Source organism: Paractinoplanes toevensis, from assembly GCF_018332695.1.
In the GTDB taxonomy this organism is placed as follows: Bacteria; Actinomycetota; Actinomycetes; order Mycobacteriales; family Micromonosporaceae; genus Actinoplanes; species Actinoplanes toevensis.
Window position 1 is genome coordinate 1 of the sequence record NZ_BOQN01000033.1, and the last position, 55406, is coordinate 55406.

Sequence of the window (55406 nt, forward strand, 5' to 3'; positions counted from 1 at the left end):
AACCACTGGTTGAGCCCAAGGTCCGCGCGGCAACTCGACAAGGTCGAGTCGGGCCGAGTCGCCGGTGGGGCATATATGCGGCATGTCATGGTTCTCGGCGACGGTCCGGCTCACGATGTGGAAGCGATGTCCACGCAGCAGGACCGGCGCCGGGATGCGAGACTGTCGCCCAGTATCCGAGACCTTGGGCAACTATCCGGGAGGCCTCGCGTAGGCGCCACCGGGGGCCCGGTTGCGTTGCACGCGACGGCGGGCCGGCCCTGCGGACTGCGGATTCCACACGGGTCTTCCGGGTCGCCGGTTTCGTCGACCGGACACCCGGCATTCCGGCGAACGCGTCTATCCGTGCCAGACCGCGTCTACCTCTGGGGCGACTCGGCGGCCCTGGGCTATGGCCGCCTCGATGGCCGGCTCCCACCGGGCGGCGTCGAAGACGTTCGGGCCCAGGGCTTTCAGAGCCTCCTCGTCGGGGGCGATCAGGGCGACCTTCGAACGCTGCCGTAGGGCGTCGATCTCGGCGGTCGGGGCGCCGTGCATGCGGACCGGCGCGAGCGGCGCCAGGACCACGATCCGGGACGCCTCCGATGCCAGGTCGGCGTTGGTGCCGGAGCGGACGCCGCCGTCCATGTAGCGGCTGCCGTCGACCGTTACCGGCGGGAAGATGCACGGCACCGCGCAGCTGGCCGCGACCGCGCGGTCGAGTGGCACGCCGGACGCGCGGTCCCACACCACCGGGGTGCCGGTGGCGGCATCGACCGCGGTGATCAGCAGCGGCCGGGCCGGCCACTCGAACAGTGGCAGGCGCCGGGTCAGCAGCGCGACGTAGGCCGCCTCCGTCACCACGTCGGCGGCCAGGGCCAGTTCGCCCACCTCGGCCCGGATGCCGGCCGGATCCCGGCTCTCGTCGGTGAGCACCGCGTAGGCGCGGGAGCCACGCTGCCAGTCCGGCTCGATCGGCGGGTCCGACTCGCCCATCTGTGCCTCCATGCGCACGGCGTCGGCGAGGTCGATGTCGCCCGCGACGACGGCGCCGGCGATCGAGCCGGCCGAGGTGCCGACCACCAGGCCGGCCGTGGTCAGGTCGACGCCCGCGTCGCGCAGGCCGGTCAGCAGTCCGAGATGCCAGGCGATGCCGGTGATGCCACCGGCGCCCAGAACCAGAGCGGTGTCCATGGATCAATGGGTAGCACGTCCGGCCCAAATGGGCGCAGCCGGGTCATTCGGACTGCAGGGCGCGCCACCAGGTGGGGTTCGCGCGGTACCAGGCGATCGTGGTGGCCAGGCCGGAGCTGAACTCGATGCGGGGGCGCCAGCCGAGCTCGCGGCGGATCTTGTCGTCGTCGAGGGCCCGGCGGTGGTCGCCGGTCTTGTGGCCGGGGGTCGCGGTTACGTGGTCCCAGGTCAGGTCGAGCTCGGCCAGGATCAGGCCGGTCAGGTCGCGTTCGGTCAGCTCCACCGTGCCGGCCACGTGGTAGATCTCGCCGGGGCGGCCCTCCAGCAGGGCCAGGGCGATGCCGTGGCAGTGGTCGTCGACGTGCAGCCAGTCGCGCACCCGGCCGCCGTCGCCGCTCAGCGGGGCCGCCCGCCCGTCCAGCAGGGCCGTCACGAGCCTCGGGATGGTCCGGCCGGGGTGTTGGTAGGGGCCGTAGTTGTCGCTGCCGCGGGTCACCACGACGGGCAGGCCGTGGGTGCAGTGGTAGGCGAGGGCCATCAGGTCGGCGCCGGCCCGGGCGGCGGCCGCGGGAGTGGTGGGGGTGAGCGGGGAGCGTTCGGTCCAGGCGCCGCTGTCGATCGAGCCGTAGACGTCACCGGTGGAGACGTGCACGAAACGGGCGATGTCCAGCCGGTGGGCGGCTTCGAGAAGCACCTCGATGCCGGTCACACCGGCGGCGGCGAAGTGCACCACGGCGTCGTGCCCGCGCAGGGCGGCGCCGACCACGGGAGCGTCGGACGCGTCGGCCGGGACGAAATCGAGCCGCTTGCTCTCGGCGACGGGGCCCAGGTTGGCGAAGTTCCCCGCGTACGCCATCTTGTCCAGGACCGTGACCGAGGCACCCTCCAGGCCCGGCAGACGGTCCGCGAGGACCGCCCGCACGAAGTGCGAGCCGATGAAGCCGGCGCCGCCGGTGACCAAGAGGTTCATCGCACCGGCGAGTTTAGCCGGGCCGGCCTGGCCGGCACCCGATCCGGTGAGCTGGCGCGGACGCGCAGTGCCGGGGAATGCGCGGCTGGTGACTGCCAATGGGTGCCGGATGAGGCTAGTGTTTCGTCATGGAACGGCGAATTTTCGGCCTCGAGACCGAGTACGGAGTCACGTGTACTTATCGGGGGCAGCGGCGGCTGTCACCGGACGAGGTGGCTCGCTACCTGTTCCGCCGAGTGGTGTCCTGGGGGCGCAGCAGCAACGTCTTCCTTCGCAACGGTGCCCGTCTCTACCTCGATGTCGGCTCGCACCCTGAGTACGCAACGCCCGAGTGTGACTCGGTCACCGATCTGGTGGCGCACGACCGGGCCGGCGAGCGGATCCTGGAGGGTCTGCTGGTCGATGCCGAGAAGCGGCTGCACGACGAGGGGATCGCGGGCGAGATCTACTTGTTCAAGAACAACACCGACTCGGCCGGTAACTCGTACGGCTGCCACGAGAACTACCTCGTCAGTCGGCACGGAGAGTTCGGGCGGCTCGCCGACGTGCTCATCCCGTTCCTGGTCACCCGGCAGTTGATCTGCGGTGCCGGCAAGGTTCTGCAGACGCCGCGGGGTGCCGTGTTCTGCCTGTCCCAGCGGGCCGAGCACATCTGGGAGGGCGTCTCCAGCGCCACCACCCGGTCCCGGCCGATCATCAACACCCGCGACGAGCCGCATGCCGACGCCGAGCGTTACCGGCGGCTGCACGTGATCGTCGGCGACTCCAACATGAACGAGGTCACCACCCTGCTCAAGGTGGGCTCGGCCGACATCGTCCTGCGGATGATCGAGGCGGGCGTGGTCATGCGCGACCTGTCGCTGGAAAACCCGATCCGGGCGATCCGTGAGGTCAGCCACGACGTCACCGGCCGTCGCAAGATCCGCCTGGCCAACAACAAAGAGGTCAGCGCGCTGGAGATCCAGCAGGAATACCTGGCGAAGGCGACCGAGTTCGTCGAGCGGCGCGGCGGCGACCAGACCGCCAAGCGGGTCGTCGAGCTGTGGGGCCGGGTGCTCAACGCGGTCGAGAGCGGCAACCTCGACACGGTCTCCCGCGAGATCGACTGGGTGTCGAAGTACAAGCTGATCGAGAAATACCAGGCGAAGCACGAGATCCCGATGTCGCACCCGCGCATCGCGCAGCTCGACCTGGCCTACCACGACGTGCGCCGCGGCCGCGGGCTGTACGCCCTGATGGAGAAGCGCAAGCAGGTCGACCGGATCGCCAACGACCTGGAGATCTTCGAGGCCAAGGAGACGCCGCCGCAGACCACCCGGGCCCGGCTGCGCGGCGAGTTCATCAAGCACGCGCAGGAGAAGCGCCGCGACTTCACCGTCGACTGGGTGCACCTGAAGCTGAACGACCAGGCGCAGCGCACGGTGCTGTGCAAGGACCCGTTCCGCGCCTACGACGAGCGGGTCGAGCGGCTGATCGCCAGCATGTGACCGCGGTTTAGGCTGGTCGGGTCATGACTGAGCCCGACCAGCCCGAACGCACCGCGGAAGACGTCGCGTGGGGCCGCCTGCAGCGGCGCCGCGACCGCATCCGGGCCGAGGTCCGCCGCAACCGCGCCGGCGGCCACCGCATCCCGACCTGGGTCCTGGCCGCCGTGCTGGGTGTCTTCCTGCTCGGCTGGCTGGCGTTGATCTTGAAAAGCTGAGCGGCAACCGAACCGCAACCGGTGAACACCGGGGTTCGCTACCGGGTGCCGGTGTCATTGACCGGATGAGCGGGCGAGGCTGGAAGATATACGCGGCGATCGCCGTCGCGGTCATCGCCGGGTACCAGCTCATCCCGGCCGACGGCTGGTGGGAGAGCGGCTGGCAGACGGCCGTCGGCTGTCTCGGCGTGGCCGGCATCCTGATCGGCGCGCACCGCCTGCCACGCCGCGACCGGCTGCCCTGGTGGTGTTTCGCGTTCGGGATCGGCGCCAACGTCACCGGCATCCCGGTCTCGATCTACTGCTCCGAGGTAGCCGGCTGGGACAGCATGCCCAGCCTCTCGGATCCGTTGTTCCTGCTGCTCTACCCGGCCTGCGGGGTCGGGTTGGCGTTGCTGATCCGGCGCCGGGAGCCGCGCGGCAACTGGACGGCGCTGGTCGACGTCCTGACCATCACGACCGGGGTGGGTCTGCTCGCCTGGGTCTACGTGATCGAACCGGTCACGGCGGGCCAGGACATCGACATGCTGGGGCGGGGCGTGCAGGCCGCGTACCCGATCGGTGATCTGCTGCTGCTCGCTCTGATGACCCGGTTGCTGCGCGGCGGCGGCAGCCGCGGCGCGCCGTTCTGGTGGATCACCGCCTCGCTCGGCGCGTTCCTGCTCGGCGACATCGCCTGGGTGGTGATCGGCGACCTGGGCACGGTCGGCGCCGAGCTGGAGGCCACCCAATGGGTGCACCGCTCGATCGACATGGTGTTCCTCGCCGCGTTCGTGCTGTTCGGCATCGGTGCGCTGCATGCGAAGGCCAAGGACGTGGGGGCCGCGAACGCGTTGCAGCCGGCCCGGCTCGGCCGGATCCAGCTGGCGTTGCTCACCGCCGCGTCGCTGGTCGCGCCCGGGTTGCTGGCGCTGCAGCTGCATCAGGGCCACGGCCGCGTCGCCAACGGCACGGCCATCACGATCTGTTGCACCACGCTGTTCCTGCTCGTGGTGATCCGGATGGCGCAGCTGGTGCGGGAGATCGAACAGCAGGCCGCACGGGTGGCCGAGATGGCCCGCCAGGACGAGCTGACCGGTCTGCCCAACCGTCGGGCCTGGAACGACGAGCTGCCCAGGGCCCTCGATGCCGCCCGTCGCGACGGCCGGGCGATCAGCGTCGCGGTGCTCGACCTCGACCTGTTCAAGCAGTACAACGACGCGCACGGCCACCCGGCCGGGGACCGCCTGCTCAAGGAGTCGTCGGCGGCCTGGTACGGCGCGCTTCGCCGGGTCGACCTGCTGGCCCGTTACGGCGGCGAGGAGTTCGTGGCGCTGCTGCCCGGTGCGGACGCCGAGGAGGCGAGTGCGGTGCTGGAACGGGCTCTGCGGGCCACCCCGGGCGGCCAGACGTTCTCGGCCGGGATCGCGGTCTGGGATCACACCGAGACGAGCGACCAACTTGTCCAGCGGGCCGACGAGGCGCTCTACGCGGCGAAGGCGGCCGGCCGCAACCGGATCATGGCGTCAGCAGCGACGCCGCATGCCGTCCCGCCGCTGCCGCGGTGAGGAAGTAGGCGCGGTCCTGGTCCAGGCCGCGGCCCATGGTGGACAGGCCGACCGGCGATTTTCGCAGGGCTTCGTCGAGGCCGTCGGCCGGGACGCGGACCAGGCGGTGCCGCTCGGCGAGCGGCGCGAGCGCCGCATCGACCACCGCGGCCAGGGCGGGGTCCAGGCCGTCCGGCACCGGCAGGTCGGCGGGGAGCAGGGCCACTTTTCCGTACGCGGTGAGCGAGTGATGCGATACGCCCCGGTGCCGGGGCCGGCCGTCGCCGTCGGAGACGCGCAGCGAGCCGACCGGACGCCCGCCCAGGGTGCCGATCGCGTTGATCGCCTCGCCCAGCGCCACCCCGGAGAAGCCCCAGGTGGTGCCGGTGCCGAGGTTGCCGGGGCCCTGCGCCACCACGGTGATGTCGGCGCCCAGCACGTGCCGGCAGGCGAGCAACCCGGTGTGCACGGTGCTCGCCTCGAGGTCACCGCCGAACGCCTGGCCGGTGGTGACCGTGCCGGCCAGGTGGTCACGCAGCCCGTCCAGGGTGCGGGAGAACCACGCCGGTAGCGCTCCGCCGTCGGTCATGACGTACGCGACCCTGGCTGTCGAATTGTCGGCCCGGATGCCGGCCAGGATGGCCGGCAGGGCCGAATGCAGGTCCGCGGTGACCACCGGCATGCCGTCGAGGGACTCGGCGGCGGCCATCACCGCGCGATGCGGGGAGGCCTCCTCGTCGACGCCGAGCAGGATCGGCTGCAGGGGCGTGTACCGGGCTTTCACCAGGTGACCGGCGTCGCGGGTGGCGCCGTCGTCGACCGGGTCGGGCGGCAGCCGGTCGGGCAGCGCCACCACCAGGGCGTACCCGCCGGTGCCCAGGCCCATCACCAGCGCGCCCACATTGAGCAGCACCCGGTCGCCGGGCTCGGGCTCGCCGACCAGCTCGGGATAGGCGAGCGCGCGCAGTTCCTGATCGCCGACCGTCACCGCAAGCTCGACCGCGCCCCGCCACCGTCGCCGAATTGCCCGAACTGTCCCGGACCGCCATCGCACCATGACCGGCGAGGCTACTCGACGCCGCCGTTGAGATGGTTGCTGCCGGCCTTCCCGCGCGTCGGATCCAGGAAGACGTACCGGATGCCGGGGTAGCGGGTGCGCAACCGGCGTTCGGCCTCGTCGGACGCCTCCTCGATCTCCCCGCCGCTCACGTCGTCGTCGAAGTCGACCTTGGCGGCGACCAGGATGTCGCCCGGCCCGAGCTGCATGGTCAGCAGCGTCGGGACCGCCACCACGATCGGGATGCTGTTCAGGTCCTCCTGGATCAGCTGGTGCATCCGGCGCGGCACCGAGCGGCCGACCAGCAGCGACGCGTTGCTGTGCGCGAGGATCGCGGCGACCAGGAACAGCAGGACGCCGATCGCGATCGAGCTGATGCCGTCCCACACCTCGTCGCCGGTCATCTGGGTGAGCCCGAGGCCGAGCCCAGCCAGGATCAGGCCGATCAGGGCGGCCGAGTCCTCGAAGTAGACGGCCTTCACCGTGGTGTCCGGGGTCAGCCGCAGGAACCGCGACCGGGTCACGCCCCAGCGCCGCGACTCCCCGGCGACCTGGCGCTGGGCGCGCAGGAACGAGGTGCCCTCGGCCACGAAGGAGATCGCCAGCACCAGGTACGACCAGAGGAACTCGCCGCTCTTCTCGTCGGCCACGATACTGGTGATGCCGTGGTAGATCGAGAATCCGGCGCCGCCGACGAAGGTGAACAGGGCGGCGATGAACGCCCAGACGAAACTCTCCTTGCCGTACCCGAACGGGTGTTCCTCGTCGGCCGGTTGGCGGCCGCGCACCAGCGCGACGTAGAGGAAGACCTCGGTGATCGTGTCGGCCAGCGAGTGGACCGCCTCGGACAGCATCGCGGCCGAGCCGGAGAACAGGCCCGCCACCAGCTTCGCGATGGCGATCGCGAGGTTGGCCGCGCCGGCCAGGATGACCGTGCCGATGCTCTCGCTGCCCTCGGTGTCTGCTTCGCCGGCGGCCAGTGGTTCGGCCGCGGCCAGGCCGACCGGTGCCTCTTCTTCAGATGTCACGACACCATCCTTCTCCAGGCTGGTCACGAATAACCGTCGGGGCGTGCAGGCTGCTAGCGTTGCGTCTCGTGTCGCGCACCCGCACCGAGCGCCTGGTCAATCTGGTGATCTGCCTGCTGTCCACCCGGAGGTTCCTGACCGCCGCGCAGATCGCCGCGACCGTGCCCGGTTACGAGCACGACCCCGAGGACCCCCGCGACCACGAAGCCTTCCAGCGCAAGTTCGAGCGGGACAAGGCCGAGCTGCGCGAGCTCGGCGTGCCCCTCGAGACCGGTACGGCGAGCGTCTTCGACCAGGAGCCCGGCTACCGCATCGCGCACCGTGAGTACGCATTGCCGGACATCATCCTCGAGCCCGACGAGGCCGCCGCGGTGGGCATCGCGGCCCGCCTCTGGCAGCACGCCGGCCTCGCCGCCGCCGCGTCGTCCGGGCTGGCCAAGCTGCGGGCGGCCGGGGTCGAGGTCGACCCGCAGGCCACCCTCGGCGTCGAGCCGGTGGTCACCGTCGACCCGGCGTTCGGGCCGCTGACCAACGCGGCGCGGGACCGGCGGGCGGTCACGTTCAGCTACCGGGTGCCGGAGGTCGACGACGCGGCCACCCGCCGTCTCGAACCGTGGGGCGTGGTCTGCTGGCGCGGCCGGTGGTATGTGGTGGGTCACGACCGCGACCGCGACGCCACCCGGTGCTTCCGGCTCTCCCGCATCGTCGGCAACGTGCGCCCGGTAGGCCGGCCCGGCGCGTTCACCCCGCCGGCCCAGGTCGACCTGATCAGTCACGTCTCCGGCTGGGACGGCCGCACCCCGTGGACCGGCCAGGCCTCGGTGGTGGCCAAGCCCGGCAAGGCCGCCGGCCTGCGCCGATGGGCGGTCGAGACGCTGCCGGGTCCGGAGGGCGACAAGCTGACCCTTCCGTACGCGGACGCGGAACGGCTCGCCGCCACCATCGCCGGCTACGGGCCGGACGTCCGGGTCGAGGGACCGCCGGAGGTGCGCGAGGCCGTGATCCAGCTGCTCAAGGAGGTCATGACGAGGCACGACGGCGTGGTTGCGGCATGACCGGGCCGAAACCCTCCGTCGATCGCCTCGGGCGCCTGCTCAACCTCGTCCCCTATCTCCTCGCTCGGCCGGGGATCTTGGTCTCGGAAGCCGCCGCCGACCAGGGGGTCAGCGAGAAGCAGCTGCGCGAGGACCTCGAGCTGCTGTGGGTCTGCGGCCTGCCCGGGTACGGCCCGGGGGACCTCATCGACATGGCGCTGGACGGGGACCGGGTCACGATCAGCCACGACGCCGGCATCGACCGGCCGCTCAAGCTCACCCAGGACGAGGCGCTCGCCCTGGTGGTGGCGCTGCGGATGCTCGCCGAGACACCCGGCACCGGCACCCGCGACGTCATCGAGCGGGCCCTCGCGAAGATCGAGAACGCGGCCGGTGACCTGGCCGACGCGCCGGTCGCCGTCAAGCTGCCGGCCAACGCCGAGAAACTCGACCGGGTCCGCGCGGCGGTCGAGGGCGGGCACGCACTGCAGATGACCTACTACACCGCTGCCCGGGACGAGACCACGTCGCGCGTGGTCGATCCGATGCGGGTGGTCATGGTGGACGGGCGCGCGTACATGGAGGCCTGGTGCCGCCGCGCCGAGGCCGTCCGGATGTTCCGGGTCGACCGGATCGACGCGTTCACCGAGCTGGACGAGCCGTCCGCGCCGCCGCCCGCGGCCGTGCCCCAGGACGTCACCGACGGCGTCTTCCGGCCCACCGCCGACCTGCCGCTGGTCACCCTGCGGATCGGCCGGCACAGCCGGTGGATCACCGAGTACTACCCGGTCGAGGACATCCGCCGGGAGGGCACCGGCGAGGAGTGGGTGGTGACCATGCGGGTCACCGACCTGGGCTGGGCCCAGCGGCTGCTGCTCGGCCTGGGCCCGGACGTGATCGTGGTCGGCCCGCCGGAACTTCTCGACCGGATCCGGGCGCAGGCCGCGGCCGCGCTCGACCAGTACAGCAGCCCCGCCGGGTAGGGTGGCCGGGTGCTGCTCTGGGTGTGGATCGCCGTAGTCGTCGTCGCGCTGATCATTCTGATCGCCGCGGCCGTGCCGTTGCTGGGCCGTCTCGGTGCGCTGCGCCGGGCCGCCGGGAAACTGCAGGCCCGGCAGACCCAGGCACTCACCCTGCAACAGAAGGTCGAGGCCCTGCAGGAACGGGTCGAGGCCGTCTCCGCCCAGGTGAGCCGCCAGTAACCTTTACAGATCTTGTGAAGGGCCGGTAGCGTGCGGCGTTCCTTCCCCGTTGTCCAAGACTTCGCGGCCAGGAGCAAAACCCACGGGGTCCGGTGGGCTACTTCACCAGAAACGACACGTACGATGGACCCCGCACAACTGATCCGACCGACTGGAGTTATCCCATGGGCGCTTTGAAGCCATGGCACATTCTCATCTTCGTGGTGGTCCTGGTGCTGCTGTTCGGTGCGAAGCGGCTCCCCGATGCTGCCCGCTCGCTGGGCCGGTCGCTGCGGATCATCAAGGCGGAGACCAAGGGCCTGATCGACGACGACAACAACGTCGCCGAGAAGGCCGAGCCGCAGTACTCACGTCAGCCGATCCAGGGTGAGGTGCCGCAGCCCAACGGCTACCAGCAGGCCCCGCCGCCGCCCGGCCAGCCGCAGTACCAGCAGCAGCCGCCGGCTCAGCCCTACGTCGACCCGGTGCAGCGCACCAACGACCGCTGATCCGAGATCATGGCGCTGACCCTTCGCCGTCCGGGGAAACCTAGCAAGTTCGAGCAGGCCGCCGACGGCTCGATGACGCTGATCGACCACATCCGGGAGCTGCGCAACCGGCTCTTCATCGCGTCGCTCGGTCTGGTTGTCGGCCTGATCGTCGGCTTCATCGTGTCGAACTGGGTCTTCGGCCTGCTCAAGGAGCCATACTGCGATCTGCCGTCCTCATGGGCGGTGCGGGCCGACGGCACGCAGTACTGCGACTTCGTGGTCCTCGGCGTCGGCGACGGCCTGATGCTCCGGCTCAAGATCGCGCTATGGGTCGGCATCATCGTCGGTGCCCCGGTCTGGCTCTACCAGCTCTGGGCGTTCATCGCCCCCGGTCTGCACCGGCACGAGCGCAAATGGGCCTACATCTTCGTCGCCATCGCGGCGCCGCTGTTCTCGGTCGGCGCGGTCCTGGCCTACCTGGTGGTCGGCCACAGCCTCGCCTTCATCATGGAGGCCGGCGTCCTCGGCGAGTCGACGAAACTCGAGGTGTCGAGCTATATCGGCTTCGTCACCAGCATGCTGCTGCTGTTCGGCGCGGCGTTCGAGTTCCCGCTGATCCTGCTGATGCTGAACTTCACCGGAGTGGTCTCGGCCCGCCGGCTGCTCAGCTGGTGGCGGATCGTGATCTTCCTGTCGTTCGCGTTTGCCGCCATCGCCACGCCCGACCCCGGCCCGTTCGGCATGACGCTGCTCGCCGCCTGCATGTCCCTGCTCTACTTCATCGCGGTCGGCGTCGCGTTCCTTTACGACAAGCGCAAGGGCCGCGGCAAGGAGATCTACGCCGATCTCGACGACGACACGATCTCGCCGCTCGACGAGGACGACCGGGTGCCGGTCGGCGCGTCCGATCCGATCGAGGCGCCCAGCCCGATCGAGTCGCCCACGCCGGTCAGCAAGCCCCTGCCGATCGAGGGCCGCTTCGACGACATGACGTAGTAACGTCACCCGCCATGACGAGCGGTGACATCGCGGTGCTGGCCAACCCCCGTGCGGGGCGCGGCCGGCACCGCGGTCTGCTTCCGGGGGTGGTGCAGCGTCTGGAGGCGACCGGCCGTCCGGTGCGGCTGCTCGACGCGCACACATCGGAGGAGGCCGAGAAGGCCTGCCACCGGGCCGTCGCCGACGGGGCGGTCGCTCTCGTCGCCGTGGGTGGTGACGGCACCGTGCACCAGGCTTTGCAGGCCGCCGCCACGCGGGAGGTGGGCTTCGGGGTCGTGCCGGCCGGGACGGGCAACGATTTCGCGGCTGGGACCGGCGTACCCTCCGATCCTCTGCGGGCCGCGTCGGCCATTGCCGACGCCCTTCGGGCCGGCCGGAGCCGGGCCATTGATCTTGCGCGGACCAGCGGGACCGACCGGGAAGAGCGGTGGTTCGGGGCCGTGCTGGCGGCCGGCTTCGACGCGATCGTCAACGAGCGGGCCAACCGGATGCGGTGGCCGCGCGGACCGCGGCGGTACGACCTGGCGATCGTCCTGGAGATGGTGCGGGTGCGGCCGCGGGTCTACGCGTTGGAGATCGACGGCGCCGACCACGGCTTCGAGGGCACGCTGGTCGCCGTCGGCATCTGCCCGAGTTACGGCGGTGGACTGCGGATCCTGCCGGACGCCGATCCGGCCGACGGGCTGCTCGACGTGGTGATCGCGGCGCCGCTGAGCCGGGTCGCGATGACCCGCCTCAAGCCCCGCCTGCGCCGCGGCACCCACGTGACCGATCCGCGGGTCCGCACGTTCCGGGCGCGGCAGGTGCGGCTGCACGCCGACGGCATCGTCGCCTACGCGGACGGGGAGCGGATCGGGCCGTTGCCGCTGGAGATCACCTGCGTTCCCGGGGCCCTGCGGCTGCTGGTCTGACGGGTTCTGACCGTTTCGCCGGGTGCGGTCGGGTTGCGCGGGCGGCCTGGCGGTCAGTTCTCTCCGGGGCGGCCGAACGTGTTGGCATGTCGCTGAACTCGCTCCGCTCGCTGACCAACGCCGCCTCGCTCGCCACCACGGCGTTTGACACCGCGCGGAGCACGCTGAAGTCGATGGCCGACGCGGCGGCCGCGACGGCTCCCTCGGCATCCCCGGGCGGGGAGCCCGGCGGCAAGGCTGCCACCACCGCACCGGCCCCCGCTTCCGCCGCTGAGCCGGCCAAGGCCGAGGCCGCCGCCCCCGCGAAGCCGAAGGGCGTCCGTAAGGGCGTCGCCCTGGACGCTTACGCCTGAGGCCGGAGTGCGGCGATGCCGGCCAGGATGAGATCGACGCCGGCCAGGAACTGTTCCCGGTCGTCGTGCTCACGCAGCTGACCGGCGATGTCGTGCAGGAACGGATAGTCGCCCGGGTCGAGGCCCTCCCACATCGTCGACTCGCCGGCCAGCAGTGCGGTTCGGCTGGCGTCCGGCTGGGCCCGCCGGAGCTCGGCCGCGTTCGCCGCGTTCGCCGCGTTCTGGCTGGCGGCGCCGACGATGAACAGCATCAGTGCGGTCGCCGACGTGAACTGGGCGGGACCGGGCACGCCGAGCGCCTGCACCCGCTGCCCGAGGCGCTCGAAGATCCGCAGCGCCTCCGACTTCCACGGCCCCTGGGCGAGTTGCCCGGCGAGCCAGGGGTGCTCGTCGATCGCGTCGAACAGGCCGAGCGCCAGCGCGCGGACCTCGGCCTCGGGCGTGGCCTCCGCAACGGTCGTCGCGCCGGCCAGGACGGCGTCAGTCGCGGCGCCCAGCAGCTCGCTCTTGTTCGCCACGTGCCAGTAGATCGCGCCGGCGCCGGTCCTCAGCTCTGCACTGAGGGCCCGGAAGGTCAGCCCGTCCGCACCGGCGGCGTCGAGCAGCTCGACCGCCGTGGCGACGATGCGCTCCCGGGACAGGGCGTCCGTACGCCGGTCGGTGTGCCGTGCCTTACTCGCCATGCACCCATCTTGACATGTCTGGAACGGCGTTCCAAACTGGGTTCTGGAACGACGTTCCAGCGTCGTCGGGAGGGGGATCGTGATGAGTGCCAACGTCCTTGAGGTGCGCGAGCCGGTGCGCGCCAACTCGCTGCGGGCCGTGTGGCCCGCGATCCTGGGGCTGTCGGTCGTCTTCTTGGTGGAGATGCTCGACAACTCCGTGCTCAACGTCGCGCTGCCGACGATCGCGCGGGACCTGAACGCCTCGGCGTCCGACCTGCAGTGGATCACCACCGGTTATTCGCTGCTGTTCGGCGGCCTGATGATCGCGTTCGGCGCGATCGCCGACCGGGTCGGCACCAAACGGATGATGCTGATCGGGCTGAGCCTGTTCGCGGTCGCCAACCTGCTCGTGCTGTTCGTGCGGACGCCGGGCGAGCTGATCGCGCTGCGGGCCGCGATCGGGGTCACCGCCGCGATGACCGCGCCCGGCACCATGGCGCTGTGCTTCCGCCTGTTCGACCAGGAGAATCTCCTGATGCGGGCGACCGGCTTCATCTCCACGGTCGGCCTGATCGGGATGGCGGCCGGCCCGACCCTGGGCGGTCTGGTCCTCGAGATCGCGCCCTGGCGGGCGCTGCTGGTGGCCAACGTGCCGATCGCCGTGCTCGCGGTCATCTGCATCCGCCGCGGCATCCCGGCCGACGACCCGTCGAACCGCAATGCCACGCCGCTCGATCTGCTCGGCGCCATGCTCGGCACGGCCACGATCATCCTGGCGCTCTGGACCGCCACCCTGGTCGTCGAGGACGGCTGGGGCTCGGCCGCGCCGTGGGCGGCCGGTGTGGGGGCCGTGCTCAGTGCCGTCGGCTTCGTCGTCCGGGAACGCCGCACCGCCCACCCGGTCATCGACTTCGCCCTGATCAGGCGGCCCAACGTCTCGGCCGGCCTCGCCTACCAGGCCGCGCTCGGCCTCGGGATGGCCGCCCTCGCCTACGGCGTCACGCTTCAGCTCCAGCTCGTCTGGGGCTGGTCACCGGCCCAGGCCGCGCTCGGCAGCCTTCCGCAGATCATCACCATGATCGCTATCGGCCCGTTCGTGGAGAAGTTCGTCGGGAAGCTCGGCACCCACCGGGCCGGCCCGATCGGCGCCGCCGCGGTCATCGCCGGCCTGCTGATCTACGCGCTGCTCGGCCGGTACCAGTACACCTGGATCGCGATCGCGCTGGTGCTCGCCTCGGCCGGCATGCGGGTGATCATGATTCTCGCGACCGTCACCGTCATGCGCGGCCTCCCGGAGGACCTCACCTCCACCGGCGCCGCCCTCAACGACACCGGCACCGAGGTGGCCAGCAGCATCGGCCTGGCGGTCACCGGCACCATCGTCGCCGCCGCGCTGACCGGGCCGCTCACCGACATCGGCCGCAGCGCGGCCGGGGCACACGCCTTCGAGAACGCCATCACCACGGCGACCCTCGCGCTCACCGCCGTCTGCGCCGCCCTCGTCGTCTGGGCCGCCCGCCGCGCATCCCGCGGCGCCGGCCCGGCCTGATCCGCTGGGGCCGGCGGGGCGCGGTTGGGGTCAGGCCTGGCAGCCGGCCAGGGCCAGGGTGGCGGACAGGCCGTTGGGGCGGCCCGGCTCGGCGGCCGGGAGCACCAGGGCGGCGCAACCCGCGTCGACCGCGCCGGCGTCGGCCGGGGTGTCGCCCACCATCAGGGTGCGCTCCGGGTCGACGCCGAGCATGCCGCAGGCGCGCAGGAAGATCGCCGGGTCGGGTTTGAGCCGGCCCACCTCGTAGCTCAGGGTGTACGCGTCGACGAGCGGTTCCATGCCCCAGGCCGCGAAGTGCGGGCGGATGTCGAAGCCGACGTTGCTGACCACCGCCACCTTGATGCCGGCGTCGTGCAGGATGCGCAGCGTGTTCGCGGTGTCGGCGTAGGGGAGCCAGCCCTCGGCGGCCAGCAGCCGGTCGTACAGGGCGTCGGGGAGGCCGGCCACATCCGTCGTCACGGTCGCGGCCAGACCCGTGTAGGCGGCGCGGTGGCTGTGGGCGTACAGATCGCGGTCGGCCCAATGCTCGGCCAGATGGGGTGGGACGCGGTGCGGAACCGGCCCGCCGGGCCGCCCCGCCATGACCAGGCGGTCGGCCAGGACCGTCGCCTTTCCCCGGTCGAGATCGTGGCCGCAGGCCGCCGCGGCCTGCTGCACCCAGCGAACCGAATCCTCCACCTGGGCGAGGGTGCCGTGGAAGTCGAACAAAACGGCGTCGACCTGTCGGGGCGATTCCACGGCTTCCGGCACGGGTGCACCATACCGAGCCCGCCGGTGCTGCGAGTTGTCACACCCAGGAAGTAGCGTTGTGGTCATGACGAGTCCCGCCGAAAGGTTTGCGGAGTCCAAGCGGCGGGCGGCCCGGCAGGCCGAGTTTCCCCAGCTGCAGGACTTCATGCTCGATGTGGGCTTCGACCTCGACGATTTCCAGCGCTCGGCCTGCGAGGCGCTGGAGCGCGGCAGCGGCGTGCTGGTGTGCGCGCCGACCGGCGCCGGCAAGACCGTGGTGGGTGAGTTCGCGGTGCACCTGGCGCTGCGGGCGGGGGAGCGCAAGTGCTTCTACACCACGCCGATCAAGGCGCTGTCCAACCAGAAATATCATGATCTGGTCGACCGCTACGGCGCCGACAAGGTCGGCCTGCTCACCGGCGACAACGCGATCAACGGCGACGCCCCCGTGGTGGTGATGACCACCGAGGTGCTGCGCAACATGCTCTACGCCGGCTCGGCCTCGCTCAACGGGCTGGCCTATGTGGTGATGGACGAGGTCCACTACCTGGCCGACCGGTTCCGCGGCGCGGTCTGGGAAGAAGTGATCATCCACCTCCCGGCCTCGGTCAACCTGGTCTCGCTGTCCGCGACGGTCAGCAACTACGAGGAGTTCGCCGACTGGCTGGTCACCGTGCGCGGCGAGACCGAGGTCGTGGTCAGCGAGCACCGGCCGGTCCCGCTGTGGCAGCACATGCTGGTCGGGCGCCGCATGTTCGACCTGTTCCACGACGCCGACGCGGCCCGCAAGCACGACGTGCACCCCGAGCTGCTGCGCTACTCCCGCGAGATGGAGCGCCGGCTCGAGATGACCGACCGGTCCTACGGTCCGGGAAACCGGGGCGGCCGGTCGCGCCGCTGGCAGCCGCCGCCGCGGCCCGAGGTGGTCGACCGGCTCGAGCGGGCCGGGCTGCTGCCGGCCATCCTGTTCATCTTCAGCCGGGCCGGTTGCGACGCGGCCGTGCAGCAGTGCCTGGCCGCCGGCCTGCGGCTCACCGACCCCGACGAGCGGGCCGAGATCCGGCGCATCGCCGACGCCAAGGTCGCCTCGATCCCGCGCGAAGACCTGTCGGTGCTGGGCTACTGGGAGTGGCTCGACGGCCTCGAGCGCGGCGTCGCCGCCCACCACGCCGGCATGCTGCCCGCCTTCAAGGAGGCGGTCGAGGAGTGCTTCGTCAACGGCCTGGTCAAGGCGGTCTTCGCCACCGAGACGCTGGCGCTCGGCATCAACATGCCGGCCCGCTGCGTGGTCCTCGAGCGCCTGGTGAAATACAACGGCGAGGCGCACGTCGACCTGACCCCGGGGGAGTACACCCAGCTGACCGGCCGGGCCGGCCGCCGCGGCATCGACGTCGAGGGCCACGCCGTCGTGCTGTGGAGCCCCGAGGTCGACCCGCGGCACGTGGCCGGGCTCGCCTCCACCCGCACCTATCCGCTGCGCTCGTCGTTCCGCCCGTCCTACAACATGGCGGTCAACCTGGTCGGCACGGTCGGCGCCGACAAGGCCCGTGATCTGCTCGAGTCGTCGTTCGCCCAGTTCCAGGCCGACCGCTCGGTGGTCGGGCTGGCCCGGCAGGTCCAGCGCAACGTCGAAACCATGGAGACGTACGGGTCGGACGCCGCCTGCCACCACGGCGACTTCGACGAATACTTCGGTCTGCGCATCGCGATCGCCGATCGGGAGCGGGCCCTCGCCCGCCAGGGCGCCAACCAGCGCCGGGCCGAGGCGGTGTCCTCGCTCGAGCGGCTCAAGGTCGGCGACGTGATCCGGGTGCCGCAGGGGCGGCGGGCCGGGCTCGCCGTCGTGCTCGAGCCGCCGACCGGCGGGTTCGGCGAACCGCGGCCGCTCGTGCTCACTCAGGACCGATGGGCCGGCCGGATCAGCCCCGCCGACTTCCCCGGCTCGGTCGAGGTGCTGGAGCGCATCCGCGTACCCAAGCATTTCAACCACCGCTCGCCCGCCGCCCGCCGCGACCTCGCCGCCCGGGTCTCCGCCACCGGCCTGGACCGGCACGGCGGCGGCCGCCGCGGCCGGCGCGGAAACGCCGGCAACCCCGGCGAGGACGCCGAGATCGCCCTGCTCAAGGTCAAGATGCGGCAGCATCCGTGCCACGCCTGCCCCGAGCGGGAGGAACACGCCCGCTGGGCCGAGCGGCGGCACCGCCTCCAGCGCGACACCGACGCGCTGCGCGACAAGGTGGCCGGGCGCACCGGTTCGCTGGCCCGCACGTTCGACCAGGTGTGCACGGTGCTGACCGACCGGGGCTACCTGACCGCCGACGGCGAGGTGACCGACGCGGGCCGCATGCTCGGGCGCATCTGGTCCGAGGCCGACCTGCTGGTCGCCGAGTGCCTGCGGCAGGGGGTGTGGGACGGTCTCGCGCCCGAGGAGCTGGCCGCGGCGGTGTCCATGGTGCTCTACGAGTCGCGGCGCGAGGGCGACGACCGCGCCTCGGTGCCCAAGGGCCCGATCACCGCGGCCGTCGACACCTGCACCAAGCTGTGGGGCGAGATCGCCGCCGACGAGGCCGCGCACGGGCTGACCCTGACCCGCGAGCCCGACCCCGGCTTCGTCTGGCCGATGTACCGGTGGGCCCGCGGCGAGCCGCTCGCCGCGGTGCTGGCCAGCGGCCACAACTACGACGCCGACATGCCGGCCGGCGACTTCGTGCGCTGGGCGCGGCAGGTGCTCGACCTGCTCGGCCAGATCAAGGAGGCCCCGGCGTCGACGACCGAGGTCCGCGACGCCGCCCGCAAGGCGATCAAGTTGGTCAACCGGGGGGTGCTGGCCTACCAGGTCGAGCTCTAGAGTGGCTGTCCATGGTGGACGCGAAGATCGACACGTCGCAGGCGCATCCCGCGCGGCGGTACAACTACTGGCTGGGCGGTTCGCACCACTTCGAGGCGGACCGCGCCTCCGGCGACGCGATCGAGGCCGCGATGCCGACGATCCGGCTGATGGCCGTCGAGAACCGCCGGTTCGTCGGCCGGGCCGCGCGGTTCGTCGCGGCGCAGGGCGTGCGGCAGTTCCTCGACATCGGCACCGGCCTGCCGGCGCCCGGCGGCATCGACGCACCCGGCGCCCGCATCCTGCACGTGGACAACGATCCGCTGGTGACCTCGCAGGCGGCGTCGCTGCCCGGCCCCTACATCGAGGCCGACGTGCGGTCGCCGCGGGAGATTCTCGAGCATCCGTCGTTCGCCTTTCTCGACCCGGGGCAGCCGGTCGGGCTGATGCTGGGGGCGGTGCTGCACTTCGTGCGCGACGACGAGGACCCGGCCGGGATCGTGCGGACCTTGCTGGCCGCGCTGGCGCCCGGCAGCTACGTCGTCGCCAGCCACGCCACCTGGGAGTACGTTCCGGCGGCGGTAATCGGGAAGCTCCAGGCGTCGAACGCCGACGGTCGTTTCGTGCCGCGCCCGGGTGCGGCGTTCTGGGCGTGGTTCGCCGGCCTGGAGATGGTTCCGCCCGGCCTGGTGTCGGTGGCGCACTGGCACGCCGGCGAGGAGTCGCAGCCGCGCCCGTCGGCGGAGGACGTGGGGTGCAACGGGCTGGTCGCACGGCTGCCGTGATCTTCCGAGCTTCGCCGGGCATACTCGTTACCCGTTGGTAAGCGTGGCGGAGGGAACATCATGCGGGTCTATGCGCGGCCGCAGTTCTGGTGGCGTGCGGTCATCGTGGCCTGCGGGGTGTCCGGGTTGCTCATGGGCGAGCAGCGGGTCATCTACTACACCTGCCAGAGCAACCTCATCACGCTCGGATTCTTCGCGGGCACGCTGTACTGGATGATCAAGCGGCAGACGGTTGATCCGCCCGCGCCTCGGCTGCGGGGTGCGGTCACGCTGTGGATTCTGATCACCTGCCTGATCTCGCATTTCATGCTCAACCACGGGGCCAACCCGCTGCCGGGGCTGGCCGCCGCTGATCCCGCGGTCGCGACCACCAACCGGTCGATGTTCCTGGTCCACTACGTGGTGCCGGTGATGGTGCTGATCGACTGGGTGGCGTTCGGGCCGCACCGGATGGTGCGCTGGCGGGACATTCCGCTGTGGATCCTCTACCCGCTCGGGTACGGGCTGGCGGTGGAGTTCCGCGCGGTCCTCGTGCCGACGGCGCCGATTCGCTACCCCTACTTCTTCCTGGACCCGAGCACGCGCGGCTACGACTGGGTCAGCGGGCAGTTCGTCGAGTTGGCGGTGATCTTCGCGGTGCTGGGGGCGGCGGTGGTCGGCCTCGATCGGCTGGCGTCGCTCGGCGCCCGGCGTCCTGCGATGCCGGCTCCGCGCCAGGCGGCGGCACCGGGGCGAGCCGGTGGGCCGGAGCAGACCGGTGACTTGGAGCAGGCTGGCGGCTCGGCCTCGGTGGCGGAGCCGGTCGAGGCGCATGAAGCCCACTGACCGGTGGCGGCAGCTGCTCGACGAGCGACTACGCGAAGCCGTCGCCGTGCTCGGGCAGACGCCCGGCGTCCACGGGCTCATCGTGGCCGGCAGTATCGGGCGCGGCGAACCCTGGCCCATGTCCGATATCGACGTGCTGCCGATCTACGACGACTCCACCGATCCGGAGGAGTCGGCGACCCGGCTCGACCGGCGTCGCGCCGAACTCGTCGACTGGTGGACCGGATCCGGTCGCGCCCAGGCCCTCGACGTCGGTTGGCTGGCCTTCACCACCACCGAGGTCCGCGAGACGGTCGCCGCCGGACCGGAACATGCGGTCGCCCAGATTGCCCAACCGCGCTGGTTCCACGGGATCGACAAGGCCTACGGCGGGCACGCCGCCGACCCCGGGGACGAACTCGGCACGGCGTTCGCCGACTGGATCCGCACCGTCCGGTTCCATCCCGCGGTCGTCGCCGCCCGCATCGACCTCTGGTATCAGCAGGCCACCGACGCTCTGGCCGAGGCGACCCGAATCCGCACCGCGGACCCGGCCGGCGCCACCCAGCTGCTGCGGGTCTCGGCCCGCGCGCTGCGCCTGGTCCTCATCGAACGGTGGGGTGAACGGCTCGGTTCCCTGGGCCGGGAATGGACCCGTTTCGAGCGCATGGCCGAACGGCACGGCCAGATGGCTCTCGCCGCCCGGATCGCCGTCCTGGCCTCGGCCGGCCCGGACAGCTCGGAGCAACGCGCCGAACTCGCTCCGGCCTGGCTGCGGGAACGTATCGATCTGTGCTACGCCGCCCGCATCGCGGTCGGTGAGGACGTCAGCCAGGCCGAGAACGCCCGCGACCAGATCGCCGCCTTCACCGACCTCGCCTCCCGGCGGCCCCAGTTCCGTGGACCGTGGATCGCTTCACCCGACCCGGCCCTCGACGCCCACCTGGCCGAGCTCCGCGAACTGATCACCCAGCACCGCTGACCCGCACCGGAAAACGGGTGGCGTGGCGCCGGTGGGCGTCAATAGCGTGCTGCTGGAACAAGTTGTCCAGGTGGGGACGTGCCGTTGTACACCCTGTGAGACCTCCCGAGCGCTGATCTGTCGCGCGACGCCGATGGGCGTCGTGCACCTTCTTGCTGCGGATTTCTCACTGGAAACGGTGTCCCTCTGTGCTCGAAAACTGGATGGTTGTGCCTGTTCGCCTGCCCCTTGTCCGCCGTCGTTGTCACACGTGTGCGGCGGTGCGGTTCCGGGCGAGCGGGAAATTTCGCGTCAACGCCAATCACAAACTTCTCGATGTCTGGCTGCTCGTGCTCTGTGCCGGGTGCGGGGAGACGGCGAAGCTCACGATTCTGGAGCGGACCACGGTTCGGTCCATCCGGCCGGGGCTGCTGGACCGGTTGCACGACAACGATCTCGGGCTGGTGTTCGAGCTGCTCCAGGATCCGGTGGTGCAGCGGCGTAACCGGATCGCCCTCGACTGGGCGGGTGCCTGGCGTCTCGACACCGGCAGATCGGACCACCTCGATCGCGACGTGAACGAGGTGATGGAGGTGGCGGTGCGCTTCGCGGCCCGGATCCCGGTTCGGCCGGTTCGGCTGATCGCCGATGGGTGCGGCCTTTCCCGGGCCGAGGTGGACGGTCTGATCGCGGAAGGGAAGGTGGTTTCGGCGATCCGGCTGGGCGGCACTCGCTCCGGCGATTTCACCTTCACGCTCAAGCGGTGAACCCGTGCCGCCGCCGGGCAATGCCTGGCCGGCGGCGGCGCGGCGCGAGGTGGTCAGGCGGTTACGCGGCCGAAGCGGACCTCGCGCCAGGACCAGATCTTCGCGAGACGGACCCGGTCGCCGGGTTTCGGCGCGTGCCAGACCTGGCCGCCACCGGCGTAGACGCCCACGTGGTAGGAGTGCTGGCCGTGCACCCAGAAGACCAGGTCGCCGGGGCGGGCCGCGGTCCGGCTCACCGGGTGGGCGGCGTGGAACTGGGCGTTCGCGGTGCGCGGCAGGGCGATGTGCACGCTGCGGAAGACGTAGGTGGTCAGGCCGGAGCAGTCGAACACGTCGGGCCCCTGAGCTCCGCGGCGGTAGGGCTTGCCACGCTGGGCTTCAGCGGCTGCCATCAGCCGCGCGGCGGCCGAGGCAGGGGCGGCGGCGAAGGCAGGGGCGGCGGCGAAGGCAGGGGCGGCGGCGAAGGCAGGGGCGGCCGGACCGGCGACCAGGACGGCCGCGACGGACAGGACGACGGAAAACACCCAAACGGGCAGGGCAAAGCGGGACACGAGGTTCCTTGGCCCTTCAATCGCCTGCGAGGTCAGCCACCGCCGGCGGCTTGGTTCCCCCGCTTCCGCCCACTGAAGTTTCCGGTCGGAGACAGGTCATCGACCGCGCCCGGTGGGCGGGACTCGGCGTCCAGGTGCGGTGTGGCGGCCGCCCGGTGCCGGGTGGCTGCGCCGGACACGATCGACCGCGGGCCGGGGACCCGGCACGGAAACCGGGGCTTGTTACCGAAGCGCTACCCGTGAATCGGGGCATCCCGGCCGGTCAGGGGCAGACCGGACCCGCCCCAGGCCCTCGCTATGATCTCCGCCGCGATCGCCACGGCGGTCTCCTCGGGGGTTCGCGCACCCAGGTCCAGTCCGATCGGGGCGGACAATCTCGCCAATTGGGTCGCGGACACCCCGGCCTCGCGCAGGCGGCGCAAACGATCCTCGTGGGTGCGACGGCTGCCCATCACGCCGATGTAGCGCGCGGGAGTGCGCAACGCGACCTCCAGGAGCGGCACGTCGAACTTCGGGTCGTGGGTGAGTATGCAGAGGACGGTGCGTTCGTCCACCGGGGTCGACTCCAGATATTGGTGCGGCCACTGGACTATCAGGTCGTCGGCGGTCGGGAAACGCTTGCGGGTGGCGAATACCGGACGGGCGTCGCAGACCGTCACGTGGTAGCCCAGGAAACCTCCGATCTTTGCCACCGCACCGGCGAAGTCGATCGCCCCGAACACGATCATGCGAGGTGGCGTGAGGTAGGTCTGCACGAAGACCTCGACGTCCTCCTGGCGCTGTTCGCCGTGGTCGCCCAGGTGCACGATGCCGGTGGTGCCGGCGGCCAGCATCCCGGCCGCCTGCTGTTCGGCGGCGTGGTCGAGGCCTGGATCGCCGAGCGTGCCGGACGTGCGGCCGGGCCAGATCACCAGCTGGTTGTCGGCCATCGACGCGGTCGCCACCGGGTGGCCGTCGGTGATCGCGGTCAGCACCTCGGCCAGGTCCACGAGGGCCACGTCCGGCTGGATCAGCAACTCGATCGTGCCGCCGCAGGTGAGACCGACCTCGAAGGCGTCGCCGTCGCTCACGCCGTACGTCTGCTGCTGGGCCTTTCCGGTCTTGATGACCTCCTCGGCGGCGGCGTAGACGGCGCCCTCGACGCAGCCGCCGGAGACGCTGCCCAGCACCTCGCCGTGTTCGTTGACGGCCATCGCCGCGCCCGGTTGCCGCGGTGCCGAACGCCAGGTGCGCACGACGGTGGCCACCGCGAACCGCACGCCGTCCGCCTGCCAGGCGGCCAGTCCGTCCACGATGTCCCGCATGATCGGTACCTTCCGCGATCATGCGGGACCTCGTCAACGGCTGGTTAAGGGATCTCTTAGGTCGCTGTTGACTTTGGTCCACTTGGCGGCGAGTGTGCTCTTGATCACGGGAGGTGCAGCTATGCAGGTGCCGGCTCCGTTCGAGTACGAACGCGCCACCAGCGTGGACCAAGCCATCGGACTTCTGGAACGTCTGGGCAGCTCAGCGCGGCTCGTGGCGGGTGGGCACAGCCTCCTGCCGATGATGAAGCTGCGGCTGGCCAACTTCGAATATCTGATCGACATCAATCCCCTCCATGCGGAGCTGGGATACGTCAAGATCCAGACCGATGAGGTACGGATCGGAGCACTCACCCGGCACCGCGAGTTGCTCGAGTCGGACGAACTGGCGGCCGCGTTCCCGATCTTCCGGGACGCCGAGCGGGTGATCGCCGACCCGGTGGTGCGCAATCGCGGCACCCTCGGCGGGTCGCTCTGTCAGGCCGACCCGTCCGAGGATCTCTCCGCGGTGTGCACGACCCTCGACGCGCGCTGCGTGATCCGCGGGTCGGCCGGCGAGCGCGTCGTCTCGATGGAGGAGTTCCACGTCGGCCCGTACGAGACCGCCGTCGGTGACGACGAGATCCTGGTCGAGGTCCGGTTCCCGCGGCGCGGCGGCCACGGCAGCGCCTACGAGAAGGTCGAGCGCCGGGCGGGGGACTGGGCCGTGGTGAGCGCCGGGGCAGCAGTGTGGATCACCGAGGGCAGGATCGTCGACGCGCGGGTCGGACTGGCGGCGGTGGGTCCGAATACCACGGGAATCCCTGAAATCTCGGACACCCTGCGCGGCAACGCGCCGAGCGAAGCTCTCTACGAACAGGCCGGTGCGATCGCCGCGCGCAGCTGCGATCCCAGCACCGACCAGCGGGGGAGCGCCGACTACAAGCGGCACCTCGCCGACGAACTGACCCGGAGGACCCTGCGCAAGGCCGTCGAGCGGGCGAGGAGCTGAACCCATGCAGGTCACGATGACCGTCAACGACGTCGAGGTCACCCGGGAGATCGAGGGGCGGCTGCTGCTCGTGCACTTCCTGCGGGACGTGCTGAGCCTGACCGGCACCCACTGGGGCTGCGACACCAGCAACTGCGGCACGTGTGTGGTGTGGCTGGACGGCGAGCCCGTCAAGTCCTGCACGGTGCTGGCCGCGATGGCCGGGGGCCACGAGGTCCGTACCGTCGAAGGCCTGGCCAAGGGCGGTGAGCTCGACCCGATCCAGGAGGGTTTCATGCAGTGCCACGGTTTGCAGTGCGGTTTCTGCACGCCGGGCATGCTGATGACCTGCCGCGCCCTGCTCGACAAGAATCCGGATCCCACCGACGGCGAGATCCGCGAAGCCATTTCCGGGCAGATCTGCCGCTGCACGGGCTACGCGACAATTGTCCGAAGTGTGCGGTGGGCGGCCGTCCATGAAGCGGCGGTGACCCAGTGACCACGGTGCAGGAACCGAAGTTCACGAACTTCGACGACAACGACCAGAAGCCCGTCGGTTTCGGTCGGATGCTGCGCAAGGAGGACCCGCGTTTCCTCCGGGGCCGCGGGCGCTATACGGACGACGTACAGCTGCCGGGGATGTTGCATCTGGCGATTTTGCGGGCGCCCTTCGCGCATGCCCGCATCGTCAGTGTCGACACCAGTGCGGCCGAGGCGTCACCGGGCGTGAAACTGGTGGTGACCGGCGCGATGCTCGCCGAAAAAGGGCTGGCCTGGATGCCGACGCTCTCCAACGACGTGCAGGCCGTCCTCGCCACCGACAAGGTCCGCTTCCAGGGCCAGGAGGTCGCCTTCGTGGTGGCCGACGATCGTTATGCGGCCCGTGACGCTCTCGAGCTGATCGACGTGGAATATGACGTCCTCGAGCCGGTGGTCGACGCTCGGCGAGCGCTGGAAGCCGGCGCGCCGCTGATCCGGGACGATCTGACCGACAAGGCGGACAACCACGTCTTCGACTGGGAGACCGGCGACGAGGCGGCCACCGAGGCGGTGTTCGCCAACGCCGATGTGGTCGTCGTCGAGGACATCGTCTACCCGCGCGTGCACCCCGCACCCATGGAGACCTGCGGCGCGGTCGCCGACTTCGACTCGATCGACGGCAAACTGCGGCTCTGGTCCACCACCCAGGCACCGCACGCGCACCGCACCCTCTACGCGATCGTGGCCGGCATCCCGGAGCACAAGATCCAGGTGATCGCGCCGGACATCGGCGGCGGCTTCGGCAACAAGGTCCCGATCTACCCCGGTTACGTGTGCGCGATCGTCGGCTCGATCCTCACCGGCAAGCCGGTGAAGTGGATGGAGGACCGGTCGGAAAACCTGATCAGCACCGGCTTCGCCCGCGACTACATCATGCGCGGGGAGATCGCGGCGACCCGCGACGGCAAGATCCTGGCCATCCGTACGAACGTGCTCGCCGACCATGGAGCCTTCAACGGCACGGCCGCCCCGGTGAAATACCCGGCCGGCTTCTTCGGCGTGTTCACCGGCAGTTACGACATCGAGGCCGCGTACTGCAAGATGACCGCCGTCTACACCAACAAGGCGCCCGGCGGGGTCGCGTACGCCTGCTCGTTCCGGATCACCGAGGCCGTCTACCTGGTCGAGCGGATCGTCGACTGTCTCGCCCATGAGCTCGACATGGACCCGGCCGAACTACGACTGAAGAACTTCATCCAACCCGAGCAGTTCCCGTACGAGACCAAGACCGGCTGGGTCTACGACTCCGGCGACTACGAGCCCACCATGCGGCTCGCCATGGACATGGCCGGGTACGCCGATCTGCGCCGGGAGCAGGCGGAGAAGCGGGCCCGCGGCGAACTGATGGGCATCGGCATCGCGTTCTTCACCGAGGCCGTCGGGGCCGGGCCGCGCAAGGACATGGACATCCTCGGCCTCGGCATGGCCGACGGCTGCGAACTGCGGATCCACCCGACCGGCAAGGCCGTGGTGCGACTGTCGGTGCAGACCCAGGGCCAGGGGCACGAGACCACGTTCGCGCAGATCATCGCCGAGGAGATCGGCATCCCGCCGGCCGACATCGAGGTGGTGCACGGCGACACCGACCAGACGCCGTTCGGGCTCGGCACCTACGGCAGCCGGTCCACCCCGGTCTCCGGCGCCGCGGCCGCCCTGGTCGCCCGCAAGGTGCGCGACAAGGCGCAGCTGATCGCGTCGGCCATGCTCGAGGTCTCGGTCGCCGACCTGGACTGGGCCAAGGGCAGCTTCGTCGTCAAGGGTGACCCCGGCAAATCGGTCACCATTCAGGACATCGCCATGCGCGCGCACGGCGCCGGGGACCTGCCCGACGGCGTCGAAGGTGGCCTGGAAGCCCAGATCTGCTACAACCCGTCCAACCTGACCTACCCGCACGGCGCGTACATCTGCGTCGTCGACATCGACCCGGGAACCGCGCAGGTCAAGGTGCGCCGCTTCATCGCCGTCGACGACTGCGGCGCCCGGATCAACCCGATGATCATCGAGGGGCAGGTCCACGGCGGCCTCACCGACGGCGTCGGGATGGCGCTGATGGAGATGATCGCCTTCGACGAGGACGGCAACTGCCTCGGGGCGTCCCTGATGGACTACCTGATCCCGACCGCCCTCGAGGTCCCCGACTGGGAAACCGGCTTCACCGTCACCCCGTCACCGCACCACCCGATCGGCGCCAAGGGCGTGGGGGAGTCGGCCACCGTCGGCTCGCCGCCGGCGATCGTCAACGCGGTCGTCGACGCGCTGAAACCCTTCGGGGTGCGGCACGCCGACATGCCCCTGACCCCGTCGCGCGTCTGGGACGCGATGCGCGGCCAGGCGACCCCGCCGATCTGATGGCCACCGTCATCGCGTCGCGCGTGCACGAACTGACCGCCCAGCGGCGGCCGTTCGTGCACGCCACGGTGGTGCGCGCCCAGCAGCCGACGTCCGCGGTGCCCGGCGACGACGCGGTCATCCTGGACGACGGGTCCATCGAGGGCTTCGTCGGCGGGGTGTGCGCGGAGACATCGGTGCGGGCGGCGGCCCTCGACACGCTGCGCGACGGGAAGACGCTGCTGCTGCGGGTGCTGCCCGACGGCGCGGCGTCCTTCCCCGAGGCGCCGGGTGCGCTGGTCGTGGTCAACCCGTGCCTGTCCGGCGGGGCGATCGAGATCTTCCTGCGCCCGGTGCTGCCACGCCCCCTGCTCGGCGTGTCCGGCGCGGCCACGCCGATCGGCGCCGCGGTGGCGTCGCTGGCTTCCTTCCTAAATTTCGAAATCACCGACCCCATGACGTACGCCGGTGCCGGCGCGGTCGTGGTAGCGGGCCTCGGCCGCGACGACGAGCAGGCCATCCGCGCCGCTCTGGACGCCGGTGTCCCCCTGATCGCCCTGGTGGCGAGCCACACCCGAAGCGCCGCGGTGCTGGATTCCCTGGGCCTGACCGACGAGGAGCGGGCCCGGGTGCGCCCGCACGCCGGCCTGGACATCGGAGCCCGCACCCACCAGGAGATAGCCCTCTCCGTCCTGGCCGAGATAGTCAAAGAAATCCGCACCGCCCACGCAGCAGCGGAAGCATCGCCGCCGCCCGCGTCCGCGCCGGCTTCCGTGTCCGCGCCGGCTTCTGTGTCCGCGCCCGGTTCCGCGCCCGCCTCCGGTTCCGCGCCCGCCTCCGTCCTGGGTAGTCATGGCGGCCTTCTCGACATTTCGGATATTTCGGAAATGTCGCAGCGGGCGAGGAGAGCGACGGCAGGGGCGACCGCGAGTGCGGGCCTGACTGCCGGCGGGGGATCAGCTGCGGATGAGCCACTTGCGGGTGGGTCGGCTGCGGGTGGGTCGGTGGGGGGTGCGGCTCGGACTGTGGTTGATCCGGTTTGTGGGATGCGGGTTGTCGTCGGGGATGACGTGCCGCATGCCGTTGTCGATGGGGTGGAGCACTGGTTCTGCTGTGTGCGGTGCCGGGACACCTTTGTGGCGGGGCGATGAGCGTTACCGGGCTGGTGCTGGCGGCCGGTGGGTCGCTCCGCCTCGGGGAAGCCAAACAGCTGCTGCCCTACCGCGGGCGGACGTTGCTTGACGCGACGCTCGCCATGGCTCGGCGCTGCGGGTTCGATCAGTTGCTGGTGACGCTGGGCGGGGCGGCGGAACGGGTGCGGGCCGCCGTGGATCTGGACGGCTTCGAGGTCGTCGACAACCCGGAGTTCTCGTCGGGGTGCGGGTCGTCGATCCGTACCGCCGTACCGTTGGTGTCGTCGGAAGCGCTTGTTCTGCTGCTGGGTGACCAACCGGGGGTTTCGCCGGACGATGTCCGGCGGGTCGCGGCGGCGCCCACGCCGCTCGCGGTCTGTTCCTATGCCGACGGGCCGGGGCATCCGTTCCTGTTCCGGCGGGCCGTCTTTCCCGAGCTGGCGGAGCTGCACGGGGACAAAGCGGTCTGGAAGCTGCTGCACTCGGGGCGCTACCCGGTCACCCCGGTCGACTGTGCCGGGCGCGTTCCGGTCGATGTGGACACCCGGGACGACTATCGGCGGCTGCTCGCGGAGGAGTCCGCGTGAACGATCCGCAAGAGGTTGCCCGGCGGCTTGATGCGGCCGACTACCTCGTCGACGACGGGCTGGCCATGGCCGTCTTCCTCGCGCTGCGGCTCGGTAAGCCGCTGCTGCTCGAAGGGGAACCCGGGGTCGGGAAGACCGCGGCCGCCAAGGCACTCGCCCAGGCGCTGGGGACGACGCTGATCCGGCTGCAGTGCTACGAGGGGCTGACCGCGGGGGAGGCGCTCTACGAGTGGAACTATCAGCGGCAGCTTCTCGCCATCCGGCTCGCCGAGGCACGGCACGAGCGGCTCGGCGACGATGATCTCTTCACCGCCGAGTTCCTGCAGGAAAGGGCCATTCTCAAAGCCGTACGGTACGACGGGCCCACGCCGCCGGTGCTGCTCATCGACGAGATCGATCGGGCCGACGACGAGTTCGAGGCGCTGCTCTTCGAGTTCCTCGGGGAGGCGTCGGTGACCGTGCCGGAGTTGGGGACCTTCACCGCCGTACGGCCGCCGGTGGTGGTCCTGACCTCCAATCGCAGCCGTGACCTGCACGATGCGCTGCGCCGCCGATGCCTTTACCACTGGATCGAGTTCCCGGCGGCGGGGCGGGCGGCCGAGATCGTCCGCCGGGCCGTGCCCGGGGCGAGTGCGCCGCTGATCGCGAGCGCCACCGAGTTCATCGGCCGGGTGCGCGCGCTCGACCTCGACAAGGCGCCCGGCCTCGCCGAAACCATCGACTGGGTGTCCGCGCTGGCCGCGCTCGGCGCCACCGAACTGGCCCCGGCCGAGGCCCTGCACACCCTCGGCACCATCGCGAAAACCCCCGACGACCGCCTCGTCGTCGCCGGCGCCGTCCACCAGGAGATCGCATGAAGATCACGAACGAGTTCACCGTGCACACCCCGATCGACCGCGCCTGGCAGGTGCTGACCGACCTCTCCGGCATCGCGCCCTGCATGCCCGGGGCGCAGCTGACCGGCGTCGACGGCGACGTCTACCAGGGCAAGGTGAAGATCAAGGTCGGCCCGGTGATCTCCGAGTTCGCCGGGACGGCCCGCTTCACCGAGAAGGACGATGCCGCCTATCGCGCGGTCATCGACGCGAAGGGCCGCGACGCCCGCTCCGCGGGAAATGCGTCGGCGCTGGTCACCGCGGTCCTGGTCCCGGCCGGCGAGAGTACGACGGTGAGCGTCGACACCGACCTGAAGATCAGCGGGAAGCTGGCCCAGTTCGGCAGCGGCATGATCAAGGAAGTCTCGGGAAAGCTGCTCGCCCAGTTCGTCGCCAACCTCGAAGCGAAGCTCGCCGCGGACGCCGAGCCGGCCGCCGCATCCGAGCCGGCCACCGACGCCGCGCCGGCCACGGCTTCGTCGGACGCCGCGCCGGCCACCGCTTCGTCGGCCGCCGTGGCCGCGGCCCCAGATACCGCAATCCCGTCGGCGTCGGTTTCCCCCGTGCCGACGCCGGCCCCGCCGGTGTCCTCGACGCCGGTGATACCCGCGGCGGATGCGCCGGCTTCGGCGCCCGCCGCGGGTTCGGTTCCCACCCCGAGGGCCCCGATCGACGCCGACGCGGGCCGGCCGGCCGCTTCGGCCACCGCCGCCGCGGGTGCGGTTCCCACTCCGGGCGCCGCGATCGACGCCGATCCCGCGCCCGAGCCGGTGGCCGCCATCGCGGACCCGGCGGCGTCGCCCGCCGCCGCTTTCCTCGCCGACGCCGACGCACACCGCGCGGCCGCGACGACCCCGCTCCGGCCCGCCGCGTCGGGGCCCGCCGCGTCGGTGACCGCCGTGTCCGAAGAGGCGGAGCCGCTGGATCTGCTCAGCCTGGCCGGCGGGTCGATCTACAAGCGAGTGGTTCCGCTGGTGGCGGGCGTGGTGGTGGCCGGCGCGGTGATCGCCTGGCTCGTTGCCCGCCGCTGAGTCGGGACCGGTGCTGCTGCGTGGCATCGACCGGGCCGCGTTCGCCGTGTCGTTCGCGAACCGGCTGCGCGGCGCGGGGGTGCTCGCGGGGCTGACGGAGATCGACGACCTGGTCCGGGCGCTGGGCGTCCATCCGCCGGATTCTCGCCGGGCGCTCTACTGGACGGCCCGGATCGCGCTCGTCCGGCGGGAGTCCGACCTGGTGGCGTTCGATCGGGTCTTCGAGGACGTGTTCACCGACGCGGCGCCGCTGCCGCTGAACCGGTCCGCCGCGGGGCCGGCCGGGCACCGCGACGACGTCCACGTGCCGGTTCCGGCGGGTGGCGATGGGGTGGCCGGCGGCGGGTTGCCGTGGGCGACGCGGCCGCCGGTGGTGGCCGAGGCGGAAACCGGCGACGAGTCCGGCCTGTTTCTGCCGCAGTTGCGGCCGAGCGCGATCGAGGCGCTCGCCGACCGGCCGTTCGAGGAGCTCGATCCGGCCGAGACCGCGGCGCTCGGCGAGGTGCTGCGCCGGGAGTTGACCCGCTGGCCCACGCGGCGGACCCGGCGGCACGCGCCGGACTCCACCGGCCGCCGGATCGCCCTGCGTGCGACGATCTCCCGCGCTCGCCGCACCGCGTGGGAGCCGGTGACGATCGTCCGGGAACGGCCGCGGCGCCGCCCGCGCCGGGTGGTGATGCTGTGCGACGTGAGCGAGTCGATGCGCGCCCAGGCGACCGCCTACCTGCACCTCATGCGGGCCTTTGCCACGGTGACGCCGGCCGAGGTCTTCGCGTTCGCCACCGGGCTGACCCGGCTGACACCCGCGCTGTCCCGCAGGTCCGCCGAGGACGCGATCGCCCAGGCGACGGCGGCGGTGACCGACCGTTTCGGCGGCACCCGGATCGCCACCAACGTGACCGCGCTGCTGCGGTCGCACCACGGCAACGCCGTCCGGGGCGCCCTCGTGGTGATCGCGTCGGACGGCTGGGACAGCGATCCGGCGGCGGAGCTGGCCGCGGCGATGGCCCGGTTGTCCCGCCGGGCGCATGCCGTCCTGTGGCTGAACCCGCGGGCCGGTACGCCCGGCTTCACCCCGGCGGTCGCGGCGATGGCGGCGGCCCTGCCCTACTGCACCGGCCTGTTGCCGGCCGCCACTTTCCACGACCTGTTCGCGGCCGCCCGGGCCATGTCGTTCAGCTCCACAGGGTCACGTGGACCGATGGGCGGAAGTGGCTCACGTTGACGCCGGAGCCGCGCATCATCGCCTGGATCGCGCGGGGGGAGGCGGCGAAGCGGGCCAGCTCGGCGGCCGCCGACGGGGTGCCGCGGTCGGCCAGGGTCAGTGAGTGCCAGACCGCTTCCAGCGTGGCGTACGGGCCGGCCAGCTGCACCAACTGGCCGGTGCGGACGTCGGGTGCCACCGTGAAGGACAGGGCCGGGGCCACGCCCTTGCCGCGTTTCACCTCCTCCAGGGCGGCCGCGTGGCTCTGGAAGATCTGCTGGTTGCCCTCGGCGACGGCCAGGCGGCGCAGCAGCGCGGGGATGGCGCCCATGTCGACCGCCGCGGACGGGCCCAGCAGCCAGGTCTGGTCGCGCAGCTGGGCGGCCGACGCGCGGACGCCGGCCAGCGGGTGGTTGGCGCCGGCCACCACGACCACCCGATAGTTCATCACCGGGCGGCACACCAGCCCGGTCTCGGCGGCCGGGCGGGGACCGATCGCGATGTCCACCGACCGGGTCAGCAGCTGGGCCTCGAACGACGCGGGGTGGTGCACGCTCAACTCGACGTCGAGGTCGTCGGCGCGGCCGGCGAACAGCTCGATCAGACCGGGGGCGGCGTGCTCGGCGAACAGACTGGAGGCCGCGACGCGCAGCAGGCGACGGCCGGTGCCGGCGGTGCTCACCTCGCGAACCGTGATGTCCTGCAGGCCGAGCATCTCGGCGGACCGGCTGGCCAGGCGCAGGCCGCCGGGGGTGAAGGCCAGGCCGGCGGCGGTGCGGGTGAAGAGCTGGTCGCCGAGCTCCTTGCGGAGTTGTCCGATGTGCAGGGAGATGGCGGATTCGCTGACCGACAGCTCGGCGGCGGCCTGTTTCACCGAGCCGCGGCGCACCACGGCCGAGTAGGCGCGGAGCTGCGTGGGGGTCATAGCCCGAGCCTGCCATGTCGAGCCACGTCGAGCCCCCTATGCAGAGATGTGAAGGAGCTTAGGGTTTCCGGCCGACCGCCGCCAGGATGCCGATCAGGCGGGGGTCGGGCCGGTCGGCTCCCTCGCGGGGGCGCCACTCGGTGGCCAGGGCGACGCCGGGGTCGACCATCTCCAGGCCGTCGAAGAGGGCACCGAACTCGGCGTGGTCGCGGGGCCAGACGTCGCTGCGGCCGGCCGCCAGCATCTCGCGGTAGCGGGCCTGCTCGGCGGGGGTCATGAAGTCGGTGGTGAAGTGGGTGGCGGCCAGGTAGCTGCCGGCCGGCAGGGCGTCCAGCAGCTCGCGGACCAGTGGCTGCGCGGCGCCCGTGCCGGGGATGAAGTGCAGGATCGCGACCAGCATGAGGGCGACCGGCTCGTCGAGCGCGAGGGTGGCCTTCAGGTCGGGGTCGCTGAGGATCGCGGACGGGTCGCGCAGGTCGGCTTCCAGGTAGGTGGTGCGGCCGGCCGGGGTGCTCTTCAGCAGGGCTTGCGCGTGGGTCATCACCATCGGGTCGTTGTCGACGTAGACCACCCGGCAGTCGGGGGCGACGCGCTGGGCCACCTCGTGGGTGTTGTCGGCGGTGGGCAGGCCGGTGCCGATGTCGAGGAACTGCCGGATGCCGGCGTCGGCCGCCAGGTAGTGGACCATGCGACCGAGGACGTCACGGTTGGCGCGCACACCCGTACGCATGCCGGGGAATTTCTTTTCGATCTCGTCGCCGGAGGCGCGATCGGCGGCGAAGTGATCTTTCCCGCCCAGCCAGTAGTTGTAGCGGCGGGCCGGGTGCGGCACCGAGCTGTCGATGGCCGGCCGTGATCCATCCCCGTGGGTCGAAGCCATGCCGACACCCTAATGGAAACGCTCCCGGCCCGGTACACAGTGGACCGGGTCGGGAGCGGACAGTAATCGATCAGCTGACGGAGACGGGGGCCCACCGCAGCGGGGTGCCGCTGGTGACGACCTTTCTCGCCGATCAGGTACTCGGCGTTGTTCGAGTCGATCTCCATGTCCCACGTGAAGCGGGAGTTCGATGAGCGCGTCACCATCCTGTGTCCGGGTCATCGCCGTCACCGGCGGAGCCCGTACCTCGCTACCGGTCTACGACGCTGTCACGAAGACCTGGTCGAACCAGTCGACGAACTACGCGCCGCTGTTCGGCAAGTCCGGTTTCGACAACGTCTACAACAACTACACCGGGCGGATGATCGTCACCGACAACAAGCTGTTCGTCGGCACGATGGGGCCTTGGGCTGGGAACTCATTCGCTCGACGAAATCCTGCAAATAGGATTACCTATCCCGAACGTGGCATGTGGAGGATGGCAGGATGCGACGGCTGGCCGTGTTCCTCCCGATTCTTCTTCTCCTGCTGACGGCCTGCTCGGGTCCGGACAAACCGAAGCCGAACCCCACCGGGGTTTCCGAGCACACCATCCGGGTGGGTGCGCTCGACCGCACGTACCGCGTCTTCCGGCCGGCGATCCCGGCCGGAAAGGCGGCGGCCCTGGTGGTGGTCCTGCACGGGGCGGCCGGCACCGGCCGGCAGGCCGAGCAGTCGTACGACTGGGACGACGAGGCGACCAGCGACGGTTTCGTGGCCGCATTCCCGGACGGGATCAAGCGCACCTGGAACGCCTCCCCGGACTGCTGCGGGGTGGCCGCCCGCGACCAGGTCGACGACGTCGCCTTCATCAAGGCGATGGTGGCCGAGATCGGCACGCGGGTGCCGATCGATCCGGCCCGGGTCTTCGCCACCGGCATCTCCAACGGCGCCCTGCTCACCTACCGGCTGGCCTGCGAGACCACCCTGTTCGCGGCGATCGCCGCAGTGGCCGGCACGATGATCAACCCCTGCCCCGATCCGCGCCCGCTCTCGGTTCTGGCCATTCACGGCAAAGAGGACCGGACCATTCCGTACGCCGGTGGGCCGGGCCGGCGCAACAACACCGGCAGCCGCCTCCCGGTGAAGATCGACGGCCCCGGAGTCGAGGCGCTTAACGCCACCTGGCGCACGGTCGACGGGTGTCCCGCACCGACCGTGACGGCCTCGGAGATGGTGACCACCACGCTGGCCCGCTGCCCCGGCGGCCGGACGGTCGAGCTGATCGCCGTGACCGGAGCGGGCCACCAGTGGCCGGGTTCGCGCAACGCCGGCCCGATCGCCTCCCGCCTGATCCGGCTGGATCCGCCGTCGATGGTCCTGGACGCCACCGACACCATCTGGCAGTTCTTCACCAGAGCTTGACGCAACCAAGTGGTTGCCATAGATTGAGTAGCAACCAATCGGTTGCTACTAAGGAGATGTCATGGGCTTTCCCGACCGCATCGAGCGCACCCTCGAACTGGCCCACTCGCCCGAGCGGGTGTGGCAGGCGCTGACCACCGCCGACGGCCTCGGCACCTGGTTCGGCAACAGTGCCGAGGTCGACCTGCGGGTCGGCGGCCAGGCCGTGCTGACCTGGACCAGCGGCGACAAGGCCACGCTGACCATCGAGCGCCTCGAACAGCCGCGGGTGTTCGGCTACACCTGGTCGCTCTACGGCCTGCCGGCCGACGACCCCCGCCGGACATACGTGGAGTTCACGCTCGCCCCCTCCGGCGGCGGCACTACGCTGACCATGGTGGAGAGCGGATTCGCACAGCTGCCCGACGACCTGCACAAGACGGCGTTCGGCGGCAACACCACCGGCTGGACCAACGAGCTGGGCGAGCTGGTCGCCTACCTCGATGGCAAATCCTGACCCGGAAGCGGTGGCGCAGGAGGTCTTCGCCGCCCTGGCCGACCCGAGCCGCCGCGCCATCCTGGCGTCGCTGGCCTCGGGCGGCCCGGCCACCGCGACCGACCTCGCCGCCCGTCTGCCGATCACCCGGCAGGCCATCGCCAAGCACCTCGGGCTGCTGTCCGAGGCCGGCCTGGTGATGGCCGAGCCGGGGGAGCGGCGCCGGGTCCGCTACCGGGTGGACACCGCCTCGATGAAGGTGGCCCAGCAGTTCCTGTCCGCCCTGGCCCGCGACTGGGACGGCCCGCTCGCCGCCCTGCGGGAGCATTTGGGCTGACCTCTAATCTGTGGTGATGCCGACCGGCATCTTCATCAGCTACCGGCGCGCGGACACCCCGGCCGACGCGCGGCTCCTGCACCTGCGGCTCGGCCAGCGGTTTCCCGATGCCAAGGTCTTCATGGACGTCGCCTCGATCGAGCCGGGCGCCGACTTCGTCGGCGAGATCGACACGGCGCTGGACAACTGCTCGGTGCTGGTCGCGCTGATCGGCCGGCAGTGGGCGACGCTGCTGTCCGCCGCCGACGGCGGCCACGACTACGTCCGGCACGAGATCCGTGGGGCCATGCGGCGCGGCGTGCGGGTGCTCCCCGTACTGGTGGACGGCGCCGCCCCGCCCGGCGGACTGCCGGCCGACCTGCGCGACTTCGCCCGGCTCAACGCCGTGGAGTTGCGGCACACCCGCTACTACCCCGACATGGACGCGCTGTTCGCGGCGATCCAGCGGGCGCGAACGCCGGCAGCCAGCAGCGGGACGCGGGTTCCCTATCCCGGCGCGGCGATGGGGGAGGCCGAGCGATTGCGGCGCCTGCTGGCCGAGGCGGGCGCCCTCCTCCGAGGCCCCGGACGGGACATCCCCACCGGGACCGTGGGCCGCGTGGCCGGCGCGACGCGGCCGGTGGATCCGGCCGCCGCCGAGGCCTTGTGGTCCAAGGCCGAGGAGGAGGTGTCCAACGGCGTCGGGACCGGTGGAAATGTTGCGGTGGTGGTCCGTTCGCTGGCCGCCTGGGATCCGGGGCGGGCCGAGCGCGTCGCCCGGACGGCGCCGGACGCGCAGGACCGCGATCAGGCGCTGGTGCACGTCGCGCGCGCACTGGCCGCTACCGAGCCGCACGCGGCCGAGCGGGTTGCCGACGCCATCCGGTCGGAGCCGCACCGGACCCACGCCCTGATCGCCGTCGTCGCCGTCGTCGCGCCCACCGATCCGGACCTGGCCGAGGCCGTGGCCCACTGGATCCGTGGGGACGTGGCGAGGTCGGGAGCGCTGGCCGTCATCGCCCGCTCATCCCCGGACGACCGGCTCTTCCACGAGGCGCGGCGGCTGTACCGAGCTGATGATCCGGACAGCGACGCGGCGCGGACGGAGATCGAACAGGCCGACGCGGTGCGGATCGCCCGCAGCGAGCCGGATTTGAACTGGCACTTTTCCGACCCAGACGGGTTTCGGTTCCCGCCGGCCGAGGAGTCGTCCTTCCGGCGGGTGGCCATCGACCGGCGCGCGGTGCTCGATCCCGTGGCGGTCGTAGCGGCGGTGTCGGCAGCCGATCCGGGGGAGGGCATGCGCCTGGCTCGCTCCATGGCGGCCGGGCCGCAGCGGGACGCGGCCACGGCCACTGTCGTCCGGCGGCTGGCCACGACCGATCCCCGGCAGGCGGCCCTGAGCCTCGGTGGGAAGTCGCGGGACGGGTTTACGGCCGAGACCGTCGCCGCGGTTGCCGAGGGCCTCGCGCCGACAGATCGTCCCGGCGCCCTCCGGCTCTTCGCGGAGGCCGAACGTCTGGCGTGGTCGGCCGGTGTGGAATCGAAGCCGGTCGCTCTTGCCGTCCTGGCGAGGGCACTGCATGCCACCGACGCGGGGCGAGCGGCCCGCATCGCCGCCGATGCCGAACAGTGCCTCGTGGCGATGAACCGGAAGCGTCGTTCCTGGCTCCTCGCGGTCTTGGCCGAGTTGGATCCCGCCTATCCGAATCGGCCGGACGAGCTCTGGCTCGAGCCCTGGAAGTAGCCCTCCCGCTTGCGGTCCTCCATGGCCGCCGCGGAGACCCGATCGTCGCCGGGAACAATTGCCGCGAAGTGATGACCGTTTCGGTATGCGGGATCGCTGATCAACCACAGGCCATTCATAGACTTCAATGTTTGTCTCTCCTGCGTCCCCCAGAAGCGGCCCCCGGGTCGCTCGGCTGCACCACGTAGGAGCAGGAGGAAGTCTCATGCCACAGACACCGGAGCAGGACAACGAGGCGTACGTGCGGGAGGTCCACGACAAGGGCCTGGCGTTCGACCTCGGCACCATGTCCCGGCGGCGGATGCTCGCCGTACTCGGCGGTGCCGGCGCCCTCGCGGTGGCCGGCGGATCGCTGATCGGCGCGGGCGGGCAGGCCGCGGCGGCCGCGGCGGCCTGTCTCGAAGAGGTCGAGTCGGAGACGGCCGGGCCGTTCCCGGCCGACGGCTCCAACGGCCCGGACGTGCGGGTGCTCAGCGGCATCGTGCGCAGCGACATCCGACCCTCGTTCGGCACCTCCACCACCGTCGCGACCGGCGTCCTGCTGCAGTTCTCGCTCACCGTCAACAACCTGGCCTGCGCGCCGCTGTCCGGCGTCGCGGTCTACGCGTGGCACTGCGACAAGCTCGGCCGTTACTCGCTCTACTCGTCCGGCGTGACCAATCAGAACTACCTGCGCGGTATCCAGGTGAGCGACGCCACCGGCAAGGTCACCTTCACCACGATCTACCCGGCCGCCTACACCGGCCGGTGGCCGCACATCCACTTCGAGGTCTATTCGTCGCTGGCCGACGCGACCAGCGGGGCGGGGCCGATCCGCAAGACCTCGCAGATCGCCCTCCCGGAGGCCCCGTCCAAGGCGGTGTACGCCAGCAGTTACGGCTACACCGGCAGCACCGCCAACATGCGCCGGACCAGCCTTTCCAGCGACATGGTGTTCGGCGACGACCTGGCCGCCCGGGAGATGGCCACCGTCACCGGCAGCGTCTCGGCCGGTTACGTGGCGAACCTGACCATCACGGTGGACCCGAGCAACACCGAAACGGGCGGCGGGGGTCCGCGCCTCTCCGCCTGACCGGGTCGGTCCCGTCCGGGCCTACTTTCCTCCCAGGGAATGGCCCTCCAGGCCCGGGCGGGACTCCGTCGCCTCGATCGTCGCGAACATCTCGTCGAGCTGCTTGAGCGGGTCGGACACCTTTCCGCGCAGGTACTCGTCGTGCCAGATGCGGAACGCCGTCACGGCGTACGCGACAAGCAGGCGTTGCCGCCAGCCGGGCTCGCCGCTCTCGCCGCGCCGGGCCGCCAGCATCGCGATGATCTCCTGTTCCCGCTCGGGTGGCACGCCCTGATGGGACTCGCGCAGGTGCACCGAGTTCTGGATGACGGTGCGCAGGGCGCCGAGCCAGTCCCGGTGCTCGACGACGAAGACGCCGAGCTTGTGCATGGCGCTGCGCAGCACCGCCTGGTCGGGCATGCCGGCCGGTGCGCCGGCGATGTGCTCGGCCATCAGGCTCGTCATGTACCGCACCGGCTCGCCGACCACGTCGTCCTTGCTGGCGAAGTAGCGGTGGAAGGTGCGCGGTGCGATCTCGGCGGCCGCGCAGATGTCGGCGACCGTGACGTTGTCGTAGCCGCGCTCGATGAACAGCCGCCACGCCGTCTCGGCCGTGAGCACGCGGTTCCGCTCGCGCTTCAGGTCCCTCAGCCCGGTGATCTGATCGCTCCCTTCCGGTTCCGCCATCGTAGGCGCGCAGCCTCGTGTGACCCCGCTCTCACGACTTGGTGGCAGTGAGTGCCTCATGGCAGATTCTGCCACGAAGGCATCGCTGTGAGGGAGCTCGTCATGTCGCAAGCCGTAGAGCTGGAAGTGCCGCCAACCGCGCCCGGCAAAACCTGGACCGGGCGCCAGGTCGTGATCCTGCTGGTCATCGGCGTCGGCGCGCTGATGGTGTCGCTGACCCAGTCGCTGCTGGTCCCGGTGATGAGCGAGCTCGCCGTCGACCTGAACACCGGCAGCGACGGCATCGCCTGGCTGCTCACCTCCACGCTGCTGGTCGGCGCGGTCGCGGTGCCCGCGTTCGGCCGGCTCGGCGACCTCTACGGCACCCGCCGGATGGTCCTCGTCGCGCTCAGCGCCCTCGTCGCCGGCTCACTGATCTGCGCGCTCTCCGACACCCTGGCCTGGATGATCGTCGGCCGCGCGGTGGTCGGCCTCTCGGTGGCCGTCGTGCCGCTGAGCATCAGCCTCATCGGCGTCACCCTGCCGAAGGAACACGCCGGCTCCGGCATCGCCGTGATCAGCGCCATGCTCGGCGTCGGCGGGGCCCTCGGCCTGCCGCTGGCCGGCGTCATCGCCGAGTACGCCGACTACCACGTCCTGTTCTGGATCTGCGTGGCCGGCGGCATCCTGGCCATCCCCGGCATCGTGCTGCTCGTGCCCGAACCGGTCCGCTCCGCGAAGGGCCGGATGGACCTGGCCGGCACCGCCCTGCTCGGCGGCGGCATCCTGGCGCTGCTGCTGCCGCTGGCCCAGGGCGACTCGTGGGGCTGGGGGAGCGGCCGGACCATCGGCCTGTTCGTGGCCGCGGCCGTCCTGCTGGTCGCGTTCGTCCTGTTCGAGCTGCGGATCAAATCCCCGCTGGTGGACGTGCGCACCACCGCCCGGCCCGCGCTGCTGCTGACCAACGTGGCGTCGCTGTTCGTCGGCTTCGCGCTGTTCGCCACCCTGATCGGCACCGCGACCTACGTGCAGGCGCCGGCCGCGACCGGCTACGGCTTCGGCAAGTCGATCCTGGTCGGCGGCCTGTGCATGCTGCCCGGCGGCATCATCATGCTGCTGCTGTCGCCGGTCTCGGCCAAGCTCAAGCCGCGGATCGCGCTCATCGTCGGATCGCTGATCATCGCGGTCGGCTTCCTCAGCCGCATCTGGCTGACCGGCAGCCTGTGGGAGGTCGTCCTGGGCGCCACCATCGCGGGCGCCGGCACCGGCATCGCGTACGCGGCCATGCCCGGGCTGATCATCCACGCCGCGCCGCGGTCCGAGCTGGCCGCCGCGAACGGCCTCAACGCCCTGTTCCGCAGCGTCGGCAGCTCCCTGGCCAGCGCGCTCGGCGGCGCCATCCTGGCCGCCAAGACCATCGACCTGGGCGGCCACGCGCTGCCATCGCTGGGCGCCTACCAGCTGCTGTTCGCGATCTGCGCGGGCGCGGCGATCCTGGCCGCGGCCCTCGCGGTGTTCATCCCCACCCACTCGGCCACGGCCGACGCCGCCTTCCCGGAGGAGTGATCGGCGGACGGCGGCCACCTTCTCCGGTGGCCGCCGTCCCCGGCCGGACAGCCGGAATGGCACGAACGTGCGATCGTCCCGGGCGCGGAAAACGGCAAAGGTGTCCGGATGGTTATCTTCCGCGCCAGACGTACGCTGCTCGGCCTCGCCGTTGTCGCCGCCCTCGCCGGTGGGTGTTCCTCGGGCGACGACACGGACGCGTCCGCCCTCCCGGAGTTCGTGACGCCGTCGGCGGACACGCCGGCCCCGGCATCGGCGAGCACCGGGGCCGGGAAGGCCACCGTCACGCCGAGCGTCAAGCCGAAGCCGACCACCGGCAAGCCCCAGCCGAACGTGACCTACAAGCCGACCAGCAAGCCGAGCAAGCCGAAGCCGGTGCCGACGCCCACCACCGTCAAGGCGGGCGAGGTGCAGAAGAACGTGAAGGCGGACGCCTTCTGCTCGCCGATCGGCGCGACCGGCTACACCAAGGCGAAGAAGAAGATGACCTGCACCCTCAACCAGGGGGACGAGCGGGCGCTCTGGCGGGCCGCCTGATCACCAGCGCCGCCAGCACCGTGCCCACGCACAGGGCGGCGGCGCTCAGACCCAGCGACCAGTGCACGCCGACCACCGCGCCGAACAGGCCGACGGTGACGCCGCTGCCGAACCGCAGGCCGTTCGCCGAGACGCCGTAGACGCCGATCACTCGGCCGCGGTCGGCCGGCGGTGCCAGCAGCTGCACCACCGTCTGGCCGATCGACATCGACGCCAGGCTGGCCACCCCGCCGATCACCAGCAACGACACCGATAACACGTAGTTTCCGGACATCGCGAAGAAGAGCGTGCTCACGCCGTACGCAAGGGTGCTGGCTATCGCGGCACCCACCGTAGGCGGAATCCATCCGGTGGCCTCCAGGAGGAGGCCGCCGAGGACGCCGCCGGCGCCGTTGGCGAAAAGCAGGAGGCCGTACGCCGTGCCGGCGCTGCCGGCGCCCAGGTCCTGCGCGAAGATCGGCATGGCCGACTGCATCGAGGCACCGATGAAGAACGAGCCGAGCCCACCCAGCACGATCATGCTGACCAGGGTGGTGTCGGCCCGGATGGTGCGCAGCACCCGCAGCGAGTCGACCAGCCCGACCCGCGCGTGCCGGACGATGCCGCCCTCGCGGGTGTGGCCGGTGAACCGGGTGCGGAACAGGAAGATGGTCAGCGGCAGGTAGAACGCGATGTTCACGAAGATGCCGGCGGTCGGCCCGAGCCCGAGCAGCAGCGCCGACCCGATCACCGGCCCGAACAGCACGCCCAGGCTGCGGAACGTCGCGTTGAGCCGCACCGCGCTGCCCAGGTCCTCGTCGCCGACGAAGTCGTGCAGCATCAGCTGCTCGCCCGGCCCCCACAGCGAGCCGGCCAGGCCGTGCAGGACCAGCAGCACGCAGGCGTGCCAGATCTGCAGCGTGCCGGTCAGCAGCAGCACCCCCCACAGCGCCGAGACCAGCATGAACAGCGCCTGGGCGGCCTGGATGACCCGGCGGCAGTCGAACCGGTCGGCCAGCCCACCGAAGTAGACCGAGAACAGCAGGAACGGCACCCAGTGGCTGATCACCTCGAACCCGGCCAGGGCCGGCGAGTGGAACTTCTCCCACAGCACCCAGTACGTGATGACGTGCTCGATGTTGTCGGCCATCATCGCCAGCGCCGCCCCGAACAGGTACGGCCGGCAGTCCGGGTTGCGCAGGGCGGCGAAGCGCCTCGGGGCCGCGGCGGTCAGTCCTCCTCCTCACGGGGAGCGCTGCCGGCGTGGCCCTGTTTCCAGTAGCCGCGCACCGAGACGCGCTCGGCGGGCAGGCGGGTGCGCAGGTGGGTGCGCAGTTCGCGCATCTCACCGGTCTCGCCGGCACCCCAGGCGAAGCTCTCCGGCCCGAGCGGCAACCCGGCCACGGTCGCGACCAGGGTGGACGCGTCGGGCAGCCAGGTGGCCTCGCGGTGCAGCGGCCGTTCCGCCCCGCCGAGCACGATCGCCCGGACCGGCGTCGTGGCGGGCAACTCCTCGACGAACCGTTCCAGGGCCGGCAGGCCGGTCTCGTCGGCGACCAGCAAATAGTCGGAGCAGTCGCCCGGGTAGATCTGGGAACCGCGTGGGCCGAGCACGCCGATCTCGGCGCCCGGCGCCGCGGTGATCGCCCAGCGGCCGGCCGGGCCGTGCTCGTGCAGCACGAAGTCGAGCGCCAGCTCCTTGGTGGCCGCGTCGAAGCGGCGGATCGTGTAGTCGCGCATGTCCGGCCGCGGGCCGCCGGGCGGCGGCAGCTCGACCCGGCCGGTGGCCGGGTCGGGCGGCACCAGCTTGACGTGGTCGGTCGCACCGAGCTCGCCGAACGGGAAGTCGGCCTCGAGGTCGTCACCGCCCAGCCAGATGCGCCGCATGGTGGGGCTGAGCTCCTCGACGCGGGTCACCCGCAGCACCCGCCGGCGCGGCGTGCGCGGCTCGCGCCGGATCCCTTGGAATAGTTTTGCCACAAAACTATGCTGTCATGGTGTGATGCGAGCTCGCAAGGAAAGTTCGGGAAGCTCGGGCAGTGACCTGCCCGACCGTCTGGGCCGGCTGGTGCAGGGGCTGAGCCGGGCCCTGGTGCAGGCCACCCGCCGGGCCGGGCACCTGCCCGCGCTGCCCGAGTCGCAGATCGCCGTGCTGCGCCGGCTGTCGCACGCGGGCGGCCGCACCCCCGCCCAACTCGCCGACGACCTGCACCTGGCCCGCCCGACGATCAGCAACGTGGTGCGCGACCTCACCGCCGACGGCCTGGTCGAGCGGCGGCCGTCACCGGCCGACGGGCGCTCGGTGCTGCTGATGCCGACCGCCCGCGCCGAGGAGATGCTGGACGCGTTCCGGCAGGGCCGCTCGGAGGTGATGGTCCGGGCCGTCGCCACCCTGCCCGACGAGGATCGCGAGCGGATCGTCGCGGCCCTCCCGTCGCTGGCGCTGCTGCTGGACCGGATCCGCGCCGAGGGATGATGTGCGGGTGAATGCCGCATTGGGAGATGGGAATTGCTTACCTTCGCGGCGTGCCTCCACTTCTGCTGGTCACGGCCGCCCTTCTGGCGCTCGGACCGATCCAGGCCCATCTCATCGACCAGGTGCAACACCAGATCTACCTGACGCCGGCCGGCGGAGAACTCGGCATCGAGCTGGACCTGACCCCGGGCGCCCTGGTCGGCGGTGGCCTGCAACCGCTGCAGCACCTGGTCGGCGCCGGTTTCGCCGGCGGCATCGGCCGGCATCCCGGTGCAAGGTGCCGGTATCCAGGTCGGGTGGTCGCCGCTCTCGGGTTCCGGGCCGCGGTCCCGCATTCCGGCCGCATGCCACATGCTGGGCCGCAGGTGCCCGGAAAGAACGACATGCCGCTTATTTCATCCGCGTGTGCCGCTGCCCCACTCGAACATTGATGATCTGCTGTCCGCTCCGAACAGAACCTGAACAAGATCGGGACAGGGTGGGGAAGGCGGTGGGCGGTGGGCGGCGGGCGGCGTGGCGGGGCGGCGGTGGGGGATGGCTAGGCGGTTGGTGGGTTGAAGGCTGTGGTCAGGCGGCGGACTATCTCCGCTGTGCGGGCCAGCTCCTCGGGGGTGAATTCGGCGGCGGCCTCGGTCATGCGGCCGCCCAGCGGGACGAAGAAGGCTGAGGCCACCCGCATCGCGGTGTCGCTCATCCGGACGGTGACCCGGCGGCGGTCGGCGGGGTCGCGGAAGCGGTGCACGTGGCCGACGTTCTCCAGGCGGTCGACCAGGGCGGTGGTCGCGGCGGGGCTGAGCCGCAGCCGCTGGGCCAGCTCACCCACGGTGATCGGGTCGCCCGAGGAGGTGCCCTGGCTGATCCACATGATCGCGTTGAGGTCGCTGCGGTGCAGCTGGTGGGCGCGGGCGAAGACGTCGACGAACACGTCGCTCTCGACGGTGAACGTGCGCAGCGCGGCGACCAGGTCGTTCATCACGGTGTCGCGGGGCGGTTCGGGTTGCGGGGGCACGGATGACATCCTATCGTTTCCATGACAGAAAATTTCTGTCATCGAACTAATGAGGATCGCTCCCATGACCAAGCGCACGATCGCCTGGCTGACTACCCGCATCGGGGTCCTCACAGTCCTCTTCGCGACGATCATTCTCTCCGGTCTCGCGTTCGCGTTCTCACCGGCCCAGCCCGAAGCGGGGCCGGCCGACGGCCTGCCCGCCGGTGCCCAGTCCACCCGGGTCACCGAGCTGGCCGGGCGGTTCGAGAGCGGTCGCTCGGAGAGTGCCGTCCTGGTGCTCGAGCGGCCGGATGCCGCGCTGACCGAGGCCGACCTCGCAGCCGTCGCACCGGTGGGCGCGGCGCTCGGTGATCTCGGGACCGTCGGGAAGCCGGTGGCGTCCGAGGACGGCCGTGCCGCCCTGGTGGTCATCCAGCTGCGCAACGGGCTCGACTCGGACGCGCAGCACGCCGCGGTGGACCAGATCCGGGCCACGCTGCATGCCACCGCCCGGCCCGCCGGCCTCACCGTCCAGGTCACCGGCGGTGCCGCGATCGGCCGGGACATCTCGGCCGCGTTCGAGGGCGCCGACGTGACCCTGCTGATCGCCACCGCCGCGGTGGTCGCGATCCTGCTGCTGATCACCTACCGCAGCCCGATCCTGTGGATCGTCCCGCTCGCCGTGATCGGCCTCGGCGACCAGGTCGTCGCGAAGCTGCTGCCGTGGATCGCCCGGCTCGTGGGCGAGCGCACCGACGCCTCGGTCTCGGGCATCGTCTCGGTGCTGGTCTTCGGGGCCGGCACCGACTACGCGCTGTTGCTCATCTCCCGCTACCGGGAGGAGTTGCGCCGCACCGAGTCGCGCCAGGAGGCGATGACCCGGGCCTGGCGGGGCGCCGCCCCGGCGATCACCGCGAGCGCCGGCACCGTCGTGCTGGCCCTGCTCACCCTGCTGGCCGCGGTGCTCACCTCGAACCGGACGCTCGGCGTCGCGGCCGCGGTCGGTGTCGTCGTCGCGCTGCTGTTCGGGCTGTTCGTGCTGCCGGCCGCGGTGGTGGCGCTGCCGCGCGGGGTGTTCTGGCCGAAGGTGCCCGCGGTGGGCAGCGCCGACCCGACCGAGACCGGCTGGTGGTCGCGGGTGGCGCACGGGGTCGGCAAGCGGCCCGGCGCGGTGCTCGCGGTCGCCCTCGGCGTGCTGGTGATCTTCTCGGCCGGTCTGCTGAAGCTCGACGTCGGGCTGTCGCAGACCGAGCAGTTCCGCACCAAGGTGGAGTCGATCGTCGCGCAGGAGGCGCTGGCCCGGCACTTCCCGGCCGGTGCCGCCCAGCCGGCCCAGGTGATCGTCGACTCGGGTCAGGCCGACCGGACCGAGGCGGCGCTGCGTCAGGTCGACGGGGTCGCGGCGGTGCTGCCGGCCGAGAGGTCGACCGATGGGCAACTGGCCCAGATCGGGGTGCAGCTCACCGACGACTCCGGAACGACCGCGGCCGACCGTACGATCCGGAATTTGCGTGCCGCCCTGCCGGACGCCCTGGTCGGCGGCGCGCCCGCCGCCGATTTCGACAAGCGCGAGGCCAACCTGCGCGATGACCGGGTGGTGGTGCCGCTGGTGCTCGCCGTGGTGCTGCTCGTGTTGCTGGTGCTGCTGCGCTCGCTGATCGCGCCGATCCTGTTGCTGGTCACGGTGGTGATCAGTTACGCGGCCAGCCTGGGTGCGGCGACCGTGCTGCTGACAACCGGGTTCGACATGCCGGCTCTCGACTCGAGCGTGCCGTTGCTGAGCTTCCTGTTCCTGGTGGCGCTCGGCGTCGACTACAACATCTTCCTGGTCACCCGGGCCCGGGACGAGGCGATCGCCCGGGGCGGCACCCGGGCCGGAATGCTGCGCGGCCTGGCCGCGACCGGCGGGGTGATCACCTCGGCCGGCATCCTGCTCGCCGCGGTGTTCGCCGTGCTCGGGGTGCTGCCGGTCATCGTGCTCACCCAGATCGGCGTGGTGGTCGGCGTCGGCGTGTTGGTCGACACGCTGCTGGTGCGCACGGTCGTGGTGCCGGCGCTCGCGCTGCTGCTGGGCGAGCGGTTCTGGTGGCCCGCTAAAACCGTTAAATCGGAAATGTCCAAAGAGGGCATCAATACGCCGGAGGCCGTGTCGGCCAAGTAGACGCCGGGCAGCGACGCCGTCACGTACATCGCCGATCAGGCGCTGCCTGCCGTTCATCCTCGGAGGGCCGGCAGCGCCTCGTCCAAGCCGATCACGTCGGCGTATTTCGCGTTCAGGTCGAACAGGTTGTTCTCGTGCGGGCCGCCCTCGCGGTCGGCGCAGGCGTCGCGCACCACGATCGGGCGGAAGCCGTTCTGCAGGGCGTCCAGGGCCGACGCGCGCACGCAGCCGCTGGTCGAGTAACCGCCGATGACCAGGGTGTCGATCGAGTGCGAGGCGAGCCAGGCGGCGAGCGAGGTGCCGGCGAACGCGCTCGCGTAGTGCTTCACCACCACCAGCTCGCCGGGAGCGGGCGAGAGCGGGGGAGCGAAGCCGCCGAGCGGGTTGCCGTCGGCGAAGACCTTCAGCGCCGGCACCTTCGCGGCGAACAGCGGCGCCTCGGAGCACGACTCGTCGGCGAAGCGCACGCTGGTCCAGACGACCGGGACGGCATTGTCGCGGGCCGCGGCCGCGAGTGACGCCATGGCGGAGGCGGCCGCCTGGCCGGACTTCAAATACAAGGGCGATTCAACTGATGTGTACGCCAGCGCGGGGTCGACCAGGAGCACGGCCGGGCGCACGCCCCAGCCGAGCCGCCGGGCGAACCCGGCCGTCGCATAGTCACGATCGAGATCGTCGGACACCTCAGATCACCTCTATTTCCCGAAGTCCCGCCCGCTCGGCGACGGAGAGGCCGAGTGGGGAAGTATCGCTCCGGTGCGCTCGCGCCGGTAGCGCACAATCTCGGCGAGGACCTCGCTTCTCCGGGGTGCGGGGCCGGAAGTTCTCCCGGAGCACGACTCGACGACCAGGCGGCGAAAGGGTGGACAGGGTGGAAATCGTAGAGGTCGGGCCGCGCGACGGGCTGCAGAACGAGAAGCGGGTCCTGCCCACCGCGACCAAGATCGAGTATGTGGAGCGGGCTCTGGCCGCCGGTCTGCGGCGCCTGGAGGTGGCCGCTTTCGCCCGTCCGGACCGGGTGCCGCAGATGGCCGACGCCGAGGACGTGCTGCGCGGCGTTCCCCGGCCGGAGGGTGTCCGCTACGTCGCGCTGGTCCTCAACGGCCGTGGTCTCGACCGCATCCTTGCGCTCGACCCGATCGCCCGGCCGCACGAGATCAACTACGTCGTGGTCGCCACCGACGAGTTCGCCCGGCGCAACCAGGGCATGGACACGATGGCCTCGCTCGACGGCTTCCGGAGCGTCGCGGAGCGGGCGCGCGGGGCCGGGCTGGGCGTGACGCTCACGGTGGCGGCCGCCTTCGGCTGCCCGTTCACCGGCGAGGTCAAGACCGATCGGGTACGCGCGGTGATCGCCGGCGCCGGACCGCTCGACGAACTGTGCCTGGCCGACACCATCGGCGTGGGCGTGCCCGCGCAGGTGATCGACCTGGCCGCGGCGGCGCGCGAGGCCGCGCCGGGAGTGCCGCTGCGCGCGCATTTCCACAACACCCGCAACACCGGGTACGCCAACGCGATCACCGCCGCGGGCCTGGGTTTCGCCGCCCTCGACGCGAGCCTCGGCGGGATCGGCGGCTGCCCGTTCGCCCCGGCCGCGACCGGCAACATCGCCACCGAGGACCTGGCCTACCTGCTCAACCGTTCGGGCCTGGAGACCGGCGTCGCCGTGCCCCGGGCGGCCGGGACCGGCACGTGGATCGGGGCCGAGCTGGGTCTGCCGCAGGTGCCGGCGCAACTCGGCAGGGCGGGTGACTTCCCGCCGCCGGCCGCATAAGGGAAAACGGTCCGTGCCGCCGGCCTCCGGTCCTGATCGGCTCGGCGGTCCGGCCTCCGGTCTTCATGGGGCTCGGCGGTCCCGGCCTCCGGTCTTTATCGGGCCCGGCGGTCCCGCCTCCGGGCGTCATGCAGTCCGGCGCCGCCGGGCGATCAGGACCACCAGGGCGCCCGCGATGAACGCGGCCAGCCAGCCGGTGGGCGAGGGGAGCCGGTCGGTGCTGCCGACGGTCGTGTCGTCGTCGGCGGCGGGGTCGGCGGCGCTGACGCCGGCCGTTGACGCGCTGACGTCGATCCGGAACGAGGTGACGTCTCCGGCCAGGTCGTCCGGCGCCGCGGCGGCCCGCAGGGTCAACCGCGGTCCGGGTTCGGCGGCCGCCACGCCGGCCGCCGTGTCGCCGACGCCGACCACGGCCGCGCTCACGGCGTACTCATCCGGGCCGCCGGCGTCCGGCGCCACCTTGACCAGCAGCGGGTTGGTCGTCGCCGGCAGGCTGAGGGTCTGGCCGGGCCCCAGCGTCTGATCGATCAGGCAGGTGACGGTCGTATAGGAGAAGTCGTCGGTGCGATCGAACTCGCAGTTCGCGTAACCGGCCACCGGCTGGAGGGCCTGCTCGGCCACCAGGACCAGAGCGAGGTGACTGACCATCCTGGTTCCGCTGTTACGGACCGTGATCGGCACGTTCGTGTAGTTGCCCCGGTCGACCGCCACGTCGTCGATGCCGGCGAGCGCGAGATCGGTCCCGGCGGTGGTGCGCGCGACGGTGACCGGGGCGGAATCCAGCACCGCGCCGGTCGTGCCGCTGACCGAGACCTCGAACGTCGAGGCGATGTCCTCGACCCCGGTGGCGGCGGCCGGGGTGAACGAGATCGTGTACTTCCGGCTCGCGCCGGCGGCCAGATCGCCGACCGGACAGCCCTCGTCGCCGCACGTCGTCGCGAGTGCGCCGGTGTCGGCGGAGTGCAGAACGAGATCGGCGGCCGCGGTCCGGCCGTGGTTGACGACGGTCGCGGTGACCGTTGTGATGCGTCCGGCGACCGCCGTCACCTGCTGGGGCACTTCGACGGTGATATTCGGAATGCCGGTATCGGCGGCCGCCGCGGCCGGCGCCGCGAGGCCGGCCAGGAGTGCCGCGAAGACCACCGCGAACCGATACCTACCCATGGTTACGCAGCGTAGTCCCGCTTTCCGGCCGCGACAACACTGCGTGATCAGGGTCTACGAGAAGCGGCTGGCGGCGAGAACGACCCAGGTCAGCTCGGGATGGATGATGTCGCTGTGCGCGCCGCTGGGTGCGCCGCCGGTGCGGACGATCTGGCTGGCATCGATGTTGAGGATCCGGTTCCGGGCGAATTTGTAGGGTGTGCCCGACCCGGCCGCCCGGAGGCCTTCGCCGACCGCGTCGAGGTCCTGCGCCCCGTCGGCGCCCATGCCGCCCCAGCGCCACAACAGGCCGTGCCCGGCCGCCGTGTCGTCCCGCTTGGCCAGCGACGCGAGCGGGTAGAAGCGGCCCACCGCGTCGTCGTGGGTGGAGAAGCAGACGGTCACCGGGCCGTCGACCTTCTGCTGCTGCCCGGCCAGCGCACCGTTGCGCCCGGCGTCGAACGGCAGCGGCCGGCAGAAGGCGAAGTGCGAGAACGCGCCCTGCAGCAGGGTCACCGACTTCACCTGGGGTGCGCCGATCGCGTACGAGACGAGGCGCGCGCCGAAGCTGTGCCCGATCAGATGGACCCGCAGGCCGGCCGGCAGCCGGCCGAGCAGCGGGCCGAGGCCCTTGCGGCCGACCACGCCGGCCCGGCCCTTCATCTCCCAGTAGGTGGCGACCCGCAGCGCCTCCTTGGCCCCGTTGAGCAGGCCACCCAGCTGGTCGCCGATCCCGGCCGTCCCGTCGCCGCGGTGGATCTCGGCGCCCGACGCGACCAGCGCGTCCCGGTAGCGGGCGAAGACGTCGTTGGGGCTGTCCTCGAGCATCCGGGGCCGGCCCGACGCGACCTCGCCGTCGTTCTCCCCGGCGCCGGACTGCTGGGCGAAGTCGTTCAGGGCGGCGAAGAAGTCGTCGAGGGTCGGCTGGGTGGCCGGCTGCCGGAGCAGGGCGGCCATCCGCTCGATCGAGTCCTTGGCGTCCGGGAACGTGTCGAGCAGGTCGGCCAGGGTCTGCTCGTCCAGGGCCGGGTCGGCGACGGTCGTCCCGGCCGCGGCCGGGGTGGCCGAGGCGATCCCGCCACCGCCCGCCGCGGTGGGCGGGTCGAAGTTCGGGATGGGCTCGTCCGACCAGCGCTTGGCCGGCCAGTAGACCCCGGCGAACCCGGCCTTGCCCCGCGGGTCGGCCGCGAGCTGCTGGGCGAGGAGCCCGAAGAAGCCGTTGTAGAGGCGGCGGGCGGTGCCGCGCTCGTTGTTCCAGCCGTGGCTGAACACGTAGAGGTCGGTCAGGTCCCCGGTCTCGGCGAGCAGGGCGTCGGTGGTGCGGGTGTCGGCGTCACCGTCGGCGTCGAAGACGACGTCCCAGAACGGCGATCCGGCAATGGAGTCGGTCATGTCGAGCTCCGATCATCAGACGATTTGCAGGGCCCGCATCAGGTCGAGGAGGCCGGCGCCCTGGAAGTCGCGCCGCCGGCCGAGGTCGATCGCGGAGTCGAGGAAGATCCGCTTGACCCGTTCGGGCTCTCCGATGAATTCGCGCCGCACCGACAGCAGGGCCGCCACGGCCCCGGAGACGTGCGGCGCGGCCATGCTGGTGCCGGTGTCCTCCACGTAGACGGCCCGGTCGGCGGGCGCTTCCCGGCCCGCGCCGACCACGGCGTCCAGATTGGCGCCGGCCGCGCACGAAGTGATGCGCTCGCCCGGGGCCAGCAGGTCGGGCTTGTCCCGGCCGTCGCCGGTCGGGCCCTTGGAGGAGAAGTACGACACCCCGTACAGGTGCGGGGAACTGCGGTGGGTCGAGCCGACCGTGATGGCCAGCTCGGCGTTGCCCGGGTCGTTGACGCTCATCGCGAACCCGAACTTGCGGGGCGCCGCCATGTCCGCGTTGACCGTGCCGTACCCGGAGTTGCCGGCCGCCACCACGACCACCACGCCGGACCGGACCAGCCGGTCGACCTCCTGGCACAGTGGGCTGCGCCCGCACGCGAACCACTCCGGCTCGAACTCGTAGCCGAGGCTGATGTTGACGCCGTGGATCCGCATCGCCTCGACGCTGCCCTTGTTGATCTCACGCACGTACGCCAGGGCCTGGATGACCCGGTGCACCTGGTCCCGGTCGGTGCCCCCGCCGCCGCCCACCGCCTTGAGGCTGACCAGGCAGGCCCGGGGCGCCATCCCGGCCAGCAACGCCGGATCGACCGTGCGTGGCACCCGCAGCGGGGTGGTGGTGCTCTCCACGTTGAAGCGGCTCTCGGTGACGTAGACCGCGCGGCCCTCCTCGGCCCGCAGCCACGGCCCGATCCCGCCCGCGATGATCCCGGCGACGTGCGTGCCGTGCCCGGAGGTGTCCACCAGGGCGCCCTCGGGTGTCGGGTCGCCGTCGAGCGGGAAGAAGCGGTGCAGGTCCCGCACCGACGGGTCGTCCAGGTTGTGGTGACCCGCGAAGTGCGGGTGCGGCGAGATCCCGGTGTCGACGACGGCCCAGACGATCTTGCGGCCGTCCGCCTCGAACGATTTGCGCGCCGCGTCCGCCTTGATGGTCACGCAGGAGGTGTCGACGTGCCGGTGCACCGGGAAGTCCGGCCAGATGTGGTGGATCGTGCGTTCCGGCCAGGTGACCGGCACGGCATCCGCCGCCACCAGCCGCTTGACCTCGTCCCAGGTGAGCCGCCCGGCGAGATAGCGCCCGGCGACCCGCACCGGCGGGCGGGAACCCTGGCGCTGGGAGACCCGTCCCCACAGCACTTCCAGGTGTTCGAAGGCGTCCGGCGGCCCGGCCCGGTACTGCAGGTTGACCTCCGCCATCACCGGGATCGCCGGGTCGTTCGGGTCGAAGCCCAGCCGGGCGCGGACGGCCGGATCGCGCAGCGGAGTCGCGATCACCCCGGCCATGGCGGCCGGGCCGTCGAGGTCGGCCTCGGCCTCGTCCGCCGGTCGCGGTTGGGTGCTCAGCCGTTGCCGGGCCTGGCGGACGGCTTGCTTGCCGGCCTTGGTGACGGCGAACTCGACGGCCTCCTCCTCGCCGTCCGCGTCGACGGCGACCACTTCCACCAGCCCGTCGTCGCGCAGGGCCACGATCGCCGCGGCCATCTCCCGCTGCCACAGCGGGGTCGTCTGAAGGCCGGCGTAGCCGCGGTCGTCGCGGTCGAACCGGTCGGCGTAGCGCAGCGCGACCTCGACCGCGATGCGCCGGCCGGTGTGTTCGGTGTGCGGCGGCAGGCTCGCGATCGCCACCAGCGTGCGCGCCTGCCAAATTTCCGGTGCGGCCACGGTGCCACCCTCAACGTCGGAAGAAGACGCTGGTCAGGATGGTCCTCGTGGCTCCTCGATCACAGTCGGTTACCCGACCTTCGCCCTAACGGGCGACGAAAGGTCGGCCATCGGCGAGCGGTGGGCCGGGGCGGTAGGCGGCGGGGGCGTGAATTACGCAGGTCTGCACGTATTCCGCCAGCCCTTCGGTGGCGTATTCGCGACCCCAGCCGGACCGTTTGACCCCACCGAACGGCGCCCGCAGGCTCATGCCGGTGCGGTTGTGCGTGTTGACGAAACAGAAGCCGGCCTCGAAACGCCGCGCGAAAGCCACCGCCCGCTCCTCGTCCGCGCTCCATACCGAAGCTCCCAATCCCAGATCCCCGGAATTGGACATTTCGATCACCGAAAGTTCGCTGTCGTAGCCGAGAACGGGCACCACGGGCGCGAATTGCTCGGCCACGACAATGGGGTCGTCCGGTTCCGGCGAGACCACCAGCGTGGGCCGCACGAAGTAGCCGGTCTTCTCGTCGGCGTTGAAAATTCCAAGATCGAAGTATCGGCCGCGACGCATGGCGGTGGCCGACTCCTGCGCCGCCGCCGAGATCACCGGGCCCATGGTCACGCCGTCGGCGAGCGGATCGCCGGTGACGAGCACCCGGGAGGCGGCCGCGCGGTAGGCGTCGACGAAGTCGCCGAGCCGCGGAGCCGGTACGTACAGCCGCTTGGCCGCCATGCACGCCTGGCCGCTCGTCGCGAACGTGGCCATCACCAGGCGGTCCATCGTCGCGTCGTCGAACGGCGCGTCGTCGAGGAACACTGCCGGGTCGTTGCCGCCGAGTTCCAGGACCGACGGGGTGAGCCGGTCGCCGGCCAGCGCCGCGACCGCCCGGCCACCGGCCGCGCCGCCGGTGAAGGCCACCTTGCGGACCAGTTCGTGACCGACCAGAGCGGCCCCGGCCGTGGCGCCGCCGTGCACGATGCGCAGTGGACCGCCGATGAGCCGGACGATCCGGTCGACGGTGAGCGGCGCGAGCGGCGACGGTTTCACCACGACCGCGTTGCCGGCTGCCAGGGCCGGGGCGATCTTCAGCAGGGACAGGATGACCGGCGCGTTCCAGGGCGTGATCGCGGCGATCACGCCGTAGGGTTTCCGCTGCTTGATGAGCAGCCCGAGCTCGTCGTCGATCACTTCATCGGCGTACGCCGCAATTGCCTGCGCGACCACCCACCGCAGGTAGCGGACCGCGAAGCCGATCTCGCCGCGGCAGTCGCCGAGCACCTTGCCGGTCTCCCGGGCGAGCAGCACCGACAGCTCGCTGAGCGCGTCCTCGATGGCCTCGGCGCCGGCGGTGAGCAGCGCGAGCCGGTCCTCGATCGGCGTCGCCGACCACTGTCGGAAGGCGGCGTCGGCGGCCCAGACGATCGCGTCCACCTCGTTCGGCGACGACTCGGCGACCGACCCGACGATCTCGTCGAACCGGGCCGGATTCTCCCGAGTGATCATGAGTCGACCACGTACCGCGAAGCGATCATCGAGGTCCTCGGCGGCGACGACCGGGCCTGCACCGGGTCGGCGGTGCGCATGCCCTCGTAGTCGCGCAGGAGCGGGGTGAGCTTCGACTGTTCGCACTGCACCCGGTACGGATACCGGGTGTCGCCGATCGATAAACCCGGGTCGAGCATCGCGACCGGGCCGGCCCGCCGGTCCCCGAGGTCGTCGAGCGTCTCCCGGGTGGGCGGGTGGGAGGTGGCGGGGGACTCGGCGACCAGGGTGCGGTTCACGTTTCGAGCCTCCCAGGGACGTAGCGCGCGTCCGGGTCGAGGGCGTCGTCCGGGCCGACGAGATCGGTGAAGGCGGCCCAGGGCATCCGGTCGACGCCGGCGGCGCTGCCGGTGTCGGCGATGGCGCGGTAGGTCAGCGACGCGGCCCGCAACGCGGCGAGCAGCGCGGCCATCGGGTGCAGGACCAGGCGAACGCCGACCTCGGCGAGGTCGGCGTCGGTCAGCGACGGCCGATTGCCGCCGGCTTCG

57 protein-coding genes (1 of these 57 running past the window's edge) are annotated in these 55406 nt (G+C 71.5%); 36 read left to right on the forward strand and 21 right to left on the reverse strand.

Annotated elements, in window-relative coordinates:
• Positions 1-339: 339 nt before the first annotated feature.
• Positions 340-1173, reverse strand: a complete 834-nt coding sequence (locus Ato02nite_RS11840; protein WP_213006513.1) for a patatin-like phospholipase family protein — start codon at positions 1171-1173, stop codon at positions 340-342.
• Between the two features lie 43 nt (positions 1174-1216).
• A complete protein-coding gene (locus tag Ato02nite_RS11845) occupies positions 1217-2143 on the reverse strand; it encodes a dTDP-glucose 4,6-dehydratase (protein ID WP_213006514.1) in 927 nt (308 codons plus the stop codon).
• Positions 2144-2271: 128 nt separating this feature from the next.
• Here Ato02nite_RS11845 and pafA point away from each other — a divergent pair, with 128 nt between their 5' ends.
• The 3 genes from pafA to Ato02nite_RS11860 all read left to right on the forward strand — a co-directional run bounded on the left by pafA (position 2272) and on the right by Ato02nite_RS11860 (position 5392).
• Positions 2272-3630, forward strand: a complete 1359-nt coding sequence (gene pafA / locus Ato02nite_RS11850; protein WP_213006515.1) for a Pup--protein ligase — start codon at positions 2272-2274, stop codon at positions 3628-3630.
• Positions 3631-3653: 23 nt separating this feature from the next.
• Positions 3654-3845, forward strand: coding sequence for a hypothetical protein (locus Ato02nite_RS11855; protein WP_213006516.1), 192 nt, complete (start codon positions 3654-3656; stop codon positions 3843-3845).
• A gap of 65 nt (positions 3846-3910) precedes the next feature.
• Positions 3911-5392: a GGDEF domain-containing protein gene (locus tag Ato02nite_RS11860; protein WP_213006517.1), complete on the forward strand. Its 1482-nt coding sequence runs from the start codon at positions 3911-3913 to the stop codon at positions 5390-5392.
• Here the strand turns inward: Ato02nite_RS11860 and Ato02nite_RS11865 are convergent.
• Both Ato02nite_RS11865 and Ato02nite_RS11870 read right to left on the reverse strand, forming a co-directional pair.
• On the reverse strand, positions 5343-6428 hold the full coding sequence (locus tag Ato02nite_RS11865) for a DUF3866 family protein (RefSeq protein ID WP_213006519.1): 1086 nt from the start codon (positions 6426-6428) through the stop codon (positions 5343-5345). The two genes, Ato02nite_RS11860 and Ato02nite_RS11865, sit on opposite strands and share 50 nt — an antisense overlap.
• A gap of 11 nt (positions 6429-6439) precedes the next feature.
• On the reverse strand, positions 6440-7456 hold the full coding sequence (locus Ato02nite_RS11870) for a cation diffusion facilitator family transporter (RefSeq protein WP_213006521.1): 1017 nt from the start codon (positions 7454-7456) through the stop codon (positions 6440-6442).
• 68 nt (positions 7457-7524) lie between these two features.
• Between Ato02nite_RS11870 and Ato02nite_RS11875 the strand changes: the two genes are divergently transcribed.
• From Ato02nite_RS11875 to Ato02nite_RS11905, 7 genes are all read left to right on the forward strand, one after another.
• On the forward strand, positions 7525-8511 hold the full coding sequence (locus tag Ato02nite_RS11875; protein WP_213006522.1) for a helix-turn-helix transcriptional regulator: 987 nt from the start codon (positions 7525-7527) through the stop codon (positions 8509-8511).
• A complete protein-coding gene (locus Ato02nite_RS11880; protein ID WP_213006523.1) occupies positions 8508-9473 on the forward strand; it encodes a helix-turn-helix transcriptional regulator in 966 nt (321 codons plus the stop codon). Before Ato02nite_RS11875 ends, Ato02nite_RS11880 begins: the two co-directional genes overlap by 4 nt.
• Before the next feature lie 9 nt (positions 9474-9482).
• A complete protein-coding gene (locus Ato02nite_RS11885) occupies positions 9483-9692 on the forward strand; it encodes a hypothetical protein (protein WP_213006524.1) in 210 nt (69 codons plus the stop codon).
• A gap of 164 nt (positions 9693-9856) precedes the next feature.
• A complete protein-coding gene (gene tatA, locus Ato02nite_RS11890) occupies positions 9857-10180 on the forward strand; it encodes a Sec-independent protein translocase subunit TatA (protein ID WP_213006525.1) in 324 nt (107 codons plus the stop codon).
• Positions 10181-10189: 9 nt separating this feature from the next.
• Positions 10190-11158 (forward strand): twin-arginine translocase subunit TatC, encoded by a 969-nt coding sequence (tatC, locus tag Ato02nite_RS11895; protein ID WP_213006526.1) that lies wholly within the window; start codon positions 10190-10192, stop codon positions 11156-11158.
• Positions 11159-11172: 14 nt separating this feature from the next.
• Entirely contained in the window at positions 11173-12072 is a 900-nt protein-coding gene (locus Ato02nite_RS11900; RefSeq protein ID WP_213006527.1) for a diacylglycerol kinase family protein, read from the forward strand.
• An 86-nt stretch (positions 12073-12158) separates the two neighbouring features.
• Positions 12159-12425 (forward strand): hypothetical protein, encoded by a 267-nt coding sequence (locus Ato02nite_RS11905; RefSeq protein WP_213006528.1) that lies wholly within the window; start codon positions 12159-12161, stop codon positions 12423-12425.
• On the opposite strand, the gene Ato02nite_RS11910 is transcribed toward Ato02nite_RS11905, so the two are convergent.
• Positions 12416-13108, reverse strand: coding sequence for a TetR/AcrR family transcriptional regulator (locus tag Ato02nite_RS11910; protein WP_213006529.1), 693 nt, complete (start codon positions 13106-13108; stop codon positions 12416-12418). The genes Ato02nite_RS11905 and Ato02nite_RS11910 overlap by 10 nt on opposite strands.
• An 82-nt stretch (positions 13109-13190) precedes the next feature.
• Here Ato02nite_RS11910 and Ato02nite_RS11915 point away from each other — a divergent pair, with 82 nt between their 5' ends.
• Positions 13191-14639 carry an MFS transporter gene (locus Ato02nite_RS11915; RefSeq protein WP_213006530.1) on the forward strand — a complete coding sequence of 483 codons (1449 nt, stop codon included), beginning with the start codon at positions 13191-13193 and terminating at the stop codon, positions 14637-14639.
• Between the two features lie 30 nt (positions 14640-14669).
• Here the strand turns inward: Ato02nite_RS11915 and Ato02nite_RS11920 are convergent, their stop codons facing one another.
• Positions 14670-15389, reverse strand: a complete 720-nt coding sequence (locus Ato02nite_RS11920) for an HAD family hydrolase (RefSeq protein ID WP_246606637.1) — start codon at positions 15387-15389, stop codon at positions 14670-14672.
• A gap of 64 nt (positions 15390-15453) precedes the next feature.
• On the opposite strand from Ato02nite_RS11920, the gene Ato02nite_RS11925 reads away from it, so the two are divergent.
• The 5 genes from Ato02nite_RS11925 (at position 15454) to Ato02nite_RS11945 (ending at position 21512) form a co-directional block, all read left to right on the forward strand.
• Complete coding sequence (locus Ato02nite_RS11925) at positions 15454-18216, forward strand: DEAD/DEAH box helicase (protein ID WP_213006532.1); 2763 nt, start codon at positions 15454-15456, stop codon at positions 18214-18216.
• An 11-nt stretch (positions 18217-18227) separates the two neighbouring features.
• The gene (locus Ato02nite_RS11930) at positions 18228-18980 is read left to right on the forward strand and encodes an SAM-dependent methyltransferase (protein ID WP_213006533.1); all 753 of its coding nucleotides are present in this window, start codon (positions 18228-18230) and stop codon (positions 18978-18980) included.
• Positions 18981-19040: 60 nt separating this feature from the next.
• The gene (locus Ato02nite_RS11935) at positions 19041-19805 is read left to right on the forward strand and encodes a Pr6Pr family membrane protein (RefSeq protein WP_213006534.1); all 765 of its coding nucleotides are present in this window, start codon (positions 19041-19043) and stop codon (positions 19803-19805) included.
• Complete coding sequence (locus tag Ato02nite_RS11940; protein ID WP_246606639.1) at positions 19792-20766, forward strand: nucleotidyltransferase domain-containing protein; 975 nt, start codon at positions 19792-19794, stop codon at positions 20764-20766. Before Ato02nite_RS11935 ends, Ato02nite_RS11940 begins: the two co-directional genes overlap by 14 nt.
• Positions 20767-21026: 260 nt before the next feature.
• Positions 21027-21512 (forward strand): DUF1062 domain-containing protein, encoded by a 486-nt coding sequence (locus Ato02nite_RS11945; RefSeq protein ID WP_246606642.1) that lies wholly within the window; start codon positions 21027-21029, stop codon positions 21510-21512.
• Positions 21513-21565: 53 nt separating this feature from the next.
• On the opposite strand, the gene Ato02nite_RS11950 is transcribed toward Ato02nite_RS11945, so the two are convergent.
• Complete coding sequence (locus Ato02nite_RS11950; protein WP_213006536.1) at positions 21566-22036, reverse strand: C40 family peptidase; 471 nt, start codon at positions 22034-22036, stop codon at positions 21566-21568.
• Between the two features lie 260 nt (positions 22037-22296).
• A complete protein-coding gene (locus Ato02nite_RS11955; protein ID WP_213006537.1) occupies positions 22297-23367 on the reverse strand; it encodes an XdhC family protein in 1071 nt (356 codons plus the stop codon).
• A gap of 121 nt (positions 23368-23488) precedes the next feature.
• On the opposite strand from Ato02nite_RS11955, the gene Ato02nite_RS11960 reads away from it, so the two are divergent.
• From Ato02nite_RS11960 to Ato02nite_RS11995, 8 genes are read left to right on the forward strand one after another with little or no spacing between them, the layout of a single operon-like run.
• Positions 23489-24358 (forward strand): FAD binding domain-containing protein, encoded by an 870-nt coding sequence (locus tag Ato02nite_RS11960; protein WP_213006538.1) that lies wholly within the window; start codon positions 23489-23491, stop codon positions 24356-24358.
• Positions 24359-24362: 4 nt separating this feature from the next.
• The gene (locus tag Ato02nite_RS11965) at positions 24363-24836 is read left to right on the forward strand and encodes a (2Fe-2S)-binding protein (RefSeq protein WP_213006539.1); all 474 of its coding nucleotides are present in this window, start codon (positions 24363-24365) and stop codon (positions 24834-24836) included.
• Positions 24833-27226 (forward strand): aerobic carbon-monoxide dehydrogenase large subunit, encoded by a 2394-nt coding sequence (locus tag Ato02nite_RS11970; protein ID WP_213006540.1) that lies wholly within the window; start codon positions 24833-24835, stop codon positions 27224-27226. Before Ato02nite_RS11965 ends, Ato02nite_RS11970 begins: the two co-directional genes overlap by 4 nt.
• Positions 27226-28356, forward strand: coding sequence for an XdhC family protein (locus tag Ato02nite_RS51545; protein ID WP_246606645.1), 1131 nt, complete (start codon positions 27226-27228; stop codon positions 28354-28356). The genes Ato02nite_RS11970 and Ato02nite_RS51545 overlap by 1 nt, the downstream gene beginning before the upstream one ends.
• A complete protein-coding gene (locus Ato02nite_RS11980) occupies positions 28353-28925 on the forward strand; it encodes a nucleotidyltransferase family protein (RefSeq protein ID WP_213006541.1) in 573 nt (190 codons plus the stop codon). Before Ato02nite_RS51545 ends, Ato02nite_RS11980 begins: the two co-directional genes overlap by 4 nt.
• Complete coding sequence (locus tag Ato02nite_RS11985) at positions 28922-29782, forward strand: AAA family ATPase (protein WP_213006542.1); 861 nt, start codon at positions 28922-28924, stop codon at positions 29780-29782. The genes Ato02nite_RS11980 and Ato02nite_RS11985 overlap by 4 nt, the downstream gene beginning before the upstream one ends.
• Positions 29779-30831, forward strand: a complete 1053-nt coding sequence (locus Ato02nite_RS11990) for an SRPBCC family protein (protein WP_213006543.1) — start codon at positions 29779-29781, stop codon at positions 30829-30831. Before Ato02nite_RS11985 ends, Ato02nite_RS11990 begins: the two co-directional genes overlap by 4 nt.
• Positions 30818-32056 (forward strand): vWA domain-containing protein, encoded by a 1239-nt coding sequence (locus Ato02nite_RS11995; protein WP_213006544.1) that lies wholly within the window; start codon positions 30818-30820, stop codon positions 32054-32056. Before Ato02nite_RS11990 ends, Ato02nite_RS11995 begins: the two co-directional genes overlap by 14 nt.
• On the opposite strand, the gene Ato02nite_RS12000 is transcribed toward Ato02nite_RS11995, so the two are convergent.
• A complete protein-coding gene (locus Ato02nite_RS12000) occupies positions 32007-32960 on the reverse strand; it encodes a LysR family transcriptional regulator (RefSeq protein ID WP_213006545.1) in 954 nt (317 codons plus the stop codon). The genes Ato02nite_RS11995 and Ato02nite_RS12000 overlap by 50 nt on opposite strands.
• 58 nt (positions 32961-33018) lie before the next feature.
• Positions 33019-33840 carry an SAM-dependent methyltransferase gene (locus Ato02nite_RS12005; RefSeq protein ID WP_213006546.1) on the reverse strand — a complete coding sequence of 274 codons (822 nt, stop codon included), beginning with the start codon at positions 33838-33840 and terminating at the stop codon, positions 33019-33021.
• A 190-nt stretch (positions 33841-34030) separates the two neighbouring features.
• On the opposite strand from Ato02nite_RS12005, the gene Ato02nite_RS12010 reads away from it, so the two are divergent.
• The 6 genes from Ato02nite_RS12010 (at position 34031) to Ato02nite_RS12035 (ending at position 38854) form a co-directional block, all read left to right on the forward strand.
• On the forward strand, positions 34031-34372 hold the full coding sequence (locus Ato02nite_RS12010; protein WP_213006547.1) for a hypothetical protein: 342 nt from the start codon (positions 34031-34033) through the stop codon (positions 34370-34372).
• A complete protein-coding gene (locus Ato02nite_RS12015; RefSeq protein WP_213006548.1) occupies positions 34327-35244 on the forward strand; it encodes an extracellular catalytic domain type 1 short-chain-length polyhydroxyalkanoate depolymerase in 918 nt (305 codons plus the stop codon). The genes Ato02nite_RS12010 and Ato02nite_RS12015 overlap by 46 nt, the downstream gene beginning before the upstream one ends.
• 61 nt (positions 35245-35305) lie before the next feature.
• Positions 35306-35740, forward strand: coding sequence for an SRPBCC domain-containing protein (locus tag Ato02nite_RS12020; RefSeq protein ID WP_213006549.1), 435 nt, complete (start codon positions 35306-35308; stop codon positions 35738-35740).
• Positions 35727-36056 (forward strand): ArsR/SmtB family transcription factor, encoded by a 330-nt coding sequence (locus Ato02nite_RS12025; RefSeq protein ID WP_213006550.1) that lies wholly within the window; start codon positions 35727-35729, stop codon positions 36054-36056. The genes Ato02nite_RS12020 and Ato02nite_RS12025 overlap by 14 nt, the downstream gene beginning before the upstream one ends.
• A gap of 16 nt (positions 36057-36072) precedes the next feature.
• The gene (locus tag Ato02nite_RS12030) at positions 36073-37782 is read left to right on the forward strand and encodes a toll/interleukin-1 receptor domain-containing protein (protein WP_213006551.1); all 1710 of its coding nucleotides are present in this window, start codon (positions 36073-36075) and stop codon (positions 37780-37782) included.
• A 205-nt stretch (positions 37783-37987) separates the two neighbouring features.
• Complete coding sequence (locus Ato02nite_RS12035) at positions 37988-38854, forward strand: dioxygenase family protein (RefSeq protein WP_213006552.1); 867 nt, start codon at positions 37988-37990, stop codon at positions 38852-38854.
• A gap of 21 nt (positions 38855-38875) precedes the next feature.
• Here the strand turns inward: Ato02nite_RS12035 and Ato02nite_RS12040 are convergent, their stop codons facing one another.
• Positions 38876-39520: a TetR/AcrR family transcriptional regulator gene (locus Ato02nite_RS12040; RefSeq protein ID WP_246606647.1), complete on the reverse strand. Its 645-nt coding sequence runs from the start codon at positions 39518-39520 to the stop codon at positions 38876-38878.
• 102 nt (positions 39521-39622) lie between these two features.
• Here Ato02nite_RS12040 and Ato02nite_RS12045 point away from each other — a divergent pair, with 102 nt between their 5' ends.
• Both Ato02nite_RS12045 and Ato02nite_RS12050 read left to right on the forward strand, forming a co-directional pair.
• Positions 39623-41065 (forward strand): MFS transporter, encoded by a 1443-nt coding sequence (locus tag Ato02nite_RS12045; protein WP_213006553.1) that lies wholly within the window; start codon positions 39623-39625, stop codon positions 41063-41065.
• A gap of 108 nt (positions 41066-41173) precedes the next feature.
• Positions 41174-41602: a hypothetical protein gene (locus tag Ato02nite_RS12050; RefSeq protein WP_213006554.1), complete on the forward strand. Its 429-nt coding sequence runs from the start codon at positions 41174-41176 to the stop codon at positions 41600-41602.
• Here the strand turns inward: Ato02nite_RS12050 and Ato02nite_RS12055 are convergent.
• On the reverse strand, positions 41562-42815 hold the full coding sequence (locus Ato02nite_RS12055; RefSeq protein ID WP_213006590.1) for an MFS transporter: 1254 nt from the start codon (positions 42813-42815) through the stop codon (positions 41562-41564). The two genes, Ato02nite_RS12050 and Ato02nite_RS12055, sit on opposite strands and share 41 nt — an antisense overlap.
• Positions 42812-43561 carry a siderophore-interacting protein gene (locus Ato02nite_RS12060; protein ID WP_213006555.1) on the reverse strand — a complete coding sequence of 250 codons (750 nt, stop codon included), beginning with the start codon at positions 43559-43561 and terminating at the stop codon, positions 42812-42814. Before Ato02nite_RS12060 ends, Ato02nite_RS12055 begins: the two co-directional genes overlap by 4 nt.
• Positions 43562-43583: 22 nt before the next feature.
• Between Ato02nite_RS12060 and Ato02nite_RS12065 the strand changes: the two genes are divergently transcribed.
• Entirely contained in the window at positions 43584-44057 is a 474-nt protein-coding gene (locus tag Ato02nite_RS12065) for a MarR family winged helix-turn-helix transcriptional regulator (protein WP_213006556.1), read from the forward strand.
• Between the two features lie 50 nt (positions 44058-44107).
• Positions 44108-44488 (forward strand): hypothetical protein, encoded by a 381-nt coding sequence (locus Ato02nite_RS12070; RefSeq protein WP_213006557.1) that lies wholly within the window; start codon positions 44108-44110, stop codon positions 44486-44488.
• Positions 44489-44595: 107 nt separating this feature from the next.
• Here the strand turns inward: Ato02nite_RS12070 and Ato02nite_RS12075 are convergent, their stop codons facing one another.
• A complete protein-coding gene (locus Ato02nite_RS12075; RefSeq protein WP_213006558.1) occupies positions 44596-45075 on the reverse strand; it encodes a MarR family winged helix-turn-helix transcriptional regulator in 480 nt (159 codons plus the stop codon).
• 55 nt (positions 45076-45130) lie between these two features.
• Between Ato02nite_RS12075 and Ato02nite_RS12080 the strand changes: the two genes are divergently transcribed.
• Positions 45131-47209 carry an MMPL family transporter gene (locus tag Ato02nite_RS12080; protein WP_213006559.1) on the forward strand — a complete coding sequence of 693 codons (2079 nt, stop codon included), beginning with the start codon at positions 45131-45133 and terminating at the stop codon, positions 47207-47209.
• Positions 47210-47262: 53 nt separating this feature from the next.
• Here Ato02nite_RS12080 and Ato02nite_RS12085 read toward each other — a convergent pair whose 3' ends face one another.
• A complete protein-coding gene (locus Ato02nite_RS12085) occupies positions 47263-47892 on the reverse strand; it encodes an isochorismatase family protein (protein WP_213006560.1) in 630 nt (209 codons plus the stop codon).
• Positions 47893-48080: 188 nt separating this feature from the next.
• Between Ato02nite_RS12085 and Ato02nite_RS12090 the strand changes: the two genes are divergently transcribed.
• A complete protein-coding gene (locus tag Ato02nite_RS12090) occupies positions 48081-48983 on the forward strand; it encodes a hydroxymethylglutaryl-CoA lyase (protein WP_213006561.1) in 903 nt (300 codons plus the stop codon).
• A gap of 126 nt (positions 48984-49109) precedes the next feature.
• Here the strand turns inward: Ato02nite_RS12090 and Ato02nite_RS12095 are convergent, their stop codons facing one another.
• From Ato02nite_RS12095 to Ato02nite_RS12120, 6 genes are all read right to left on the reverse strand, one after another.
• On the reverse strand, positions 49110-50147 hold the full coding sequence (locus tag Ato02nite_RS12095; RefSeq protein WP_213006562.1) for a hypothetical protein: 1038 nt from the start codon (positions 50145-50147) through the stop codon (positions 49110-49112).
• A gap of 54 nt (positions 50148-50201) precedes the next feature.
• Positions 50202-51518, reverse strand: coding sequence for a hypothetical protein (locus Ato02nite_RS12100; protein ID WP_213006563.1), 1317 nt, complete (start codon positions 51516-51518; stop codon positions 50202-50204).
• A gap of 15 nt (positions 51519-51533) precedes the next feature.
• Positions 51534-53393, reverse strand: coding sequence for a S8 family peptidase (locus Ato02nite_RS12105; protein WP_213006564.1), 1860 nt, complete (start codon positions 53391-53393; stop codon positions 51534-51536).
• An 85-nt stretch (positions 53394-53478) separates the two neighbouring features.
• Positions 53479-54879 carry an aldehyde dehydrogenase family protein gene (locus Ato02nite_RS12110; RefSeq protein WP_213006565.1) on the reverse strand — a complete coding sequence of 467 codons (1401 nt, stop codon included), beginning with the start codon at positions 54877-54879 and terminating at the stop codon, positions 53479-53481.
• Positions 54876-55157 (reverse strand): hypothetical protein, encoded by a 282-nt coding sequence (locus Ato02nite_RS12115; protein WP_213006566.1) that lies wholly within the window; start codon positions 55155-55157, stop codon positions 54876-54878. Before Ato02nite_RS12115 ends, Ato02nite_RS12110 begins: the two co-directional genes overlap by 4 nt.
• Positions 55154-55406 carry the 3' end of an isocitrate lyase/PEP mutase family protein gene (locus Ato02nite_RS12120; protein WP_213006567.1) on the reverse strand. 620 nt of this gene lie beyond the right edge of the window, so 253 of the gene's 873 nt are visible here — the last part of the coding sequence; the start codon falls outside the window, past its right edge; its stop codon occupies positions 55154-55156. The genes Ato02nite_RS12115 and Ato02nite_RS12120 overlap by 4 nt, the downstream gene beginning before the upstream one ends.

Coding starts and splice junctions, on each gene's coding strand:
- Ato02nite_RS11840 (WP_213006513.1), bottom strand. CDS start 1,173: ATGGACACCGCTCTGGTTCTGGGCGCCGGTGGCATCACCGGCATCGCC.
- Ato02nite_RS11845 (WP_213006514.1), bottom strand. CDS start 2,143: ATGAACCTCTTGGTCACCGGCGGCGCCGGCTTCATCGGCTCGCACTTC.
- pafA (WP_213006515.1), top strand. CDS start 2,272: ATGGAACGGCGAATTTTCGGCCTCGAGACCGAGTACGGAGTCACGTGT.
- Ato02nite_RS11855 (WP_213006516.1), top strand. CDS start 3,654: ATGACTGAGCCCGACCAGCCCGAACGCACCGCGGAAGACGTCGCGTGG.
- Ato02nite_RS11860 (WP_213006517.1), top strand. CDS start 3,911: ATGAGCGGGCGAGGCTGGAAGATATACGCGGCGATCGCCGTCGCGGTC.
- Ato02nite_RS11865 (WP_213006519.1), bottom strand. CDS start 6,428: ATGGTGCGATGGCGGTCCGGGACAGTTCGGGCAATTCGGCGACGGTGG.
- Ato02nite_RS11880 (WP_213006523.1), top strand. CDS start 8,508: ATGACCGGGCCGAAACCCTCCGTCGATCGCCTCGGGCGCCTGCTCAAC.
- tatA (WP_213006525.1), top strand. CDS start 9,857: ATGGGCGCTTTGAAGCCATGGCACATTCTCATCTTCGTGGTGGTCCTG.
- tatC (WP_213006526.1), top strand. CDS start 10,190: ATGGCGCTGACCCTTCGCCGTCCGGGGAAACCTAGCAAGTTCGAGCAG.
- Ato02nite_RS11900 (WP_213006527.1), top strand. CDS start 11,173: ATGACGAGCGGTGACATCGCGGTGCTGGCCAACCCCCGTGCGGGGCGC.
- Ato02nite_RS11905 (WP_213006528.1), top strand. CDS start 12,159: ATGTCGCTGAACTCGCTCCGCTCGCTGACCAACGCCGCCTCGCTCGCC.
- Ato02nite_RS11910 (WP_213006529.1), bottom strand. CDS start 13,108: ATGGCGAGTAAGGCACGGCACACCGACCGGCGTACGGACGCCCTGTCC.
- Ato02nite_RS11915 (WP_213006530.1), top strand. CDS start 13,191: ATGAGTGCCAACGTCCTTGAGGTGCGCGAGCCGGTGCGCGCCAACTCG.
- Ato02nite_RS11925 (WP_213006532.1), top strand. CDS start 15,454: ATGACGAGTCCCGCCGAAAGGTTTGCGGAGTCCAAGCGGCGGGCGGCC.
- Ato02nite_RS11930 (WP_213006533.1), top strand. CDS start 18,228: ATGGTGGACGCGAAGATCGACACGTCGCAGGCGCATCCCGCGCGGCGG.
- Ato02nite_RS11935 (WP_213006534.1), top strand. CDS start 19,041: ATGCGGGTCTATGCGCGGCCGCAGTTCTGGTGGCGTGCGGTCATCGTG.
- Ato02nite_RS11940 (WP_246606639.1), top strand. CDS start 19,792: ATGAAGCCCACTGACCGGTGGCGGCAGCTGCTCGACGAGCGACTACGC.
- Ato02nite_RS11955 (WP_213006537.1), bottom strand. CDS start 23,367: ATGCGGGACATCGTGGACGGACTGGCCGCCTGGCAGGCGGACGGCGTG.
- Ato02nite_RS11960 (WP_213006538.1), top strand. CDS start 23,489: ATGCAGGTGCCGGCTCCGTTCGAGTACGAACGCGCCACCAGCGTGGAC.
- Ato02nite_RS11965 (WP_213006539.1), top strand. CDS start 24,363: ATGCAGGTCACGATGACCGTCAACGACGTCGAGGTCACCCGGGAGATC.
- Ato02nite_RS51545 (WP_246606645.1), top strand. CDS start 27,226: ATGGCCACCGTCATCGCGTCGCGCGTGCACGAACTGACCGCCCAGCGG.
- Ato02nite_RS11980 (WP_213006541.1), top strand. CDS start 28,353: ATGAGCGTTACCGGGCTGGTGCTGGCGGCCGGTGGGTCGCTCCGCCTC.
- Ato02nite_RS11990 (WP_213006543.1), top strand. CDS start 29,779: ATGAAGATCACGAACGAGTTCACCGTGCACACCCCGATCGACCGCGCC.
- Ato02nite_RS12000 (WP_213006545.1), bottom strand. CDS start 32,960: ATGACCCCCACGCAGCTCCGCGCCTACTCGGCCGTGGTGCGCCGCGGC.
- Ato02nite_RS12005 (WP_213006546.1), bottom strand. CDS start 33,840: ATGGCTTCGACCCACGGGGATGGATCACGGCCGGCCATCGACAGCTCG.
- Ato02nite_RS12010 (WP_213006547.1), top strand. CDS start 34,031: ATGAGCGCGTCACCATCCTGTGTCCGGGTCATCGCCGTCACCGGCGGA.
- Ato02nite_RS12015 (WP_213006548.1), top strand. CDS start 34,327: ATGCGACGGCTGGCCGTGTTCCTCCCGATTCTTCTTCTCCTGCTGACG.
- Ato02nite_RS12020 (WP_213006549.1), top strand. CDS start 35,306: ATGGGCTTTCCCGACCGCATCGAGCGCACCCTCGAACTGGCCCACTCG.
- Ato02nite_RS12025 (WP_213006550.1), top strand. CDS start 35,727: ATGGCAAATCCTGACCCGGAAGCGGTGGCGCAGGAGGTCTTCGCCGCC.
- Ato02nite_RS12030 (WP_213006551.1), top strand. CDS start 36,073: ATGCCGACCGGCATCTTCATCAGCTACCGGCGCGCGGACACCCCGGCC.
- Ato02nite_RS12035 (WP_213006552.1), top strand. CDS start 37,988: ATGCCACAGACACCGGAGCAGGACAACGAGGCGTACGTGCGGGAGGTC.
- Ato02nite_RS12040 (WP_246606647.1), bottom strand. CDS start 39,520: ATGGCGGAACCGGAAGGGAGCGATCAGATCACCGGGCTGAGGGACCTG.
- Ato02nite_RS12045 (WP_213006553.1), top strand. CDS start 39,623: ATGTCGCAAGCCGTAGAGCTGGAAGTGCCGCCAACCGCGCCCGGCAAA.
- Ato02nite_RS12050 (WP_213006554.1), top strand. CDS start 41,174: ATGGTTATCTTCCGCGCCAGACGTACGCTGCTCGGCCTCGCCGTTGTC.
- Ato02nite_RS12065 (WP_213006556.1), top strand. CDS start 43,584: ATGCGAGCTCGCAAGGAAAGTTCGGGAAGCTCGGGCAGTGACCTGCCC.
- Ato02nite_RS12075 (WP_213006558.1), bottom strand. CDS start 45,075: ATGTCATCCGTGCCCCCGCAACCCGAACCGCCCCGCGACACCGTGATG.
- Ato02nite_RS12080 (WP_213006559.1), top strand. CDS start 45,131: ATGACCAAGCGCACGATCGCCTGGCTGACTACCCGCATCGGGGTCCTC.
- Ato02nite_RS12095 (WP_213006562.1), bottom strand. CDS start 50,147: ATGGGTAGGTATCGGTTCGCGGTGGTCTTCGCGGCACTCCTGGCCGGC.
- Ato02nite_RS12100 (WP_213006563.1), bottom strand. CDS start 51,518: ATGACCGACTCCATTGCCGGATCGCCGTTCTGGGACGTCGTCTTCGAC.
- Ato02nite_RS12110 (WP_213006565.1), bottom strand. CDS start 54,879: ATGATCACTCGGGAGAATCCGGCCCGGTTCGACGAGATCGTCGGGTCG.